Origin of the sequence: Amycolatopsis thailandensis, assembly GCF_042723255.1 — a bacterium.
Classification (GTDB): Bacteria; Actinomycetota; Actinomycetes; order Mycobacteriales; family Pseudonocardiaceae; genus Amycolatopsis; species Amycolatopsis thailandensis.
Genome location: NZ_JBHXJK010000067.1, coordinates 1 through 47,353, shown reverse-complemented (window position 1 = coordinate 47,353; position 47,353 = coordinate 1). Strand labels below are relative to the sequence as shown.

The 47,353-nt window shown below is 69.4% G+C and carries 50 protein-coding genes and 1 pseudogene; 37 read left to right on the top strand and 14 right to left on the bottom strand.

Translation table 11 applies throughout. The features are described 5' to 3' along the window. Nucleotides 1-372: 372 nt before the first annotated feature. A complete protein-coding gene (locus tag ACFWMR_RS25480) occupies nt 373-873 on the bottom strand; it encodes a CGNR zinc finger domain-containing protein (RefSeq protein ID WP_093937914.1) in 501 nt (166 codons plus the stop codon). A 60-nt stretch (nt 874-933) separates the two neighbouring features. On the opposite strand from ACFWMR_RS25480, the gene ACFWMR_RS25475 reads away from it, so the two are divergent. Genes ACFWMR_RS25475 through ACFWMR_RS25465 form a run of 3 tightly spaced genes read left to right on the top strand, consistent with a single transcriptional unit; the run spans nt 934 to nt 2,372 of the window. Next, entirely contained in the window at nt 934-1,302 is a 369-nt protein-coding gene (locus ACFWMR_RS25475) for a VOC family protein (RefSeq protein WP_093937915.1), read from the top strand. Between the two features lie 33 nt (nt 1,303-1,335). Further along, nucleotides 1,336-1,713, top strand: a complete 378-nt coding sequence (locus tag ACFWMR_RS25470) for a TFIIB-type zinc ribbon-containing protein (RefSeq protein ID WP_093937916.1) — start codon at nt 1,336-1,338, stop codon at nt 1,711-1,713. A gap of 2 nt (nt 1,714-1,715) precedes the next feature. After that, entirely contained in the window at nt 1,716-2,372 is a 657-nt protein-coding gene (locus ACFWMR_RS25465) for an AAA family ATPase (RefSeq protein ID WP_378380152.1), read from the top strand. Here the strand turns inward: ACFWMR_RS25465 and ACFWMR_RS25460 are convergent. Next, a complete protein-coding gene (locus tag ACFWMR_RS25460) occupies nt 2,337-3,467 on the bottom strand; it encodes a methyltransferase domain-containing protein (RefSeq protein WP_378380151.1) in 1,131 nt (376 codons plus the stop codon). The genes ACFWMR_RS25465 and ACFWMR_RS25460 overlap by 36 nt on opposite strands. Nucleotides 3,468-3,618: 151 nt before the next feature. On the opposite strand from ACFWMR_RS25460, the gene ACFWMR_RS25455 reads away from it, so the two are divergent. The 5 genes and pseudogenes from ACFWMR_RS25455 to ACFWMR_RS25435 form a co-directional block, all read left to right on the top strand. Further along, a complete protein-coding gene (locus ACFWMR_RS25455; protein WP_093937940.1) occupies nt 3,619-4,041 on the top strand; it encodes a helix-turn-helix domain-containing protein in 423 nt (140 codons plus the stop codon). Continuing rightward, nucleotides 4,038-4,715, top strand: a complete 678-nt coding sequence (locus ACFWMR_RS25450) for a hypothetical protein (protein ID WP_378380150.1) — start codon at nt 4,038-4,040, stop codon at nt 4,713-4,715. The genes ACFWMR_RS25455 and ACFWMR_RS25450 overlap by 4 nt, the downstream gene beginning before the upstream one ends. A gap of 85 nt (nt 4,716-4,800) precedes the next feature. Beyond that, nucleotides 4,801-5,094, top strand: a complete 294-nt coding sequence (locus ACFWMR_RS25445; RefSeq protein ID WP_093937920.1) for a DUF2516 family protein — start codon at nt 4,801-4,803, stop codon at nt 5,092-5,094. A gap of 13 nt (nt 5,095-5,107) precedes the next feature. Beyond that, nucleotides 5,108-5,662: a YbaK/EbsC family protein gene (locus ACFWMR_RS25440; RefSeq protein WP_378380149.1), complete on the top strand. Its 555-nt coding sequence runs from the start codon at nt 5,108-5,110 to the stop codon at nt 5,660-5,662. Next, nucleotides 5,659-7,089: pseudogene (locus ACFWMR_RS25435) on the top strand (aromatic amino acid lyase); the annotation flags it as partial. The gene ACFWMR_RS25440 and the pseudogene ACFWMR_RS25435, both read left to right, overlap by 4 nt. Here the strand turns inward: ACFWMR_RS25435 and ACFWMR_RS25430 are convergent. After that, the gene (locus tag ACFWMR_RS25430) at nt 7,089-7,805 is read right to left on the bottom strand and encodes an ABC transporter permease (RefSeq protein ID WP_093937941.1); all 717 of its coding nucleotides are present in this window, start codon (nt 7,803-7,805) and stop codon (nt 7,089-7,091) included. The pseudogene ACFWMR_RS25435 and the gene ACFWMR_RS25430 sit on opposite strands and share 1 nt — an antisense overlap. Continuing rightward, on the bottom strand, nt 7,802-8,488 hold the full coding sequence (locus ACFWMR_RS25425) for an ABC transporter permease (RefSeq protein WP_378277714.1): 687 nt from the start codon (nt 8,486-8,488) through the stop codon (nt 7,802-7,804). Before ACFWMR_RS25425 ends, ACFWMR_RS25430 begins: the two co-directional genes overlap by 4 nt. A gap of 149 nt (nt 8,489-8,637) precedes the next feature. Between ACFWMR_RS25425 and ACFWMR_RS25420 the strand changes: the two genes are divergently transcribed. The 3 genes from ACFWMR_RS25420 to ACFWMR_RS25410 all read left to right on the top strand — a co-directional run bounded on the left by ACFWMR_RS25420 (nt 8,638) and on the right by ACFWMR_RS25410 (nt 11,267). Next, nucleotides 8,638-9,558 carry an ABC transporter substrate-binding protein gene (locus ACFWMR_RS25420; protein ID WP_093937942.1) on the top strand — a complete coding sequence of 307 codons (921 nt, stop codon included), beginning with the start codon at nt 8,638-8,640 and terminating at the stop codon, nt 9,556-9,558. Nucleotides 9,559-9,709: 151 nt separating this feature from the next. Beyond that, nucleotides 9,710-10,144, top strand: coding sequence for an SRPBCC family protein (locus tag ACFWMR_RS25415; protein ID WP_093937924.1), 435 nt, complete (start codon nt 9,710-9,712; stop codon nt 10,142-10,144). 100 nt (nt 10,145-10,244) lie between these two features. Further along, nucleotides 10,245-11,267 (top strand): NADP-dependent oxidoreductase, encoded by a 1,023-nt coding sequence (locus tag ACFWMR_RS25410; protein WP_378380148.1) that lies wholly within the window; start codon nt 10,245-10,247, stop codon nt 11,265-11,267. Between the two features lie 64 nt (nt 11,268-11,331). Here the strand turns inward: ACFWMR_RS25410 and ACFWMR_RS25405 are convergent, their stop codons facing one another. The 5 genes from ACFWMR_RS25405 to ACFWMR_RS25385 all read right to left on the bottom strand — a co-directional run bounded on the left by ACFWMR_RS25405 (nt 11,332) and on the right by ACFWMR_RS25385 (nt 14,860). Beyond that, nucleotides 11,332-11,961 (bottom strand): pyridoxamine 5'-phosphate oxidase family protein, encoded by a 630-nt coding sequence (locus ACFWMR_RS25405; RefSeq protein ID WP_093937926.1) that lies wholly within the window; start codon nt 11,959-11,961, stop codon nt 11,332-11,334. Nucleotides 11,962-11,977: 16 nt separating this feature from the next. Then, nucleotides 11,978-12,862, bottom strand: a complete 885-nt coding sequence (gene purU, locus ACFWMR_RS25400) for a formyltetrahydrofolate deformylase (RefSeq protein ID WP_208636087.1) — start codon at nt 12,860-12,862, stop codon at nt 11,978-11,980. Next, entirely contained in the window at nt 12,840-13,499 is a 660-nt protein-coding gene (locus ACFWMR_RS25395) for a DedA family protein (RefSeq protein ID WP_093937928.1), read from the bottom strand. The genes purU and ACFWMR_RS25395 overlap by 23 nt, the downstream gene beginning before the upstream one ends. Nucleotides 13,500-13,565: 66 nt before the next feature. Further along, nucleotides 13,566-14,381: a class I SAM-dependent methyltransferase gene (locus ACFWMR_RS25390; RefSeq protein WP_378380147.1), complete on the bottom strand. Its 816-nt coding sequence runs from the start codon at nt 14,379-14,381 to the stop codon at nt 13,566-13,568. Then, nucleotides 14,363-14,860 (bottom strand): DUF2505 domain-containing protein, encoded by a 498-nt coding sequence (locus ACFWMR_RS25385; RefSeq protein WP_093937930.1) that lies wholly within the window; start codon nt 14,858-14,860, stop codon nt 14,363-14,365. The genes ACFWMR_RS25390 and ACFWMR_RS25385 overlap by 19 nt, the downstream gene beginning before the upstream one ends. A 26-nt stretch (nt 14,861-14,886) precedes the next feature. Between ACFWMR_RS25385 and ACFWMR_RS25380 the strand changes: the two genes are divergently transcribed. The 7 genes from ACFWMR_RS25380 (at nt 14,887) to ACFWMR_RS25350 (ending at nt 22,627) form a co-directional block, all read left to right on the top strand. Further along, the gene (locus tag ACFWMR_RS25380) at nt 14,887-15,951 is read left to right on the top strand and encodes a UDP-N-acetylmuramate dehydrogenase (protein WP_378380146.1); all 1,065 of its coding nucleotides are present in this window, start codon (nt 14,887-14,889) and stop codon (nt 15,949-15,951) included. A 221-nt stretch (nt 15,952-16,172) separates the two neighbouring features. After that, entirely contained in the window at nt 16,173-17,351 is a 1,179-nt protein-coding gene (locus ACFWMR_RS25375) for a L,D-transpeptidase (RefSeq protein ID WP_093937932.1), read from the top strand. Nucleotides 17,352-17,589: 238 nt separating this feature from the next. Continuing rightward, nucleotides 17,590-18,402 carry an alpha/beta fold hydrolase gene (locus tag ACFWMR_RS25370; RefSeq protein ID WP_378380145.1) on the top strand — a complete coding sequence of 271 codons (813 nt, stop codon included), beginning with the start codon at nt 17,590-17,592 and terminating at the stop codon, nt 18,400-18,402. A gap of 21 nt (nt 18,403-18,423) precedes the next feature. Continuing rightward, nucleotides 18,424-19,728 carry a D-inositol-3-phosphate glycosyltransferase gene (gene mshA / locus ACFWMR_RS25365; RefSeq protein ID WP_378380144.1) on the top strand — a complete coding sequence of 435 codons (1,305 nt, stop codon included), beginning with the start codon at nt 18,424-18,426 and terminating at the stop codon, nt 19,726-19,728. Then, nucleotides 19,725-20,240, top strand: coding sequence for a type III secretion system chaperone family protein (locus ACFWMR_RS25360; protein WP_093937934.1), 516 nt, complete (start codon nt 19,725-19,727; stop codon nt 20,238-20,240). The genes mshA and ACFWMR_RS25360 overlap by 4 nt, the downstream gene beginning before the upstream one ends. A gap of 68 nt (nt 20,241-20,308) precedes the next feature. Beyond that, nucleotides 20,309-21,229: a DUF4349 domain-containing protein gene (locus ACFWMR_RS25355; RefSeq protein WP_378274666.1), complete on the top strand. Its 921-nt coding sequence runs from the start codon at nt 20,309-20,311 to the stop codon at nt 21,227-21,229. A 648-nt stretch (nt 21,230-21,877) separates the two neighbouring features. Then, entirely contained in the window at nt 21,878-22,627 is a 750-nt protein-coding gene (locus ACFWMR_RS25350) for a phosphoglyceromutase (protein ID WP_378380143.1), read from the top strand. Between the two features lie 74 nt (nt 22,628-22,701). Here the strand turns inward: ACFWMR_RS25350 and ACFWMR_RS25345 are convergent, their stop codons facing one another. Together ACFWMR_RS25345 and ACFWMR_RS25340 are read right to left on the bottom strand one after the other, a co-directional pair. Beyond that, on the bottom strand, nt 22,702-23,622 hold the full coding sequence (locus ACFWMR_RS25345) for a hypothetical protein (protein WP_378380142.1): 921 nt from the start codon (nt 23,620-23,622) through the stop codon (nt 22,702-22,704). Beyond that, entirely contained in the window at nt 23,619-24,266 is a 648-nt protein-coding gene (locus ACFWMR_RS25340; RefSeq protein ID WP_093937938.1) for a LuxR family transcriptional regulator, read from the bottom strand. Before ACFWMR_RS25340 ends, ACFWMR_RS25345 begins: the two co-directional genes overlap by 4 nt. Before the next feature lie 292 nt (nt 24,267-24,558). Here ACFWMR_RS25340 and ACFWMR_RS25335 point away from each other — a divergent pair, with 292 nt between their 5' ends. The 11 genes from ACFWMR_RS25335 (at nt 24,559) to ACFWMR_RS25285 (ending at nt 34,969) form a co-directional block, all read left to right on the top strand. After that, nucleotides 24,559-25,791 carry a sensor histidine kinase gene (locus tag ACFWMR_RS25335; protein WP_167406361.1) on the top strand — a complete coding sequence of 411 codons (1,233 nt, stop codon included), beginning with the start codon at nt 24,559-24,561 and terminating at the stop codon, nt 25,789-25,791. Then, the gene (locus ACFWMR_RS25330; RefSeq protein WP_005167072.1) at nt 25,788-26,477 is read left to right on the top strand and encodes a response regulator transcription factor; all 690 of its coding nucleotides are present in this window, start codon (nt 25,788-25,790) and stop codon (nt 26,475-26,477) included. Before ACFWMR_RS25335 ends, ACFWMR_RS25330 begins: the two co-directional genes overlap by 4 nt. Before the next feature lie 81 nt (nt 26,478-26,558). After that, a complete protein-coding gene (locus ACFWMR_RS25325) occupies nt 26,559-27,548 on the top strand; it encodes a Ppx/GppA phosphatase family protein (protein ID WP_093937939.1) in 990 nt (329 codons plus the stop codon). 105 nt (nt 27,549-27,653) lie between these two features. Further along, entirely contained in the window at nt 27,654-29,243 is a 1,590-nt protein-coding gene (locus tag ACFWMR_RS25320) for a hypothetical protein (protein WP_378380141.1), read from the top strand. Nucleotides 29,244-29,265: 22 nt separating this feature from the next. Beyond that, on the top strand, nt 29,266-30,063 hold the full coding sequence (locus tag ACFWMR_RS25315; RefSeq protein ID WP_378380140.1) for a sugar phosphate isomerase/epimerase family protein: 798 nt from the start codon (nt 29,266-29,268) through the stop codon (nt 30,061-30,063). Between the two features lie 141 nt (nt 30,064-30,204). Then, nucleotides 30,205-31,035, top strand: a complete 831-nt coding sequence (locus ACFWMR_RS25310) for a thioesterase family protein (protein ID WP_093938594.1) — start codon at nt 30,205-30,207, stop codon at nt 31,033-31,035. 24 nt (nt 31,036-31,059) lie between these two features. Next, entirely contained in the window at nt 31,060-31,875 is an 816-nt protein-coding gene (gene proC / locus ACFWMR_RS25305) for a pyrroline-5-carboxylate reductase (protein WP_093938593.1), read from the top strand. A gap of 193 nt (nt 31,876-32,068) precedes the next feature. Continuing rightward, nucleotides 32,069-32,284, top strand: a complete 216-nt coding sequence (locus ACFWMR_RS25300; protein ID WP_016330918.1) for a helix-turn-helix domain-containing protein — start codon at nt 32,069-32,071, stop codon at nt 32,282-32,284. Between the two features lie 145 nt (nt 32,285-32,429). Further along, nucleotides 32,430-32,531 (top strand): 30S ribosomal protein bS22, encoded by a 102-nt coding sequence (locus ACFWMR_RS25295; RefSeq protein WP_007030867.1) that lies wholly within the window; start codon nt 32,430-32,432, stop codon nt 32,529-32,531. A 288-nt stretch (nt 32,532-32,819) separates the two neighbouring features. Beyond that, nucleotides 32,820-33,869 carry an NAD-dependent epimerase/dehydratase family protein gene (locus ACFWMR_RS25290; protein ID WP_378380139.1) on the top strand — a complete coding sequence of 350 codons (1,050 nt, stop codon included), beginning with the start codon at nt 32,820-32,822 and terminating at the stop codon, nt 33,867-33,869. After that, complete coding sequence (locus tag ACFWMR_RS25285; protein ID WP_378380138.1) at nt 33,866-34,969, top strand: lysophospholipid acyltransferase family protein; 1,104 nt, start codon at nt 33,866-33,868, stop codon at nt 34,967-34,969. The genes ACFWMR_RS25290 and ACFWMR_RS25285 overlap by 4 nt, the downstream gene beginning before the upstream one ends. 82 nt (nt 34,970-35,051) lie before the next feature. Here ACFWMR_RS25285 and ACFWMR_RS25280 read toward each other — a convergent pair whose 3' ends face one another. The 3 genes from ACFWMR_RS25280 to ACFWMR_RS25270 all read right to left on the bottom strand — a co-directional run bounded on the left by ACFWMR_RS25280 (nt 35,052) and on the right by ACFWMR_RS25270 (nt 37,953). Beyond that, nucleotides 35,052-35,954, bottom strand: a complete 903-nt coding sequence (locus tag ACFWMR_RS25280) for an HAD family hydrolase (protein WP_005151723.1) — start codon at nt 35,952-35,954, stop codon at nt 35,052-35,054. 95 nt (nt 35,955-36,049) lie between these two features. After that, nucleotides 36,050-37,144, bottom strand: a complete 1,095-nt coding sequence (locus ACFWMR_RS25275; RefSeq protein ID WP_378380137.1) for a DUF5667 domain-containing protein — start codon at nt 37,142-37,144, stop codon at nt 36,050-36,052. A gap of 110 nt (nt 37,145-37,254) precedes the next feature. Beyond that, nucleotides 37,255-37,953 (bottom strand): sigma-70 family RNA polymerase sigma factor, encoded by a 699-nt coding sequence (locus tag ACFWMR_RS25270; RefSeq protein ID WP_093939088.1) that lies wholly within the window; start codon nt 37,951-37,953, stop codon nt 37,255-37,257. Nucleotides 37,954-38,246: 293 nt separating this feature from the next. Between ACFWMR_RS25270 and ACFWMR_RS25265 the strand changes: the two genes are divergently transcribed. The 8 genes from ACFWMR_RS25265 to ACFWMR_RS25230 all read left to right on the top strand — a co-directional run bounded on the left by ACFWMR_RS25265 (nt 38,247) and on the right by ACFWMR_RS25230 (nt 47,184). Continuing rightward, nucleotides 38,247-39,731: an AMP-binding protein gene (locus ACFWMR_RS25265; RefSeq protein WP_093939089.1), complete on the top strand. Its 1,485-nt coding sequence runs from the start codon at nt 38,247-38,249 to the stop codon at nt 39,729-39,731. Between the two features lie 10 nt (nt 39,732-39,741). Then, the gene (locus ACFWMR_RS25260) at nt 39,742-39,978 is read left to right on the top strand and encodes a glutaredoxin family protein (RefSeq protein WP_038520134.1); all 237 of its coding nucleotides are present in this window, start codon (nt 39,742-39,744) and stop codon (nt 39,976-39,978) included. A gap of 58 nt (nt 39,979-40,036) precedes the next feature. After that, the gene (locus ACFWMR_RS25255; protein ID WP_378380136.1) at nt 40,037-41,572 is read left to right on the top strand and encodes a molybdopterin-dependent oxidoreductase; all 1,536 of its coding nucleotides are present in this window, start codon (nt 40,037-40,039) and stop codon (nt 41,570-41,572) included. 437 nt (nt 41,573-42,009) lie between these two features. Next, complete coding sequence (locus ACFWMR_RS25250) at nt 42,010-42,837, top strand: redox-sensing transcriptional repressor Rex (protein ID WP_378274646.1); 828 nt, start codon at nt 42,010-42,012, stop codon at nt 42,835-42,837. 2 nt (nt 42,838-42,839) lie between these two features. Beyond that, nucleotides 42,840-44,144, top strand: a complete 1,305-nt coding sequence (locus ACFWMR_RS25245) for a glutamyl-tRNA reductase (protein ID WP_093939092.1) — start codon at nt 42,840-42,842, stop codon at nt 44,142-44,144. Nucleotides 44,145-44,151: 7 nt separating this feature from the next. Continuing rightward, nucleotides 44,152-45,099 (top strand): hydroxymethylbilane synthase, encoded by a 948-nt coding sequence (gene hemC / locus ACFWMR_RS25240; RefSeq protein ID WP_191256208.1) that lies wholly within the window; start codon nt 44,152-44,154, stop codon nt 45,097-45,099. Nucleotides 45,100-45,159: 60 nt separating this feature from the next. Next, on the top strand, nt 45,160-46,692 hold the full coding sequence (locus tag ACFWMR_RS25235) for a bifunctional uroporphyrinogen-III C-methyltransferase/uroporphyrinogen-III synthase (protein ID WP_020633155.1): 1,533 nt from the start codon (nt 45,160-45,162) through the stop codon (nt 46,690-46,692). Between the two features lie 126 nt (nt 46,693-46,818). After that, entirely contained in the window at nt 46,819-47,184 is a 366-nt protein-coding gene (locus tag ACFWMR_RS25230; protein ID WP_378380135.1) for a hypothetical protein, read from the top strand. The last annotated feature ends 169 nt before the right edge of the window (nt 47,185-47,353 follow it).

The window sequence follows — 47,353 nt, the reverse complement described above, 5'->3', positions numbered from 1 at the left end:
AGCCCGGGGGAAGATTCCGGACGTTCAACGTCCGGAATCTTCCCCCGTCACCTCGTCTGCCACCCGGACGTGACCAGCACGGTCTTGATCAACGGAAGATCGGGACGTTGAGTGTCCCGGATCTTCCGTCGAGCCTGGCAGCAGCGGGACCGTTACCCTCGCGCAGCTCAGGCGTAGGTCGGTAAATGGCGGTCCGCACCAACCCGACCTGCCACTCACGACCACCCATCGCCGCCTCCGGTTCGTATAGGGCTGACGGGCGCTTTCCCCGCATGCCATGCGGTGAAAGCGCCCTTCGCCGCGTGAGACGAGGTGAAGGGCCCCTTCAGCCCTCACCGCCGCAAGTAGGTGGGGGCACGCGAGTCCCGCGGATCAGGTCGAGACGTCCGCCGTCCGTGCCCGCCAGGCCCGCGCCTTCTCCCGGTTCCCGCAAGCCCGCATCGAGCACCATGTCCTCGACCGGTTGCGCGATTCGTCGTAGAACGCCCACAGGCAGTCGTCCGCCGGGCAGATCTTGAGCCGGATCCACTCGCCGAGCACGGTCAGCCGGGTGGACGCCGCCATCACCGCTTCGCTGACCGTCTCCGCGACGAGGAGCGGGCCTTCCGGGCCGAGGACGATCTCCGCCGGCGCGCGCAGGCCGAGCCGGGGCAGCCGCGGGTCGCCGATCGCCGCCCGCAGCGCGTCCCGGGTTTCGCGCGCGGCCGCGGGGGTATCCGCCCGCAGCCGGTGATCTCGCGCCCAGCGTTGCCAGGTCTCCAGATCGTCCAAGAGGTCGGTGCCGCGTTCGACGTTCACCGTGTTCAGAAACTCGACCACCAGGGACGCGTCGGTGTTCACCTCGCACAGTGTACGGGCGAGACCTGTTGTCATCGGCTCCGATAACCCGCATACTCGCTTCACTGGTTACTCGATCATTCTGGAGGCTGAACCATGGGTGCGGTACCGACCTTCGGCGCGGTGGCCCTCGACTGCCCGGACCCGGTCGCGCTGGCGGAGTTCTACCGCGAACTGCTCGACTGGAAGGCGGGCGAAGTCGCCGAAGACGGCCATTGGGTGACTCTGCGGAACCCGCAGGGCGGCGCGCGGTTCTCGTTCCAGCGGGTGCCGGACTATCGCCCGCCCGCGTGGCCGTCCGCCGAGAACCCGCAGCAAGCGCACGTCGATCTCGACGTCACCGACATGGAGGCCGCTCACGAGCGCGCGCTGGCCATCGGCGCGAAGCTGCTCGACGACTCTCCGGAGACGTTCCGGGTGTACGCGGATCCGGCCGGGCATCCGTTTTGTCTGTGCGCCTGCTGACCTCGGACGCGAAAAATGCGTAATCTCTGATACGTGATTTGTCCGAAGTGCCAGAACGTCATGAAGACCGTCGACAAGAACGGCATCCACATCGACCAGTGCCAGGGATGCCGCGGCATCTTCCTGGACAGGGGTGAGCTGGAAGCCATCGCCGGTGCCGAGAACTCGTACTACGGCGGCCACCAGCCCCCGCCGTATCAGGGAGGTGGGCACGCGCCGGCGCCGCACTACGGCCGTCCGGACTCCCCGCGGCCGCATCGCGGCGGGTACGCAGACTCCCCGAAGGGCTACCGGGGCGGTTACGCCGACTCGCCCAAGGGGTACCGCGGCGGCTACGCGGATTCCCCGCACGGGTACGGCCACCACGGCAAGCGTCGCAAGGGCGGCTTCCTCGAGGGCCTGTTCGACTGACCGTGGTCCTCGATCTCAAGATCTGCCCGGCCTGCGGTGATCGCGCCGAACGGCCACACGTCGAGAGCGGGCTGCTGGTGTGCGCGGAATGCGCGCACCGGTGGCCGTTCCGGCGGCTCCCGCTGTTCGCGCTGACCGGGCCGAGCGGGGCGGGCAAGTCGACGGTCGGGCCGCTGCTGGCGCGCCGGCTCGGCGACCTCGCGCTCGTGGTCGAGCAGGACGTGCTGTGGACCGGGGCGTTGCGCGACGACGTCCCCGGCCATCCCGCGTTCCGCTCGACCTGGCTGCGGATGGCGGCGATGCTGCACCAGAACGGCCGTCCGGTCGTGCTCTGCGGCACCGTCGCGCCGCCCGAGTTCGAACGGCTGCCCGAGCGCGTCTTCTTCTCCGACATCCACTATCTGGCGCTCGTCAGCGAGCCCGAAGCGCTGCGCAAGCGTTTGCTGGCGCGGCCCGCCTGGCGCGAGTGGGACGAGGAGCGGGTCGAGGAGATGCTGGAGTTCAACGAGTGGCTGCGCCGGGAAGCGCCCTCGATGGATCCGCCGGTCGCCTTGTTCGACACCACCCACATCCCGGTCGACGCCGCTGTCGAGCACGTCGAGACGTGGGTGCGAAGCCTGCTTTCAAGGACACAAGGGCCAAGTGTGGCCGTCGGGTGAATCCAGCCAGATCATCTGGTTCTCGCCGTCGAGGCTGAGCCCGAACCGATCCCGCCACGGCTGACCGAGGTCCAGCCATTCCTCGTAGGCGTGCTCGACGGTCTCCCACAGTCGCCGCGGGCCGCCTTCGGCCACTTCGAACTCGCTGCCCGACGGCCGATGCCGCACCCATGAGCCGTCCGGATGGACCAGCGCGGCGCGCCGGCCGTCCCGCATGGCCGTCACGCCCGGGAGCTGAAGGCCGGCGAAGAACTCGAAGCGGCTGCGGACTTCCGTGATCACTCCCATCGGCAGCCGGGTCGGCCGCCAGACGAGGTCGCCGTCTGGCACCTTCGACGGCTTGAAGCGGTGCGCGCGCAGCGGCATGAAGCGACCGTCGCGCGCCAGCACCCGTCCATGGCCCGTCGCGCCTTCGCCCGCGACGATCCGCACCAGCCCGCCGCCGATCGGCCGGTTCAGGGTGGTGACGATCAGTCCGCCCGGCACCGTTTGTTCCAGCCAGGCGGGCGGGATCGACGACACCGAGCACGTGCAGATCACCCGGTCGTAGAGCACGCCGGCCGGGAAGCCCTGGGCGCCGTCGGCCGCGGCGCACGAAGGCGCGTACCCGGCTTCCGCGAGCCGCTTGCGCGCGGCGTCGACCAGTTCCGGGTCGATGTCCACTGTGTACACGAGCCCCGAGCCGAGCCGCTGGCAGAGCAGGGCGGCGTTGTAGCCGGTGCCCGTGCCGATCTCCAGGACGCGGTTCCCGTCGGCGACCCGGAGCTCTTCGAGCATGATCGCCATGATCGTCGGCTGGCTGGACGAACTCGTCGGCGTCCCCGGCTGCGCGCCGAGGTAACGCGCCCGTTCCCAGAGCCCGGAATCGTCGTCGAGCTGGACGACCAGCACCTCAGGGGAATAGACGCGGGCGAGCCACTCGTCGTCGCCGCTCTCCATCGCGGCCCAGCCGTTCGCCGCCGGGACGAAGAAGCGCGGCAGGAAGACGTGCCTCGGCACGGTGCGGAAAGCGGTCATCCAGCGCGCGTCGTGCAGCACTCCCTCGCCGAGCAGATGCTCGACCAGGCGCCGCCGCAGCCGCGTCGCGTTCGACATCCCTCCACGGTAGCCGGGTGAGCACCGACACACCCGATGGTTGCAAGCAGAGTGCTTGCAATAGCTAGCACTCGCGCGTAGCGTTGAAGACGTCGCGAGGAGGTGACCGATGACAGACACCAACCGGGATCAGCCCGCATCGGGCGGACCGATGGAGAAGGTCGCGGACATCGCTTCCGACATCGGCGAGTACATCCGGCAGCAGCGCAGCAACGCGAAGATCTCCTTGCGGCAGCTGTCGAAACTCGCCGGAGTGTCCAATCCATACCTGAGTCAGATCGAGCGCGGGGTCCGCAAACCCAGCGCGGAGATCCTCCAGCAGATCGCCAAAGGCCTGCGAATCTCGGCCGAGGCGCTCTACGTGCAAGCGGGAATCCTCGATCTGCCCACGGGCGGCCCGGTCGGCGACGCGATCCGCGCCGACACCGAGCTGACCGAACGGCAGAAGCAGGTCCTGCTCGACGTCTACGAATCGTTCCGCCGCGAGAACGCCGCCGCGAAGCCGGCATCGACGACGCAGGCGGCGGACGCGAAACCCGAAGACCCAGCCGACGAATCCAAGGAGTCAGCATGACCACGGCCACCAAGACCGAACGCAAGCACACCGCCCTCGACCAGGTCCGCACCCCGCTGCTGGCCGCCCTCGGCGCTGGCAACCTGGCGGGCCAGGCCGTCGTCGACGCCGTGTCGAAGGCGAAGGAGCGCGTCGTCGAGAGCGGCGAGGCCGCCCGCAAGAACATCGAGGAGCTCCCGCACGACGTGGAGGGCATCCGCGAGAAGCTGGACCCGGCCGAGCTGCGCAAGGTCATCGACGAGTACACCGAAGCCGCGCTGAAGCTGTACAACAAGCTGGCCGAGACCGGCGAGCAGGCGTGGGACAAGTTCGCCGCGCAGCCGCAGGTCAAGAAGACCATCGAGCAGCTCGAAGAGGCGCTGAGCACCGCGCAGGACCGCGTCGAGGACGTGACCACCGACGCCCGTGAGCGCCTCGACACCGTGCTCGGCAAGGTCACCAAGGGCACCCGCTCGGTGGGCGAGAAGACCGCCCGCAAGGTGACCGAGGTCGCCGGCGAGATCGCCGACGAGGTCGAGGAGATCGGCGACGACCTCGCGCACGAGACCCGCTCGGCTTCGCGCAAGGTCGCCAACAAGACCGCGCCGAAGACCACCTCCCCGGCCGCGCGCCGCACCACCACCAGCCCGGCCGCCAAGAAGCCGGCCACCGCGCCGAAGACGACCGAGAAGTAAAGGTCCGCGCGAACTCGCCCGCCCCTGGCACCGCTTCGGTGCCAGGGGCCCGGGTCATTCGCCCGGTTTGACGTAAGCTGACTTCGTGCTCGTTGCCACCTGGATCCTCATCGCCATCCATTGGGCCGGCGCACTGACGGGGCTGTTCGCTTTCGTGCATGCGCTGCGTCAGCGCTCGGATGCCTATTCCGCCGCGGATCGCAAGACCAAACCCATCTGGATGCTCATCACCGGCGGGTCCACCGTCGTGATGGTCCTGTTCGAGTTCTACGGCGGCGGCATGATCCTGTGGCTGCCCGCGCTGGTCGCGGTCCTGGTCTACCTCGTGGACGTCCGCCCCAAGCTCATCGAGGTGCAACGCGGCGGCCGCAACTGGTGATTATGGTGGGCGTGTGACTGACTGGACCATCGCCGGAAGCCTCACCGTCGTCCCCGCCCCCTCGCGCACGGACCTGCTCGCCGAGCCCGTCGCCAAGGCCCTCGCCGCCCTGTCCGATCCCGATGCCCTCGGCGTCGCCGAGATCGACGCCGAACTGGCCGACACCGCCGCCTTCTGCGAGGCGTACGGTTCCCCGCTTTCCGCGTCCGCGAACTGTGTCGTGGTCGCCGGCAAGCGCGCCGGTGAGGTCCGCTTCGCCGCCGCCCTGATCCTCGCCACCACCCGCGCCGACGTGAACGGTGTGATCAAACGCCGTCTCGACGTCCGCAAAGCGTCCTTCGCCCCGATGGACGAGGCCGTCTCGATCACCGGCATGGAGTACGGCGGCATCACGCCCGTCGGGCTGCCCGACTCGTGGCCGATCCTGATCGACCGGCGCGTCGTCGGCGAGCCCGAATTGATCATCGGCAGCGGGATCCGCGGCAGCAAACTGCTGATCTCGGGCGCGGCGCTCGCCTCGCTTCCCGGTGCCGAGGTGATCGAAGACCTCGCGCGCCCCGTCGAGTGAGACTGTCCACAAAGGACTTCGTACTGGCTTCGGCGTTCGAGGCGGATTTCCTCGAAGTCGATCCCGCGTTGCTGGCGAGGGTCGGTGAAAACCGCGCCCGCGTCCTCGACGCGCTGACCGAACGTCCCGTCTACGGCGTGAACACCGGCATGGGGCGGCTCGCCGGGGTCGCGGTGGGCGCGTCCGCCGCGCACCAGCGGAATCTGCTGATCGGCCGCGCCGTCGGCGGCCCGCCCTGGCTTTCGCCCGCGGAGGTGCGCTGGCTCCTGCTGGTGCGCCTGCGGGATCTGCTCGCCCCGGAGGCGGGCGCGAGCCCGGAGCTGGTGACGTTCCTCGTCGACAGGCTGAACGAGGGGTTCACCCCCGCCGTGCCGAGGACGGGGCTGGGCAGCGCCGGCGAGATCATCCCGCTGGCGCATGCCTTCCAGACCTTTCTCGGTGTCGGGACCGTGCTGGTGGATGGCGTCGAGACGGCCGCGTCGGAGGTGCTGGCGAAGCCGTACGAGCCGGGTCTCAAGGAGGGCGCGACCCTGATCCAGGGCTCACCGCTGGCCGAGACTTTCGCGGCCTTCGCCCGTACCGAGGTCCAGCAGGTGGTGGATCTGCAGACGCTGGCCGCCGCGATCGCGATCGACGTTCTCGGTGCGCCGCAGGCGATCTACCGCCCGGCGCTGGCGGGCGACGACCGGGTGCTGGAGTCGGTGCTGTTCGAGCTCGGCGGTCTGCTCGACGGCTCGACGGTGCGCCCGGACGTCGTCCAAGCACCGGTTTCCGTCCGGGTCGCGCCGCGGGCGATCGCCCATCTGACGCGGGTCAACGGCGAGCTGGGCGACGTCCTGAGGCGCTCGACGCAGACCGATTCGCCCGCGTTCCTCGACGGTGATTTCGTGTCCACGACGGGTTTCCACGCTGTCGAACTCGGCCTCCGGATGGACGCGGTGACGGCGGCGCTGGCGCACCTCGGCGAAGTGAGCGTGCAGCGGATGCACCGGTTGCTCGACGAGCGGTTCAGCGGGCTGCCCGCGCAACTCGCGGTGGAGCCGGGGCCGCAGGCGGGATTGGTGCCGCTGCACAAACGCGCGGTGGGGGAGCTGCACGCGTTGCGGCGGCTGGCCACGCCGGCGACGCTGGGCTCCGTCGACACTTCCGCCGGGCAGGAGGACGTGCAGGCCTTCGCCTGGGCGGCGGGGAACCAGCTCCGGGACGCGTGCGCGCGGATGTTCGCCATCACCGCCTGCGAGCTGATCGCCGGATCGCAGGCGAGATGGCTGGCTCAGGGTGACGGTTCACCCTGGCTTCGGGCCGCCTACGACTGGCTACGCGGGCTGGTGCCGCCGGTCGCGGAGGACCGGCCGCTGGGGCCCGAAGTGACCGCTCTCGTCGCGGTACTGAGGGATTCGTACTTCAACGACTTGACGACCCTTACCTAGGCCTGGGCCTCCGCGCGGGACTGGATCGCCAGCCCGCGCGGAGTCACCCAACGCGTGATGAGCGCGAAAACGCCCTCGCACACCAAAGCCAGTGCGACGACGGCGATGCCGCCCGCCAGGATCTCGCCGTGGCCGGGATCCCCGAGCGCGAAACCGTCCACAATGTACCGTCCGAGTCCGCCGCCGTCGTTGACGATCGCGCCGATCGCGACGGTCGCCACCAGTTGCAGGAACGCGACGCGCGCACCCGCGAGGATGACAGGCGACGCGAGCGGCAACTCCAGGCGCAGCATGATCTGCCACTCGCGGTAGCCGGTTCCGCGCGCGGCGTCGACGGTTTCCTGCTCCAGTTGGATGACGCCCGCGTAGGTGTTCGTGAACAACGGCGGCAGCGCCAAGGCCACCAGTGCGAGCATCAGCGGCCAGAACGTCGTGTCGACCTCGAGCCGCGAAGCCAGGAACCAGAACAGGATCACCAGCCCGAAGCTGGGGATCGCGCGGCCGATGTTCACCGCGCTCGTCGCGAGGAACTGCGCGCGGCGGTAGTGCGCGAGCCACAACGCGGGCGGGATCGTCAGCACGGCCGAGATCACCAGTGCCAGCAACGAGAACTGAAGGTGCTCGACGGTCCGGTACGGCACGCCCGCCGGATCGCTCCAGCTCCAGCGGTTCGGTTCGCCGAACCACTCGATGGTCTGGTCGATGATGCTCATCGCGACGCCGCCTTCCGCGACCACGGCGCGAGCGCGCGCCCACCGAGCCACAGCAGCAGATCCACGACCACGGCGAGCACCACGGAAAGCCCGACGCCGACGATGATCGACGTCGGGTTCGGCGTCGCGGTCTGGATCCCGTTGCGGATGAAGTACCCGAGGCCGCCCTTGCCGAGCATGGAAGTCACCGTCACGAGCCCGATCGTGGTCACCGCCGCGACGCGCAGGCCCGCGATCACCACCGGCAGCGCGAGCGGCAGTTCGACCTGCCACAGCAACCGCGCGCGCGTGAAACCCATGCCTATCGCGGCTTCGCGGACTTCCTTGGGTACCTGCTCGACGCCGGTGACGATGTTGCGGATGAGGATCAGCAACGTGTACGTCGCCAGCGGGATGACCGCGGTGGTGAAGGACGTCAAGCCGGTGAAGGGCACCAGTACGGCGAAGGCGCCGAGGCTCGGGATGACGTACAGCGAACCGGCCGCGCCCAGCGCGAGGGCGTAGAACCACCGGCGACGCAGCGAAACCACGGAAACACCGATCGACACCACCAGCCCGATGGCGAGCGCCGCCGCGGTGAGCGTGACGTGCTCGCCGAGCCGCTCGAGGATCTCGTCGAGGTTGCGGTCCACCCACCGCCACTCGAACAGCGGCCGCCCGCCCTGGGCGGGTACGGGGAACACGGAGGATGCTCGCACCGGCCGACCTTACCCCGTTCGGGCGGCCCGATTCCGTTCTCTGGGAGCGCACGGGGCGGAACTCTCAAAATGTGGATTCTGTCGTGACCCGGAGATACTGTCCATTCCTCTGAACGAGTCATAGGAGTGTGCACGTGCGCTGGACACGGAATGTTCGAGTGGGCGCGGTGCTCGCCGCCGCCGTCCTCGGTATGACCGCCTGTGGGGGTGGCGACGACGCGGCGGCCCCGGCCGCGCAGAGTAAAGGCGGGGCGCCCATCGTCGTCGCCTCCTTCAACTTCACCGACAGCCTGATCCTGGCCGAGCTGTACGCGAACGCCTTGGAGGCCAAGGGCTACCCGATCACCCGCAAGCTGAACCTCGGTTCGCGCGAGCTGATCTACCCGGCGCTGAAGTCCGGCGAACTCCAGTTCATCCCGGAGTACCAGGGCGCCGCCATCACCACCGGCTTCGGCAAGGACGCCGCGAAGGACGCGGCGGGCGAACACGAACAGCTCAAGAAGCTGTTCGAGGCCGACGGCATCGGTCTGCTGGACTACTCGCCGGCGGAGGACAAGAACACCTACATCGTGAAGGCCGACCTAGCCAAGGAAAAGGGCCTCGCGAAGATCAGCGACCTGTCGAAGGTCGACAACGTCATCGTCGCGGGTGGGCCGGAGTGCGAGAAGCGGCTTCCCTGCTTCAAGGGCTTCACGGACGTCTACAAGCTGAAGGCCACTTTCCAGACCGTGCAGGAGGCCGGCCCCCGCGTCGAGCAGCTGCGGTCCGGCAAGGTCACCGTCATCCCCGTCGACTCGGTGAGCCCGCTCGTCGGCGACCCGCAGTTCGTGGCGCTGGAGGACGACCTCGCGATCGTGCCGACCGAGAACGTCGTTCCCGCGGTGAACAAGAAGGTCCTCGACGAACGCGGCGCCGACTTCGCGGCCGCCGTCAACGCCGTCAGCAAGGCCCTCGACACCGTGCAGCTGCGTGAGCTGAACAAGCGCGTCGACTCGGACGGCGAGAAGCCCGCCGACGTCGCGAAGGACTGGCTGAAGGAGAAGTCCCTCATCTGAGCCGGCTGAAGTACATGAAGGCCCCCTTCCTTGCGCCTAGGTACAGGAAGGGGGCCTTCATGTACTTGGGCAGGGCGGGGGCGCTCGTTCCCCTCGCGGGCAGCGGTGGAATCGTGGACGCTGTCTTGCAACACGGGTGAAAGGGAGTGGGATGGGAAAGGTCACGGCCATCGCGGAGCGCACCATCGAAGCGCCGGCGGACAAGGTCAGGGCGCTCGTCGCGGACTACGCCGAAACCCGACCGAAGCTGCTGACAGAGCACTACCGCGACTACGAGGTCACCGAAGGCGGCGTCGGCGCGGGAACGAAGGCGAGCTGGAAGCTGCAGGCGACGTCGAAGCGTGTGCGCGACGTCGCCGCGACGGTCACCGAGCCGTCGGAAGGCACTCTCGTCGAGACCGACGCGAACTCCAGCATGGTCACCACGTGGACCGTGCGTGAAGTGCCGGACGGCAGCCTCGTCCGCATCGAGACGTCCTGGGACGGCGCGGGCGGAATCGGCGGCTTCTTCGAGAAGACCTTCGCGCCTGGTGGGCTCAAGCGGATCTACGAGGGAGTGCTCGGCAAGCTCGCCGAGGTCGTGTAGCGCTCACCACAATCGGAATGGTCGCCCCGGTTAGCCCGTTGTACCCGGCATGGATACGGGGCGATCGCCCCGCTTCGGCTACAGACTTTGGAGTTACCTCGTGAACGCAACCGAGATCCGGCTCGCCTCCCGTCCGCACGGTGTCCCGACGCTGGAGAATTTCGAGATCGCCGACGTCGAGATCCCGGTGCCGGGCGATGGTCAGATCCTGGTCCGCAACCAGGTGCTGAGCGTGGATCCGTACATGCGCGGCCGGATGAGCAGCGCGAAGTCCTACGCCGAGCCGTACGAGGTCGGCAAGGTCATGCACGGCGGCGCCGTCGGTGAGGTGCTCGAGTCCACCGTGGACGGTTTCCGGCCGGGCGACATCGTGCTGCACGGCCTCGGCTGGCGTTCGCACGCCGTCGTCGACGCCAAGCACGCGGTGAAGGTCGACCCCGAGGCCGCGCCGGTCACGGCGTACCTCGGCGTCCTCGGCATGACCGGGCTCACCGCGTACGCCGGGCTGCTCGACGTCGCGGAGTTCAAGGAGGGCGACACCGTCTTCGTGTCCGGTGCGGCGGGCGCCGTCGGGTCCGTCGTCGGTCAGCTCGCGAAGCTGAAGGGCGCGAAGCGGGTCATCGGCAGCGCAGGCACGGACGACAAGGTCAAGTGGCTGACCGACGAACTGGGCTTCGACGCGGCGTTCAACTACAAGGACGCCCCGGTCGTCGAGCAGCTGCGCGCGGCGGCGCCCGAAGGCATCGACGTGTACTTCGACAACGTCGGCGGCGAGCACCTCGAAGCGGCCATCGACTCGATCAACCTGCACGGCCGGATGGCGATCTGCGGGATGATCTCGGTCTACAACAACACCGAACCGGCCGCGGCGCCGCGGAATCTCGCGTCGATCATCGCGAAGCGGTTCACCATGCGCGGCATGCTCGTGGGCGACCACTTCGCGCTCCAGCCGCAGTTCGTCAAGGAGGTCGCGCCGCTGGTGTCCTCCGGCGAGCTCAAGTACTCCGAGACCATTGTGGACGGTATCCGCAACGCGCCGCAGGCCTTCCTGGACCTGCTGGACGGGGCGAACACCGCAAAATGGGTGGCCCGCTTCTCCCCCCCCCCCCGCGGCGGGTATTAACGGCGGGTCCCCCATCGCACGAAAAGTGTCCTATGGGGACCCCTCATGACACTTCGCGAGGCGCTCAGTACTGGGTCGTGAGGGCACCTTCGGTCAGCGCGGCGTCAAGGGCCTCGGCCGTGACGTCCAGCTTCATCTGGTCCCGGAAGATCTGCCCCGCCGTCGGCAGGCTGGAGCGCTCCGGCCAGGTGTCCGGCTTCCACAGCGAGGACCGCAGGAAAGCCTTGGCGCAGTGCATGTACAGCTCTTCGACCTCGACCAGGATCGCCAGCGCGGGCCGCTTTCCCTTGACCACGAGGTCGTCGAAGAACGGCGCGTCCGCGACCAGCTTCGCGCGGCCGTTGATCCGCAGCGTCTCGTTCATGCCCGGCACGAGGAACAGCAGTCCGGCGTGCCGGTTTTCGATGATGTTGGTCTGGCTGTCGAGCAGTTTGTTGCCCGGCCTGTCCGCCAGCACCAGGGTGTTGTCGTCGAGCACCTTCACCGACCCCGCCGGGTCGCCGCGCGGGGAGACGTCACAGGTCCCGTCGGACGACGCCGTCGCCAGCAGGTAGAACGGCGAGTGCTCGATCAGCGTGCGAGCGTGCTGGTCGATGAAGGGGATGATCTTCCCCCGCGTCCGCTCGGCCGGGTGGCCCAGGTGCTCACGCAGCGCGTCGAGCGTCTCGATCGTTTTGATCTCCGAAGTCCCCATGACCCTCAGTGAACCATCAGAAGACGACGGTTCGGTTACCGTGCACCAGCACACGACCCTCCAGGTGCCACCGCAGCCCGCGCGCCAGCGTCACCTTCTCGATGTCGCGGCCCTTGCGGACCATGTCCTCGACCGAGTCGCCGTGGTCGACGCGGATGACGTCCTGGTCGACGATCGGGCCCGCGTCGAGGTCGGCGGTGACGTAGTGGCAGGTCGCGCCGATGAGCTTCACCCCGCGCGCGTGGGCCTGGTGATACGGCCGCGCGCCGACGAACGACGGCAGGAAGCTGTGGTGGATGTTGAGCGCCCGCCCGGCCCAGGCCTCGCACAGTTCCGCGGGCAGGACCTGCATGAACCGGGCGAGGACGACGGCGTGCGGGTCGTGCTCGTCGACCAGTTTCCGCACCTCGGCGAAAGCGTCCGCCTTCGCCGCGGCGTCGCCGGCGGGGAACGGGACGTGGTGGAACGGGATGCCGTGGGCACGGGTGATGTCGCCCAGCGACGCGTGGTTCCCGATGACCGCGGCGACGTCGACGTCCAGTTCCCCGGACGCGACGCGGCCCAGAAGGTCGTAAAGACAGTGCCCGGCCTTGGAGACGAGGATCACGGCGCGACGTCGCTCACCCGTGTCGCTGACCTGCCAGCTCGACTCGGCCGAAAGCGACTTCGCGACCTCGGCGAAGCGCGTGCGGAGTTCGGTGGCGTCGAACGGGAGCGAGTCGGCGCGGACGACCTGGCGGGTGAAGAACCAGCCGGTGTCGGGATCCGTGTGATACGCCGCTTCGACGATCCAGCCGCCGTGCTCGGCGAGGAAGCCCGAGATCCGGGCGATGATGCCGGTGCGGTCGGGGCAGCCGAAGGAGATCACATAGCGACGTTCAGGGTTCGACACACAAGCCATTGTCGCCGGTCCCGGCCGCCGCGCGGCGCCGGGTCAGGATGCGGACGCGGACCCGCCGCCCGATCTCGATCGCCGCGACCAGCAACAGGCCGAGCGCGAAGGACAGCAGAAGGCCCTTCTCCGGTTCGTTCGCGAAGGCCGCTCCGCCGACGAGACCGATCAGGACGCTGTACACCGCCCAGATGCTCGCGCCGAGGGCGTCGAGCAGGACGAATTTGCGCGGCGGGTAGCCGAGACTGCCGTTGGCGAGACCGCTCGCGACGCGGCCGCCGGGCAGGTAGCGGGCGGCGAGGATCAGCAGGACGGCGTTGCGCCGCACCTGGATCTTCGCCCATTCGTAGCGCCGGACCCCGTCCGGACCGCGTTGCAGGCGGGCGAGCGCCCGCGGGCCCGCGGCGGCGCCGACGGTGTAGCCGAGGCAGTCGCCCACCCAGGCCCCGAGCGCGGCGACCAGCGCGAGCAGCGCCAGCCGGGGGAAGTCCGGGCCGATCAGGACGGCGACGGTGATGACCGTCGTCTCGCTCGGCATGAACGGCAGGAGCGCGTCCAACCCGGACACGAGGAACACGATCACCCACAGCCAGGGTGATCCCAGGGTGCCCCGAAGCAGTTCGGTGACGTACTCCAGCAGTTCCACGGTTCCATGGTGATCACCGCAGGTCGCTACGGGGTGACGGAGTGGGGTGCTGCCGATGAATTCCCGCTAAGGGACCAGTCCGCGGTCACTCGGCGCGACGGCGGACCACGGCACGGTCAGCTCGCCGAGCCGCCAGCGCGAGGGCCGGTTCAGCACCGGCCAGCCCCGGCCGGTGAGCAGGTGCACGGTATGCGTCCACCGGGCGCGGACGCCGAAGTTCTGGTGCGGCGCCGCCGTCGCCCAGCAGACGTCCAGGGCGGACAGTAGTTCGTGGACCCGTTCGCCGGGAACGTTGCGGTGGATGAGCGCCTTGGGCAGCCGTTCGGCCACTGTGGACGGACGTTCCAGGCTGCCGAGATGGACCGACAGGGTGAGCGTGCGCGGTCCGTCGTGACCGACCGCGACCCAGGTGCTCAGCCGCCCGATCTCGTCGCAGGTGCCCTCGACCAGGAGCCCGCCCGGCGCCATCGCGTCCAGCATCAGCGACCAGGCCCCCGGGACCTCGGCTTCGTCGTACTGCCGCAGCACGTTGAACGCGCGCACCAGCACCGGCCGTGTCCCGGCGAGTTCGAAGCCGCCGCGCCGGAAGTCCAGCCACGGCTTGTCGACGCGCGTTTGCGCGACGGCGACCCGTTCGGCGTCGATTTCCAGGCCCAGCACGCGGACGTCGCGGCGGACGGACCGCAGCCACCGCGCCATCTCCACGGTGGTCACCGGGGAGGCTCCGTAGCCGAGGTCGACCACCAGTGGTTCGTCCGCGCGGCGCAGCAGCCGCGTCACGGCCGGGTCGCTCGCGAGCCATCGGTCGACGCGGCGCAGCCGGTTCGGGTTGGTCGTCCCGCGTGTCGGTGCCCCGACCGGCTTCAGCGCTCGGCCAGCCACTTCGCGACGAATTCCGCCTCGCGCTCCAGCAGTTTGGTGACCTGTTCGGCGATCACGCCCTCCAGCTTCCCGCCGACGAACGGGATTCGCACCTTGACCTCGCCGCTGTTCACCAGCGTCGTCCGCTCACCTTCGCCGGTCAGGGACGTCTTCGCGGTGATCTCGCCCGGCACGCCCGACACCGAAGCCGTCGCGGTGCCGGTGTAGCCGGCTCCGGAGGTCTTCCAGGTCTGCTCGCGTTCGACGATCAGGTCGCCCCGGTGCAGGGTCCGCACGGCCGACGGGAGCTTGTCCGAGCTGATGCCCTGACGCAGCTTGTAGCGCACGCCGTCCTCGGTGGGGACGTACTCAAGGAGTTCCGCGTCGTCGCCGCCGATCTGCTCCAGCCTGGCCCGCAGCGCGGCCTCGCCGGCGACCGCGTCGAACGTGGTCGCGAGGTCTGCGGAGAACGCTGAGCGGTGCTCGATACGGGAGGCCATGGCGCCAGACAGTACCGTTCACGGGCGTGAGCACTGCCGAAACTCCCACCCAGCACGCCGCCCTCGCCGACCACACCACGCTGCGCCTCGGCGGCCCGGCGCGGCGTTATGCCGAGGCGCAGACCGTGCAGGCCCTGGTCGACGCGGTTCGCGAAGCCGACGACGCGGGTGAGCCGGTGCTGCTGCTCGGCGGCGGCTCGAACCTGGTCGTCGCCGACGGCGGCTTCGAGGGCGCGGTGCTGAAGGTCGGCAACACCGGCTGGACACGTGACGGAGATCTCGTCGAGGTCGCGGCCGGGCAGAACTGGGACGAGTTCGTCGCGGAGCTGGTCTCCGAGGGCGTCGGTGGGCTCGAATGTCTCTCCGGGATCCCCGGTTCGGTCGGTGCGACGCCGATCCAGAACGTCGGCGCGTACGGCTGCGAGGTGGCCGAGTCCCTGGTCTCGGTCGACCTCTACGACCGCGCCGACCGCGAGGTCCGCACGCTGACCGCGGAAGAGCTCGGCTTCGGCTACCGCACGTCGATCCTGAAGGGGACCGACGCGGGCGTAGTGCTCACAGTGCGCTTCAAGGTCAACGAAGACGGCCTCTCGGCTCCGATCCGCTACGCCGAACTCGCCCGCACGCTCGGCGTCGAGATCGGCGACCGGGTCCCGGCGGCCGAAGCACGCGAAGCGGTCCTCGGGCTGCGTCGCGGCAAGGGCATGGTCCTGGACGCGGACGACCACGACACCTGGAGCGCGGGCTCCTTCTTCACCAACCCGATCATCGGCGAGGCGCAGCTGGCGAGGGTGCTGGCGGGGATCGTCGACGTCGTCGGCGAGGACGTGCGCGTGCCGCAGTACCCGGCGCCCGGCGGCACGAAGCTGTCCGCGGCGTGGCTGATCGAGCGGGCGGGGTTCGGGAAGGGCCATGAAGGGCCCGGCGGCCGGGTCTCGCTGTCGACGAAGCACACGCTCGCGCTCACCAACCGGGGCAAGGCGTCCACTGAGGATCTGCTCGCTCTGGCGCGCGAAGTGCGCGACGGCGTCGAGGCCCGCTTCGGTGTTTCGCTGCACCCGGAGCCTCTGCTCATCAACTGCTCGCTTTAGCCCACCCCCGCATTTCGTCCTCTGAATGCGGTAGTCGGCGACACGAACTACCGCATTCAGAGGACGAAATGCGAAGAGGTGAACAACCCCACACCACCCCCGTGCGTCTATCCCCGTGAGTGGCGCGGGTGAGTTCCGTCGCCGCGGGTAACGTCGGAGAGGTCCTCAGCGCTGAGCGGGTAACGCTCGCGTGGGGCGGGGATCTTCATGGGAGGTACACGGTGATCGAACGGCGCACGGTGTTCAAGGCCGCGCTCGCCGCGGGGGCGGCCATGCTGGCCGCTGCCTGCTCCAGCGAAGAAGGCGGCAACGCCAAGCCGGAGGGCAGCAGCGGTGGCGGGGAACAGGAAGCCGCTCCGGTAGCCAAGATCACCGCCGAACCCGCCGCCGACGCCAAGGACGCCCCCGTGGTGACCCCGGTCGTCGTGAAGGTCGCCGACGGCAAGCTCACCGAGGTCAAGGTCACCGGCGACGGCGGCAAGGAGGTCAAGGGCGAGCTGTCCGCGGACGGGCTCACCTGGACCAGCTCCGAGGCCCTCGGCTACGGCAAGACGTACACCTACGCCGCGAAGGCCACCGGCAGCGACAACAAGACCGCCGAGCTCAAGGGCAGCTTCACCACGCTCAAGCCCGCCAAGGAGGTCCGCGCCACGCTGAACCCGGCCGACAACGCCGAGGTCGGCGTCGCGATGCCGATCAGCGTGAAGTTCGCGTCCCCGGTCAAGGACAAGGCGGCCGCCGAGAAGGCGCTCAAGGTCAAGACCGACAAGGACGTCGAGGGATCGTGGGGCTGGCTGTCCGACACCCAGGTCGACTGGCGGCCAAAGGAGTACTGGCCCGCCAACATCACGGTCAACGTCGAGGCGAAGCTCTACGGCGTCGCGCTCGGCGGCGGCGCGTACGGCAAGGCCGACGTCACCACCAAGTTCAAGATCGGCCGCAACCAGGTGGTCAAGGTCAACACCCCGGACCACACGATGAAGGTCTACCGCGGCGGCGCGGAGTCGGCGAGCTACCCGTGCTCGAACGGGCTCGACGGCGACGTCCAGCGGAACACCCCCAACGGCACGTTCATCGTGATGACGAAGGAGCCGACGGCGCGGTTCGACAACGCGCGCTACGGCTACACCAACGTCAACAAGAAGTGGGCCTGCCGGATCTCGAACAACGGCGAGTACATCCACGAGAACCAGGACAACGCGTCGAACATCGGCAAGGCCAACACCTCGCACGGCTGCGTGAACCTGCTCGAAGCGGACGCGAAGAAGTACTTCGACTCGGCGCTGATCGGCGACCCGGTCGAGATCACCGGCTCCAAACTGGGCAGTCCGACCAAATCGGACGTCAAGAACTGGTTCTACGACTGGAAGTCGTGGAAGGCCCTGTCCGCGATCAAGTAAGGCTGTCTGCCCATCTGAGACCGAGGAACAGGCCCGAAGTACGTGAAGGCCCCCTTCACTGCGTCTAGCGCAATGAAGGGGGCCTTCACGTACTTCACGCACCCCCAGAATGTCCCGAAAGCCACTTTCAGGACGTCAGGTGTCTTGAAAGTGGCTTTCACGACATCTCCGGCCCACCGCGACATCCACGGACTTCCGGCGGGTAGGGCGACCACGTGACAGCCCATAAAGTGCAGGCATGAAGACCGAGGTAGTCGGCTACGGCGGGACTCGTATCGGCCTGTGGGTCGAGGGCGCCGAGAACACCCGTCCGATCGTGTTCGTGCACGGCTGGGCCCAGTCGGGCCGCGCCTGGGCGCCGCAGCTGGCGGACCCCTCGCTCAGCGAGCGGTTCCGCCTGGTCGCGATGGACCTGCGCGGGCACGGCGACTCCGAAGTGCCCTCCGCCGGCTACGACGATCCGCGCGTCTGGGCCGAAGACCTCGCCTCCGTCCTCGACTTCGCCGGTGAAGACGCGATCGTCGTCGGCTGGTCCTACGGCGGTCTGGTCATCACGGACTACCTCCGCGTGCACGGTTCCGCACGGCTCGGCGGCGTCGTTCTTGTGGGCGCGATCACAGAAATCGGCAAGAACCGTCCCGGCGGCAAGGTCGGCCCCGCCATGCGCGAGGCCATCCCGGCGGTGCTGTCGGATGATCCTTCGGTCGCGATTCCCGCGTTGGTGCAGTTCAGCGAGCGGATGACCGCCGGCCCGGTGTCCGGGACGCTCGCCCAGTCGTTGCTCGGCGCCTGCCTCTCGACCCCGCCCGCGGTGCGCTCTGCGCTCTTCCGGCGCGACGTCGGGAGCGAGGACGTTCTTCGCGATCTGGACAAACCGGCGCTGATCGTCCATGGTCTCGCGGACGCTGTGATCGATCCGACGTCGGCGGAATACGCGGCCGGGAAGATTCCGGGTGCCGTCGTGCGTTGGTTACCTGAGGTGGGGCATCTGCCGTTCGCCGAAGCGGCGGACGAGTTCGGTGATCTGCTGCGCGGGTTCGCCGATCAGTAGGACTTCAGGAGTGTTGACCAGGTGACGATCCCTCTGCACGGGTTCGACGCCGCGCCCAGGCGCGTCGCGGTGTTGTCGTTGCACACCTCTCCGCTGGAACAGCCGGGGACCGGTGACGCCGGCGGGATGAACGTCTACGTGAGCCAGACGGCCACCGAGATGGCCCGCCGCGGCGTCGAGGTCGAGGTGTTCACGCGGGCGACGTCCTCGGACCAGCCCCCGGTCGCCGAACTGGCGCCCGGCGTCCTGGTCCGGCACATCCCGGCCGGGCCGTTCGAGCCGCTGGGACGCGACGAGCTGCCGGCGCAGCTGTGCGCGTTCACCGCCGGGGTGCTGCGGGCCGAGGCGTTCCACGAGCCGGGCTACTACGACCTCATCCATTCGCACTACTGGCTCTCCGGCCAGGCGGGCTGGCTCGCCCGCGACCGCTGGGGCGTGCCGCTGGTGCACACCGCGCACACCCTGGCCAAGGTCAAGAACGCCGCGCTCGCCGAGGGTGACACCCCCGAGCCGCGCACCCGCGTGATCGGCGAGCAGCAGGTCGTCGACGAGGCGGACTGCCTGGTCGCGAACACCCGAGTCGAGGCCCGCGAGCTGATCGAGCTGTACGACGCCGATCCGCGCGCCGTGCACGCCATCCCGCCCGGGGTGGATCTCGACCGCTTCACCCCCGGCTCCCGGTCGGCCGCGCGCCGGGCGCTGGGCCTGCCGCGGGACGCGATCGTGCTGGCCTTCGCGGGCCGGATCCAGCCGTTGAAGGCGCCGGACGTCCTCCTGCTGGCCGCCGCCGAGATGCTGCGCGAACGGCCGGAGCTGGCGTCGCGGCTGGTCGTGCTGATCGTCGGCGGCCCGTCCGGGACCGGGCTGGAGCAGCCGCAGGCCCTGCGTGAGCTGGCCGTCTCCCTCGGGATCGAGGAGCAGACCCGGTTCATGCCGCCGCAGCCGGGCCGGTCGCTGGTCAACGTCTACCGCGCGGCCGACCTCGTCGCCGTGCCGAGCTACAACGAGTCGTTCGGGCTGGTCGCGCTCGAAGCGCAGGCGTGCGGGACGCCGGTGATCGCGGCCGAGGTCGGCGGGCTGCCGGTCGCGGTCCCGCATGGTGTTTCCGGGCTGCTGGTGCCTTCGCACGATCCGAAGGACTGGGCGGGCGCGCTCGCGAACGTCGCGTTGCGGCCCGGTTGGCGCGCCGAGCTTTCGGCCAACGCCGTCGTCCACGCGCGGCGTTTCTCCTGGAGCCGTACGACGGACCGGCTGCTGGACACGTACGCTCAGGCGACCGGCGCGTTCCGGCGTGCCCTCGAACAGCGCGCGGAGGTGGCGGTTTGACGCTCGACGAGACCTTGCGGTCCTCTTTGGACAGTGCGGGCCTGGAATACGACAGGCGTGGCGAGGGAAGGTACTTCGTCACGTTGCCGGGTACCAAGAAGCTGCAGACCAACTGCTGGCTGGTCGCCGGGGATCACGCCTTCGCCGTCGAAGCGTTCGTCTGCCGCCGCCCCGATGAGTCCCATGAGGACGTTTATCGTTTTCTGTTGCGCCGCAACGCGAAGCTGTACGGCGTGCATTACACGGTGGACGCCATGGGCGACATCTACCTGGTCGGCAAATTCGGCCTGGACACGGTGACCGAGTCCGAATTGGACAAGATCCTCGGGCAGGTGCTGGAAGCCGCCGACGGCGATTTCAACACGCTGCTGGAACTCGGGTTCGCCGAGTCGATCAAACGCGAATGGGACTGGCGGGTCTCGCGTGGAGAGTCGCTGGCGAACCTGCAGGCGTTCAAACATCTCGTCGAGCCCGCGAACGGTCACGAACCGGGAGCCTTGACCGACTCGTGACCCGGATGGTGCAACCGCGCTGAATCCGGCTCCGTCTCTCTCCGCAGTACTGGAGGGAGAAGGTTCCGATGTACAAGCGATTGAGATGGGTGGCCGTCGCCGGGGCCGCGCTGGCGCTGACACTGGCGGGCTGTTCGGCGAGCGAGCCTTACAGCGAATCCGCCTCGATGCCGGCGACGGCCGGCGGCAAGCAGGCGGTGCCGAATCAGGGCGCGCCCAACAAGGAAAGCGGCGACAGCGCGGGCAAGGCGGGTTCGGAGAAAGCGCCGGTGGGGCAGCCGGGGATCGCCGACCGCAAGCTCGTGCGCACGGCGAGCCTGGAGCTCACCGCGCCGAACGTCGCCGACGTGATCTCGCAGGTCCGCGTCATCACCCAGGGCGCCGCCGGTTACACCGGGCAGGAGAGCACCCAGGAGAAGCGGGCGTCGGTCAACGTCGTCGTGCCGTCCGAACGCCTCGATGGCGTGCTGGACCAGCTGGGGAAGCTCGGGAAGCAGGTCAAGCGGGAGGTCACCGCCACGGACGTGACCGAGCAGATGGTCGACGTCGACTCGCGGCTGGCCACTCAGCGGGCGAGCGTCGAGCGCATCCGCGCGCTGCTCGCGAGGGCGACGTCGGTCTCGGAGATCGCGTCCGTGGAGAGCGAGCTGACGAGCCGCGAGGCCGAACTCGAGTCGCTTCAGAAGCGGCGCGAAAGCCTGGCCGGAAGTGTCGCCATGTCGACGATCTCGCTGCAGGTGAAGGCGGAGACGGTCGTGGCGGAGGAGGAATCCCGCAACGGGTTCTTCGGCGGCCTGGCGAATGGCTGGGACGCGTTCCTGACCTTCGGCGGCGGCCTGCTGACCGTGATCGGCGCGATGGCGCCCTTCCTGCTGGTCTTCGGTGTTCCCGCGGCGGCGCTGGTGTGGTGGCTGCGCAAGCGGCGCCGTCCGGCGGAACCGGCGATGGCGACCGCTTCGGATCTGCCGTCCGCGCCCCCGCTGGACTGAGGTTGTCAGGCGATCATGGGTCGCCAGGGATGCCCGGTCTTGGACCTTGATCAAGGTCGTATCGGTCAACGAGACCGAGTGTGGAGGATCCGGGACACTCAACGTCCCAAATCCTCCACACTCGCCGGTCACACCAGTGGGCAGGCAAATACGGGACCGCCAGAACCGTCCTCGCCACTCACGGCCGACGCGTGTTCGGGGCTGAATCCCCGGAAGATGAACAGGCGGGACGGCTCGAGGGAGGGGGAGTCGCGATCTCGAGCCGCCCCGCTGAAGTTCCCGCCAAGGTGGACCCGGTGACGAGGGGGATGCCAACGGGGCCGGCGGGCGCCGCGACTCGGCAGGGGGGAGACGAGTCGCGGTCGTCACCCGCGTCGAGCCGGGGAGTGCGTGGAATCCGGCCGCGCGGGACTAAGCCAACCTGTCAGATCTCCACCTGTAATCACAAGACTACCGGTTACTCTGTTCGAGTGAACTTTGAAAACCGGGATAACGGAGTGCAGCCTGTTTGCCGGGGATTCGGACTTGTTGGCGACCTGTCTTCTGGACGGGTGAAGGTGTTACTCGCAGGTAACGCACTCTCCGTAGAAGAAAGCGCAATCCCAGCCCTCTGACCGGCGCTTCCGCTCACTCTGGCAGGCTGACCACATGGCTGAGCTTGGGACTCTGGTGCTGCTGCGTCACGGGCAGAGCACCTGGAACGCCGAAAACCTGTTCACCGGCTGGGTGGACGTGCCGCTGTCCGACCAGGGCGAGCAGGAGGCGCGCAAGGGCGGGCAGTTGCTCGCGGAGTCCGGCCTGCTGCCGGACGTCGTCCACACGTCGCTGATGCGCCGCGCGATCTCGACCGCCAACCTGGCGCTCGACGCCGCCGACCGGCACTGGATCCCGGTGAAGCGCGACTGGCGTCTCAACGAGCGGCACTACGGCGCGCTCCAGGGCAAGAACAAGAAGCAGACCCTGGACGAGTTCGGCGAGGAGCAGTTCATGCTCTGGCGCCGCTCCTACGACACCCCGCCGCCCCCGATCGACCCGGCCGACGAGTTCAGCCAGGCCGGCGACGCGCGCTACGCCGACCTCGGCGACTCGGCCCCGCTGACCGAATGCCTCAAGGACGTCGTCGCGCGGCTGCTGCCGTACTGGGAGTCCGAGATCGTGCCGGATCTGCGCGCGGGCAAGACCGTGCTGGTCGCCGCGCACGGCAACTCGCTGCGGGCGCTCGTGAAGCACCTCGACGGCATCTCCGACGACGCCATCGCCGGGCTCAACATCCCGACCGGCATCCCGCTGCGCTACGACCTCACCGAGGACCTCAAGCCGGTCACCGCCGGCGGGACCTACCTGGACCCGGAAGCCGCCAAGGAAGCCGCGGCCGCCGTCGCGAACCAGGGCCGGTAGCCGCTCCGGTACCGAAGTGTCATGAGGGGTCCCCTTAGGACGAAATTTGTCTTAAGGGGACCCCTCATGACATCTCAGGGCAGGGGCTGGACCGACTCGATCCCGGCGGCCTTCCACCCCGCGGCATCGACTCGGTGCAGCCGCAGCACGATCGGCAGGTACTTCTTCGTCGCCTGCCCGGCCGCGTCCGTGACGTCGGTCGCCGCGTAGAGCAGCACGCTCGCCTTGTCGTCCACGATCTCCATGACCGCGGCGGCGGGGTTCGGCGCCAGCGCCGACTTCACGCCACCGCTCCGGATCTGGTTCAGCCGCGCCGCCTTGTCCTGCTGGAACTGGGTCAGCAACTGCCCGGTCGACACGGACTCGTAGCGGGCGTAAGTGCCTTCCGGATCAGCCGGATTCACGTTCAGCAGGGCCTCCGCGACGCGCAGCGCGCCATCGCGGGCGGAGTCCCGCACTCGCGCGATCGCCCGATCTCCCGCGCCCGGCTTCTCCGCCGTGACCGGGGCCCCGGCGGGGTTCACCTTGATCTCGCCGATCCGCCAGCGTTCGCCCTCGCGTGCCGTCGTGAGCAGCGCCGACGCGATGCCCTTGCTGGTGGCACCCGCCCTGGTGCTGCTCTGGTCGAGCACGGTCAGCACCCGCGCCTTGTCCGCTGTCTGCTCGACGGCGGCCGACACGATCACCCGCGTGACCAGCTTGATCGGCTCCGGCGAGTTCCGGATCTCCGAAAACAGCTTCGCCAGCTCGTCCCGCGCGCCAGGGGTCAGGTTCTCGGCGAGCGCCTTGTCGTAGGCGGGCGCGGCCGTGCTGTCGTAGGAGAAGACCGCTTCGGTGGCCGTCTTCACCGCTGTCAGGACCGACGCGGTCCGCGCGGGGTCGACCAGCGCGAGGTTCGCGGGCGGGGTTTCCGGTTCGGGGCGGGCGGTGCCGGACACCGCGGTGGTGCAGCCCGCGAGCGCGAGCAGCACCACGAATCCCGCCCAGCGTTTCACAGGAGGCCGAGCTCCCTGGCCCGCGCGTCGACCTGGAGCCGCGACGTCACGCCGAGCGCGACCAGCAGTTCCGACACCCGTCGCTGATAGGTGCGCACGCCCATGCCGAGGCTCTTCGCGGCCTTGTCGTCCTTGCAGCCGGTGGTGAGGAACTCGAGCATCTGCGGTGTCTCCTGCCGGATGTCGGCGAACCGCGCGTCGAACGTCTCCAGCGTGGCGGCCGCCAGCCAGGCGGTTTCGAACAGCGACAGGATGCCCTGCACCAGCTCCGGGCGCGAGATGACGCTGTACGAGCGCACCGCCTTGCCCTCGTCGCCCGCCATGATCGCGACCCGCTCGTCGAGCAGGATCGTCTCGTTGATCTCCTCGGTGCCGATCCGGATCTGCGCGCCGAGACCGGACAGGTGGTGCAGATGCCGCGCGGTCTGCTCGTTCAGCAGGACGCCGGGACGGTAGAGCTTGCGGATCCGCTTGTCGCGCACCAGCCGTTCGCCCTGCCGCGTGAGCGAGGGCCGGGAAAGCGCCCAGGTGTAGAGGTCGTCGGCCGCGCACGCGATGTCGGTCGCCGCGACGAACAGATGAGCCGTCCGGTCGAACAGCTCTTCTTCTCCGCGAATCAGGGAGATGTCACTGACGAGTTCCACGGCGACAGTCTTCCAACATTCCCCGGGGGCCGTGACGGGAACGTCGCTATTCGCCCGTGAGTGGGACGATCACTGCCCGGATAGTCACGACGAAAGTCGGGATCCGGGCACGGGCCGCCGCCGGTGTCCCCGGTCCGGGTGACCCGCCTCACCCAGGAGATCTCGGCCAGGGATCGGCCGCGTGAACGGCGGCCGACCGGCAGGCGAACAGCCTGTCCCCAGGTGTCATAGGCATCACGAGTACGCGGCCGGGACTAGGCCAAAAGGCTACCCGCACGCTTACGATTCCCCTGTGACCACGCCTGTTGCACTCGCCCTGGCCATCGGCGGACTGATCGTCGGTGTGGTCGTCGGCTTCCTGATCGCGAGGGGCCGCGCCCGCCGCGAGGAGCGGCGCCCGACCGGCCCGACCGTGGCCGAACTGCTCGAACGCCTCGTGCGTTCCAGCAACAACGGCGTCGTCGTCCTCAACAAGTTCGGCGACATGGTCCTGCACAATCCGCGCGCCTACGAGCTGGGACTGGTGAAGGTCAACCAGGCCGATCCGCGGGCCCGCAAGGCCGCCGAGCAGGTGGTCGAGACCGACGAACCGATGGAGATCGACCTCTCCCCGCTGGAGGCGAGGGGCCGTCAGCCCGAAGCCGTCCTCGGCGAGGTCCGCCCGCTCGGCGACGGGTTCACCGTGGTCGAGGCCGTCGACCACTCCGAGGCGATCCGCCTCGAAGCCGTCCGGCGGGACTTCGTCGCGAACGTCAGCCACGAACTGAAGACGCCGGTGGGCGCGATCGCGCTGCTCACCGAGGCCGTGCTCGACGCCGCGGAGGACGTCGAGGAGGTCCGCCGGTTCGGCGGCAAGATCCTCCGCGAATCGACCCGGCTCGGCCAGCTCGTCACCGAGCTGATCGCGCTGTCGCGGCTGCAAGGTGCCGAGCGGCTGCCCGATCTCAACGTCGTCGAGGTCGACGCCGTCGTCCGCGAGGCGCTCGGCCGGACGACGCTTTCGGCGGAGTCCGCCGAAATCACCATCACCACCGACGCCGCCAGCGGGCTGCTCATCGAGGGCGACCGGACGCTGATGGTCACCGCGCTGTCGAACCTGCTGGAGAACGCCGTCGCGTACTCGCCGGCGGGGAGCCCGGTGTCGATCAGCAGGCGGCTGGTGGACGGCAAGGTCGAGATCGCGGTGACCGACCGCGGCATCGGCATCGCCGAGGACGAGCAGCAACGCGTCTTCGAGCGGTTCTTCCGTTCGGACAAGGCGCGGTCGCGGGCGACCGGCGGCACCGGCCTCGGGCTGGCGATCGTCAAGCACGTGGCCGCCAACCACGGTGGTTCGGTCGGTCTCTGGAGCCGTCCCGGCACCGGATCGACCTTCACGCTGCGGATCCCCGCGCACATCGGTGCCGAACCGGCCGCGGCCGTGAAACAGGCTCCGCCGGTATCCCGGCCGGAGAAGACCCCCGAGCGGACACCCCGTCTCGTGGCAACAGGGCAAGAAAGCCCCGACCATGGAGGAAACCTGTGACGAGGGTTCTCATCGTCGAGGACGAAGAGTCGTTCGCCGACCCGCTCGCGTTCTTGCTCCGCAAAGAGGGCTTCACCGCCGCCGTCGCCGTGACGGGGCAGCAGGCGCTCGAGGAGTTCGACCGCAACGGCGCCGACATCGTCCTGCTCGACCTCATGCTCCCCGGCATGAGCGGCACCGACGTCTGCAAGCAGCTCCGGCAGCGTTCCGCGGTGCCGGTGATCATGGTGACCGCGCGCGACAGCGAGATCGACAAGGTCGTCGGACTGGAACTCGGCGCCGACGACTACGTCACCAAGCCGTACTCGGCCCGCGAGCTCATCGCGCGGGTGCGGGCGGTGCTGCGCCGCGGCGGCGAGCCGGGCTCCGAAGGTGATCTGGCGCCCCTGGTGCTGACCGCCGGGCCGGTGCGGATGGACGTCGAGCGGCACGTGGTGACCGTCGACGGCCAGGAGGTCTCCTTGCCGCTGAAGGAGTTCGACCTCCTCGAATACCTGCTGCGCAACGTGGGCCGCGTGCTCACCCGCGGGCAGCTGATCGACCGGGTGTGGGGCGCGGACTACGTCGGCGACACCAAGACCCTCGACGTCCACGTGAAGCGGCTGCGGTCGAAGATCGAACCGGACCCGGGATCGCCCCGGCACCTGGTCACGGTGCGCGGGCTGGGCTACAAGTTCGAGACGTGACAGGTCCGGTACCCGCCCCTGCGACACAGATCACGGTTACGGTTTCGTGACCTGACGCAGGGGCGGGTACCGTAGACGCTCGTGCGCCTAGGGGTACTCGACGTCGGTTCCAACACCGTCCACCTGCTCGTGGTCGACGCCCACCGTGGCGCCCACCCGACCCCGATGCATTCCGAAAAGGCCGTCCTCCGGCTCGCCGAGCAGATCACCCGCACCGGTGACCTGAGCCGCGCGGGCGCGGACAGCCTCGTACGGGCGGTCGAGTCGGCGAAGGCGGCGGCGGCCAGGCTCGGCTGCGAAGAGGTCATGGCGTTCGCCACCTCCGCCGTCCGCGAAGCCAAGAACGCCCCGAAGGTACTGGCGAAGGTCCAAGAGCAGACCGGAGTCGAACTGAAGGTGCTTTCCGGGATCGACGAATCCCGGCTCACCTTCCTCGCCGTCCGCCGGTGGTTCGGCTGGTCGGCGGGAAAACTGCTCGTGCTCGACATCGGCGGCGGCTCGCTGGAGATCGCGATGGGCCGCGACGAGGAGCCGGATCTGGCCGAATCGCTCCCCCTCGGGGCGGGCCGGACCACCCGGACGCGGTTCCAGCACGACCCGCCGACCCGCTCGGAGCTCATCGCGACTTCGGCGTGGCTCGAAGAACAACTCGCCCCACTGGCGAAGAAGGTCGCCAAATTGGGTGAACCCGATCGGGTCGTGGCGACTTCGAAGACTTTCCGGTCACTCGCCCGGTTGACCGGAGCGGCGCCGTCGGCCAGCGGGCCGCATGTGCGCCGTACCCTGACCGACACCGCGTTGCGCCAGCTCATCGCGTTCATCTCCCGGATGACCGCCCACGACCTGGCACAACTCGAAGGGGTCAGCGCGAGCAGGTCGCATCAGCTGGTGGCCGGCGCGCTCGTCGCACAAGCCACCATGCGGGCGCTTTCCCTGGAAGAACTGGAGATCTGTCCGTGGGCGCTGCGAGAAGGTGTCATCCTTCGACGGCTGGACCATTCGAACGGTGCGGACGAGACTGTGGGCGGCAGCGCCCGACTGGACTTAGTCGACAGAGAACGGGCACGGTGAAGAGGTGACGGAAATGCGGATGACGGTGGATAGCGCGCGCGACGCCGCCGATGCCCCGTCGCGTGCCGGTTCGCAACGGCTGGAGCGCGCATTGGACAGCACGGTATGACGGACGAGACTGAGAGCGGCCAGCCGCAGAAGACCGTGGCGGAGTTGCTCGCGCAGCACGGAGCCCAGCCCGAAGGCGGGCGCCGCAGGCGACGCCGCGCGGCCGACGACGAGGACGAGGCTCCCGAGCCCACCCGCGGCCGACGCGCGCCGTCGGTGAGCGACACCGCGCCGCAGGCGATCATCGACAGGGTGTCCGGCGACACCCCGCCGCCGCCCAACCGTCCTCCGCGCCGCTCGCGCCCCCAGGACTCCGGTGCGCGTCCGCTTCCGCCGCCGCAGGACTCCGCGCCGCTGCCGGTGCCGCCGAACGCCGCGACCCCGACCCGGCAGACGCCGCCGGTGCGCCCGCCCCAGCCGCCGCAGGAGCAGAGCGGCTATCAGCAGCGTCCGCCGCAGCCGCCTCAGCAGTCCGGCCAGTTCGTGCGCCCGCCCCAGCCGCCGCAGGAGCAGAGCGGTTACCAGCAGCGTCCGCCGCAGCCGCCTCAGCAGTCGGGTCAGTTCGTGCGGCCGACGCCGCCGCAGGAACAGTCCGGCTATCAGCAGCGTCCGCCGGACTCCGAGGGCTTGCCGCCCCGCGGCCGTCCGCGGCCCGCGGGCCCGGAGGAGACCCGTGGCGCGGTGCCGCCGGTCCGCCGCCGCCCCGAACCGCCTGCCGGGCCCCCGTCCGCGGGGCTGTCGGCGAGGCTCGACGGTCTCGACGCCGAGCCCGAGGACGTCCAGGACCAGCCCGGCCCGATGGCCAGCGGCGCGTTCCAGACCCCACCGGCCCAGCCGGCGCGCCGTCGTCGTCCGGCGGCCCGTCCGCCTCAGCCGAAGGCCGAGCCGAGCACCGAGCAGTTCGCCGCGGTCGGCGACGAAGCCGGAATCGAACCCGAGGCACCCGCGCCCGTCGAACCGGCGGCGCCGCCCGCCGGACTCGCCGGATGGCGCAAGCGCAGGCAGAAGGTGCAGTCCGAGGACACCGAGATCGGCGGCATCCCGCCGGTGCCACCTCCGGTCGCGCCCGCCGAGCCGGACATCGACCCGGAACCGGACCAGTTCGACGCGGGCCCCCCGACCATGGGGCACCCCGCGCCGATGCCGTTCGTGCCGCCGCATTCGCTCGACGATCGAGGCAGGCAGCAGGACAACCTCGACGAGTACGAGCGCGAGTTCGCCGACCCGGCGTACCCCGACGGCAGTCCGGACTTCGACCGCGACGACTACGGGTACCGCGCCGACGAGTACGAGGACGACTACGAAGACGACCGGGCCGAGGGCGGCGTCGATGAGGTCGACGACGTCGAGGTGGACGAGTCCGAGGCACCCGCCGAGAACACCTCACCGGGGAAGCAGTGGCTGGCGCTGGCCGGTCAGCTCGCCCTCGGCGTGGTGGGCGGTGCCGGGGTCTGGCTGGGCTTCAACTGGCTGTGGGTGAACATCCCCGCCGCCGCGCTGGTCGCCGCGTTGCTGGTGATCGTCGCGCTGGTGTGGATCGTCCGGAAGATCCGCAAGGCCGACGACCTCCAGACCCTCGTGCTCGCGGTGCTGGTCGGACTGGTGGTGACGGTCTCACCGGCCGCACTCCTGCTGGTCGCTCGTTAGCGGCCTCGGGAAGGATGCCGGAATGGTTCAGCAGATTCCGGTAGGCGTCTCCACCGCGTCCGTCTGGCCTCTGAGGGCGGGCGCGGCCTTCGAGATGGCCGCCGACCTCGGCTACGACGGTGTCGAGGTGATGATCTGGGCCGACCCGGTCAGCCAGGACATCTCCGCGTTGCGCCGCTGGTCGCGCCGCACCGGGGTGCCGGTGCTGTCGATCCACTCGCCGTCGCTGCTGATCACCCAGCGCGTGTGGTCGCCGGATCCCGAGGTGCGCCTGCGGATGTCCGTGGACGCCGCGCTGGAGCTGGGCGCGCGCACGGTCGTGGTGCATCCGCCGTTCCGCTGGCAGCGCCGCTACGGCGACGCGTTCGGCGATCTCGTCGACGAGCTCGAAGAATCCAGCGGCATCGAGGTCGCGGTCGAGAACATGTTCAAGGTCCGTCCGCCCGGCGGGTCGCGGACGTCGCGCGTGTCGGCGTTCCGTCCGTCGATCGACCCTACGGACGTAGGGTTTCGCCACTACACGCTGGACTTGTCCCATACAGCGGCAGCCGGGATGGACGCCCTCGCGCTCGCCGAACGCATGGGTTCCGGGCTCACCCACGTCCACCTGGCGGACGGCACGGGGCTCCCGAAGGACGAGCACCTGGTGCCCGGGCGCGGGATCGAACCCTGTGCCGAATTGCTCGAAAAGCTCGTGAACAGCGATTTTTCCGGACAGATCGTGCTGGAGATCAACACCCGCCGCTCGCCGAGCGCGGCACAGCGGTCAAGGGATCTCGCGGAGTCACTCTTGTTCGCGAGGTTCCACCTCGGCCAGTGACAAAGATCGTCCCGAGGTGCGGAGATTCATTCCTCCCTGCGCCGGAGGCGCTGCTACACGTAAAGTTCCGACCGTGAACCAGCTGCGCTTGTTGATCTCCCGCACCCCGATGGATCGGCTCGTGGCCTGGGTCAGTGCTCGGTGAGCACGGCCGACGAAACGGGCACCTCCTTCGACGCGGCTTGCGCGACGAGATCACTGGGTGACGGCACTTTCACCGCGGTACTGCGGACCGAATGGTCGATCGGCGGACATCCGCACGGCGGCTTCCTGATGGCCTTGATGGCCCGGTCGGCCCTGGCGTTCCTGCACGAACGGGGCGAGCCGCCGTCCGAGCCTCTCGCCATCAGCGCGGAATTCCTGCACCCGCCCGCTGTGGGGCCGGTGTTGCTGCGCATGGACGTCCGGAAGGTCGGAAGGCGCGCTTCGGTCGTGGCGGTCCTGCTGGAGCAGCGGGGCCGCAGTTGCGTCGAGGCCAGGGTGACCACCGGGCGGCTGCCGATGCGGCGTCCGGAGTGGACCGATGTGCCCGCCATGCCCGCGGAACCGCCGCCCGGCGCGGTGCCCGTGACCGGTGAGACCTCCGAAGGCCTGTTCAATCTCGCGAAGGGCTGCGAAGTCCGGCTCGATCCGGCGAGCGTCGGTTACCTGCACGGCCGGATCGGCGACCCGCCGAAGATGCGGTTGTGGGTGCGGCCGCGGCACGGTCTTCCCGACCCGTTCTTCGCGCTGCTCGCGAGCGACGTGAACCCGCCGGTGGTCTACAACCTCGGCCGGATCGGCTGGGTGCCGACCGTGCAGCTGACCGCGTTGCTGCGCACCCGGCCGGCGCCGGGCTGGCTGCGGGTGATCGTGCAGGCCCACTCGGTGCACGAGGCCTGGTTCGATTCCGACGCCGTGGTGGTGGACTCGCAGGGCAGGCTGGTCTGCCAGGCGCGTCAGCTGGCGCTTGCCCCGGCGCCCGGGGGCTGACGGCGCTTTGGCACGCTGAACGGCATGAGCGTGATCGCGGTTCTCGGCGCCGGAAAAATCGGAGAGGCCCTGCTCTCGGGCCTGCTGCACGGCGGGCACAGCCCTGACGACCTGCTGTTCACCGAACGGTATCCGGCGCGCGCGGCCGAGCTGACCGAGCGCTACGGCGTGCACGGGGTCACCGTCGCCGACGCCGCGAGCCGAGCCGACGTGCTGGTCGTCGCGGTCAAGCCGCAGGACATCGACCCGGTGCTGGACGAGGTCGCGCCGCTGCTCGGCAAGGATTCGCTGGTGGTCTCGCTGTGCGCGGGCCTGCCGACCGCCCTGTACGAGCGCAGGCTGGCCGAGGGCATCCCGGTGGTGCGGGTCATGCCGAACACCCCGATGCTCGTCGGAGAGGCGATGAGCGCAGTCTCGGCGGGCGCGCACGCGACCGCCGAGCACATCGCGGTGGTGAAGGAGCTGCTTTCGCACGTCGGGCAGGTCGTCGAGGTGCCGGAGTCGCAGCAGGACGCCGTCACGGCGCTGTCCGGATCCGGGCCCGCGTACTTCTTCTTCCTGGTCGAGGCCATGATCGACGCCGGGATCCTGCTCGGCCTGCCCCGCGCGCTCGCCGGGCAGCTGATCATCCAGTCGGCGGTCGGGGCGGCGAAGATGCTGGCGGAGTCCGACGAGCACCCGGTGCTGCTGCGCGAAGCCGTCACCTCACCCGCCGGGACGACCATCAACGCCATCCGCGAGCTGGAGAAGCACGGCGTCCGCGCGGCGCTCCTGGCCGCCATCGAGGCCGCGAAGGACCGCTCGACCGAGCTGGGCCGCGCCCACGATCCCCGCGATTAGTCCTCTGGATGCGGTAGTTCGCCGGCGAACTACCGCATCCAGAGGACGAAACGCGTAGTCGGACGGGCCCATCTCGGTGACTCGCGTCGCTTTAGCCACACGTGTCCCGCTACTCTCAGGAGAGCACGTGCGTGTCGATACCACAGGTGGGGAAGCCTCGTGGCGCGACACGTGTCGAAGGACACGGTGAATCATGCCGCCGAACAAGAAGGATGACCTCCCCTCAGTGGGCCAGGTCCAGTTCCTGACGGTCGCCGAGGTGGCCACGCTGATGCGGGTCTCCAAGATGACCGTCTATCGCCTCGTTCACTCGGGCGAGTTGCCCGCGGTGCGCGTGGGGAAGTCGTTCAGAGTGCCCGAAAAGGCCGTTCACGAATATCTGCAGGGCGCGTACTTCGACGTGGGCTGAGGCTCGCTTCGCGGAGCACAGCGTGCCCGCCCGAGGGCGTCTTCCGGGGCGCGAGTACCCTGGAAGACCGCTCGTGCCTGTGCGCTCCACCCGTTGGACGCTGCGCCGGGCAGCGTGACCGACGACGAAGGAAGGAGCGCTCTCGATGGGCTCTGTGATCAAGAAGCGCCGTAAGCGCATGTCGAAGAAGAAGCACCGGAAGTTGCTGCGCCGGACGCGAGTTCAGCGTAGGAAGGCCGGCAAGTAAGACACAGCCGGTGAGTGGCCCGTCCAGGTTCTGGACGGGCCACTCCCATTTGGTGAACCTTTTCCGTCCGTTCGAGTGAGACGTGGATCCCCTCTGCGAGCGGCGGGTTAATAGCATGTAAGCGCTGACTCGACTACCCCTAATGAGCGGTAACATCTCAAGGGCAGCCGCGCGATGCTTCCATTGAGTGCAGGTACGCGCACACTCGGTGGATCAATCCGCGCTCAAAGGTCATCAGGACCCCGTGATCGAAAGTCCGAGAACCGCCCGAAAGCCGCAGGGAGTCCTATGCCGTCGAACATCGTGCTCGTGACCGGGGTCGGGGGAGACCTTGGCGGGAAGCTGCTCGCCAGACTCGGCAACAATCCGGAGTTCGAGCGGGTGATCGGCGTGGACACCACGCCCCCGCAGAAGTCGGTGCTGCAGCGCATGGGGCGCGCTGAATACGTCCGGGCCGACATCCGTAATCCGCTGATCGCCAAGGTGATCAGCACGGCCAAGGTCGACACCGTCGTGCACGCCTCGTGCACCGCGCATCCGGCCGGCCCGGCCCGCCGCACGGCGATCAAAGAGGTCAACGTCATCGGCACGATGCGGCTCCTGGCGGCCTGCCAGCGTTCGCCGCTCGTGCGCAAGCTCGTGGTGAAGTCGACGGCCGCCGTCTACGGCGCGGGCGCGCGCTCGCAGGCCGTCTTCACCGAAGATTCCGAGCTCATCCCCACCTCGACCAGCGGTTACGCGAAGGACGCCGTCGAGATGGAGGGGTACGTCCGCGGGCTCATGCGCCGCCGCCCCGACATCACGACGACGCTTTTCCGCTTCGCCAACATCATCAGCCCGGAGATCGACACCGTGCTCTCGCGCTACTTCGCGCTGCCGGTGGTCCCGACCGTGTTCGGCTACGACGCCCGGATCCAGCTGCTCCACGCTTCGGACGCGCTGGCCGTGTTCGAGCAGGCGACGCTGAACGACGAACCCGGCGTGTTCAATGTCGGCTCGGAGGGGGTACTCACGCTGTCTCAGGCGATCCGGCGAGCAGGCCGGGTCGAACTGCCGATGCCCAGCGGTGTCGTGCCGTCGGTCGGCAAGGTGCTGCGCGGAGCGAGGGTGGTCGACTTCTCCGCCGACCAGGTCCGGCTGCTGAACTTCGGCCGCGTCGTGGACATCACGAAGCTCAAGAAGGAGTTCGGTTACACCCCGCGTTGGACGACGCGGGAGGCGTTCGACGACTACATCACCGGCCGCGGGCTGAGGCCCGTGGTGGACGGCGGCAGGCTGGCCGGATTCGCCGACAAGGTCCTGGTGGCCGCGGCGACAGGGCAGGCGGCGAACCGGTGAGCAGGCCTTACGAGGACAACCCCGAGAACTCTCACGAAGGCGAGGCGGAAAACGTGAGCGGCGCTGAAGCGCAGGTCATCCCGTTGCACGGCCCCGGCAGAGAGAAGCCGGACCCGGCCGCTCAGGCGGACAGGGATCTTCGCGAGTCCGACGAAGCGCAAGAGCGGCTGGACCAGGAACGCCGGGTGGACGCGCCCGTCGTCGAGTTCCCCGGGGCGGCACGGGTCGCACCGGCCCGGACCCGTCCGGCCGACACCGAGCTCCTCCCGGCGTCGCTCCGGACGGCGCTGGGGTTCCTGCGGGACAGGCTGACCGGTGACTACACCGTCGACGAGTTCGGCTTCGACGCCGAGCTCACCGAAACCCTGCTGCTGCCGCCGTTGCGGGCGCTGTACGAGAAGTGGTTCCGCGTCGACATCTTCGGCGTCGAGAACCTGCCCACCGACGGCGGCGCGCTCCTGGTTTCGAACCACTCCGGCACGTTGCCGCTCGACGCGCTGATGACCGCCGTCGCCGTGCACGACCACGTCCCCGGCGGCAGGCACCTGCGCGGCCTCGGCGCGGATCTGGTGTTCCAGGTGCCGCTCGTCGGCTCCTTCGCCCGCAAGTCCGGGCAGACGCTCGCCTGCAACGCCGACGCAGAACGCTTGCTGCGCAAGGGAGAACTCGTCGGCGTATGGCCGGAAGGGTTCAAGGGGATCGGGAAGCCGTTCTCGTCGCGGTACAAGCTGCAACGGTTCGGCCGCGGCGGTTTCGTGTCCGCCGCGCTGCGGACCGGGGTGCCGATCATTCCCGTGTCGGTCATCGGCGCGGAGGAGATCTACCCCAAACTCGGCGAGATCAAGCTGCTCGCGCGGGTGCTCGGCCTGCCGTACTTCCCGGTGACGCCGTTCTTCCCGCTGCTCGGCCCGCTCGGCGCGGTTCCGCTGCCGACGAAGTGGAGCATCGAATTCGGCGAGCCCATCCGCACGGACACCTACGACGCGGACGCCGTGGACGACCCGATGCTGGTGTTCACGCTGACCGACCAGGTGCGGGAGTCGATCCAGCAGTCGCTGTACAAACGCCTCTCGCAGCGGAAGAGCGTCTTCAAGGGCTGAGTTTCCCCCTTTACGCATTTAGTCCTCTGGATGCGGTAGTTGCACACGCAAGGACCGCATTCAGAGGACTAAATGCGTGGGGTCAGCGGCGCCGGTACGCCATTCCGGCCGCCACGGCGCCGGCCACGGCGCCGACACCGAGCACCGACGGCACGCCGATCTTCGCGGCCTTGCGCCCGGTCCGGAAGTCGCGGATCTCCCAGCCGCGCGCCCGCGCGACGTCGCGGAGACCGCCATCGGGGTTCACCGCGACCGCGGTCCCGACGACCGACAGCATCGGGACGTCGTTCTGCGAGTCCGAATACGCCGTGCAGCGCTTGAGATTCAGTCCTTCGCGTGACGCCAGCGCCCGGACGGCGTGGGCTTTCGCGCGGCCGTGCAGCAGGTCGCCGACGAGACGGCCGGTGTACACACCGTCCTTGGTCTCCGCGACCGTGCCGAGCGCGCCGGTGAGACCGAGGCGCCGCGAGATGATGGCCGCGAGTTCGATCGGGGTCGCGGTGACGAGCCAGACGCGCTGCCCGGCGTCGAGGTGCATCTGCGCGAGCGCCCGCGTGCCGGACCAGATCTTGTCCGCCATCAGCTCGTCGTAGATCTCTTCGCTGATGTCGGTCAGTTCCTGCACCGTGCGACCGGCCACAAAGGACAGTGCCCGCTCGCGGTGGGTTTTGATGTCCTCTTTGTTCTCCCGGCCGCCGAGCCGGAACTTCACCTGCTGCCAGACGAATCCGGCCAGATCGGCGGACGTGAAGAACTTGCGCGCGGCCAGGCCGCGGGCGAAGTAGAAGATCGACGCGCCCATCATCATGGTGTTGTCGACGTCGAAGAACGCGGCCGCTGTCAGGTCCGGCGGGGCAGGCGGCGCGGGCGGTTCGAGGGCTTCGGCGGACGCGGTCGCCATGGCGGCCTCGGCCGACGCCTCGCCCGCCAGCTCGGCCAGCCGTTCGAGCTCTTGACTCTTATCCTTGCCCCGCCAAACTGACACGCACACCGCCTCCGGAATCCCAGGTGCCTGTGCACAGCGTAGCGAGCGGCCCATCGCCCTGTCCCGGGTGTGGTGCCTCCCTCATCGACAGCGAGTCAGCCGATGGTTATCGGCGGTAATCCCGGAATGAGCGGCGGAATCGAAATCAGCGGCGGCTTCGGCGTGGTGGTCGTCGGCGGCAGCGTCCTCGTCGTCGGGGGAGGCGTGGCCACCACGGGCGGTGGTGTCCCGCCCGTGGGCGGCACGAGCGGTCCGGTCGGGGTCGCGGTGTCCACGCCGGACGACGGCGGCGCCGCCGAGCTCGGCGGCGGCGAACCGGCCGGCGCCGACGACGGCGGGGTGGACGTCATCGGTGGCACGACGGCGTCGGGGGAGCCGGGGTCGCGGACGCAATCACCGGCGGCCGGGACGGCGCCCAGGTCGTCGGACGAGCCCGTGGTGATCGTGTAGCAGACCAACCGCGAACCGAGATCCGTCGTGCGCGCCTGAACCTTGTCGAGCAGGACACGGGCCGCGGCGAACTTGTCGCGGGCCTCGGCGGGCGCGTACCCGACCTGGAGGCCGAGCCTGTCGGACTGCTGCCGCGCCCAGGTGCGGAGTTCGGTCAACCGGGTCTGGCCGCCCTGATCGGTGACGAGCGCCGTCAGCTGCGAGACACCGGCCCGCAGGTCGGTCTCGAAATCGGCGAGGCCGGTGAAGTACGCCGCGGTGGGCGCTTCCTGCCGGGTGAGTTCGTCGAGTTCGCCGACACGGTTCGCGGCGAACTCCAGATGCTTCTTCGCCTTGTCCCGCTCGTCGAACGTGAGCCCGAGCGCGGCCGATTCACCCGCTCGTTTGATGCCGTAGAGCGGATCGCCCGGCAAGGCGTCCTTGGACAGCAGCAGGGTGATGCCGCCCAGCGCGAGGACGAGGGCGACGGCGGCCGCGGCGAGATTGGCGACGGTGTGACCACGGCGCTTCGGCGGTGCTTCGGCTTCGGCGAGACGTCCGGCGATCTCGTCGCGGATCCGCTGCCGGGTCTCCGCGTCGGGAGCGCCGCCGGCACCCAGTTCGCGCAGGCCGCCGACGAGCGCGAGTTCGTGCGCGAACTCGTCGTCTCCCGGACTTTCGGTGCCGACAGTGCCGTCGACAAGGTCCGCGAAGCGGTCACCGTCCGCCCGCTCACGCGCGAACCATCCCGGCACGCCCACGGCGAAGTCTCCATCTGATCAGCCCGGTCCTGACCACCGGTCTGGCAGTGAAAACGAGCGGAGACGCCCAAGGGTTACGGCAAGGCCCGGTGGGAACCAAATATGGAACTTTAACGCAGTCCCGTGGGCAGAAGTTGTGCCAAACGGCGTACCGCTCGGTGCTGAAGGGCCTTGATGGCGCCTTCGTTGCGCTTCATGATCGCCGCCGTCTCGGCGACCGAAAGTCCCTGCATGAACCGCAGCACGATGCACTCGCGCTGGTCTTCGCCGAGTTCGGCGACGCAACGCAGCAGTTCGGCGCGGGTGGCGCGGCTGATCGCCTGCTGTTCGGGCCCGGCGACGGCCTGCACGCCGACGTTCCCGATCGGCGCCCCGTTCGGCTCGGCGACCTCGTCGGTGACGACCTCGAGGCGGAACCGGCTCGACTTCACGTGGTCGAGGATGATGTTGCGCGCGATCGTGACGAACCAGGCGCCGACATCACGCCCCTGGTAGCTCACCGAGGTGATGCGGCGAAGCGCGCGCAGGAAGGTCTCGCTGGTGACGTCCTCGGCGAGGTCCCGGTCGCCGAGGCGGAACAGGACGTAGCGGTAGACGACGTCGACGTAGCGGTCGTAGAGCCGTCCGAAGGCGGACGTGTCGCCGCCTTGCGCGGCGCTGACCAGCTCCCAAGCCTCGGCCTTCGCGGCTTCGGCGGCGGCGTCGTTCTCTTCGACCTTGGGCCGCGCGGACGGCGTGGCGGGGAAACCGCTCCGCCGGAGGATGTGGCCCGCCAGCATCGAGACGGGGTTCGGCGCGGGAAGAGTCACGCGGTACCTCCCGTTCCGGGCAGAGAAGACCGGCCCGCATGTCCCACCGCCGCGTGGGCCTGCAAGATCTGCACGTCCGGACTCCTTTTCTCACCATCGAGTGATCAACACCACTCGACGATGCCCAGCAGCATACGTGTAGTTACCGCGAAGTAGGTAGCGGTGCCGGGGTTACGGAACTGCGACGAAAGCGAGTGACACCCATGACGGTGGCCGAGATGACAAACTGGCAACGCCGTTCACTCCAGGGAAGAGGTTCGCAGTTGAGCGCGGAGCAAGTTGCCGATGCAAGTGTGCCCACCTTGCTCGCCGAGGCCGCCCGGCAGTGGCCCGGCAAGCTGGCCGTTCAGGAGACCGGCGGCGGGGTCACGCTGACCTGGGCGGAGCTCGACGACGCCGCCCACGCGCTGGCCCGCGCCCTGCTCGACGCGGGAATCGAGCGCGGCGACAGGGTGGCCTTGCGGCTGCCGACGTCGGCCGCCTTCGCCGTCTCGCTGTTCGGGGCGCTCCGGGCGGGCGCGGTGGTCGTCCCGATCTCGCCGCAGGCTCCGGTGGCGGAGCTGACCGGACTGCTGGAACACAGCGGCGCGCGGCTCGTCCTCGAACGCGAAGCGACCGAGGAACTCCCCGATGGAGTGACAAGCCTCTCACCGCCTGTTACCTCGGATGGAGCAGCCGAACCGGTCGACGCGGCCGGTGCCGGTGAGGACATCGCGGTCATCTCGTACACCTCCGGCACGACCGGCCCGCCGCGCGGCGTGATGCTGTCGCACCGGGCGCTGCTGGCGAACCTCGACCAGCTGAGCAGGATCGTCCCGACACCGCTCGTGCACGGCGACCGCGTACTCATCACCATCCCGTTGTTCCACGTCTACGGCCTGGGGCCCGGTCTGTTGCAGACCACGTCGGTCGGCGCGACGGCGATCCTGTCCGAACGGTTCCTCGCCGAACGGACCCTGGCCGACTGCGCCGAGTACCGGGTGACCTCGATCGCCGGAGTGCCCGCGATGTACGCCGAGTTCGCCGCGATGGACGCCGACGAGCTCGGCCAGGGCCTGTCCACCGTCCGGCGGATGACCTCGGGCGCGGCGCCGCTGCACCCCAAGATCCTCACCGCGCTCCGCGGCGCCACCGGGCTGGACGTCTACGAGGGCTACGGCCTCACCGAATGCGCGCCCGTGGTCACCACGACCCTGGTCACCGGCTACCCGAAGCCGGGTTCGGTCGGGCGGCCGCTGCCCGGCGTCGAACTCCGGCTGGTCGACAGCGACGGCGACGCCGAACCCGTCCCGCTGGACCCGGACGACCTCGGCGACGCCTTCGACGAGGACGGCGGCACCGGGCTGGTGTCGATCCGCGGCGCGAACCTGTTCTCCGGCTACTGGCCCGACGGTTCGCACGGTCCCGGCGAGGACGGCTGGTTCCGCACCGGCGACGTCGGCTACCTCGACACCGACGGCGACCTGCACCTGGTGGACCGTGCCAACGACCTGATCATCGTCAACGGCTTCAACGTCTTCCCGCACGAGGTCGAGAACGTGATCTCGATGCTGGACGAGGTCGTCGAGGCGGGTGTGGTCGGCGTCGTCGACGAGCGGACCGGCGAAGCGGTGAAGGCCGTCGTCGTCCCCGCGCCGGGCGCGTCGCTCTCGGAGCAGCAGGTCGTCGAGCACTGCGCGGAGCACCTGGCCGGGTACAAGGTGCCGCACACCGTCGAGTTCGCGGAGTCGCTGCCGCATTCGGCCACCGGGAAGCTCCGGCGTTTGCGCCTCAGGTAAGGATTGACGCATGGCGCACCACGTGACCGTCATGACCCGCACCGGTTGTCACCTGTGCGAGGTCGCGGAACAGGACATCGAGCGGATCTGCGGCGAGCTGGGCGTCGCCTGGTCGGCGCAGGACGTCGACAGCGACCCCGAGTGGCGGGCCGAATACGGCGACCGGGTGCCGGTGATCCTCGTCGACGACGCCGAGCACGGTTACTGGCGCGTCGAAGAGGACAGGCTCCGGAAAGCACTGGCGTAACACACTCGTAAGGGGCGATCGACCGACCTTCAGGCGGTTTCGCTCCGAAGATGGAGTCGTGGACGACGAACGCAGGCTCACCTTCGGCCAAGCCGCTCTGACCGGACTTCTGGCACTCGTGGCGGCCCTCGGCGTGGGGCATCTCGTCGCGGGCTTCGTCGGGTACACGGCCTCGCCGTTCGTCGCCGTCGCGAACTTCGTCATCGACCACAGCCCGCACGCGGTCGTCGCCTGGGCAGAGCAGACGCTTGAGACCTGGGACAAGGTCGTCCTCAAGATCGGCCTGGCCGTGGTGCTGGTGCTGTTCGCGCTGCTCGCCGGGCAGCTCTCGCGGAGCAAGCCGCTGCCGGGCCAGGTGCTCGTCGGCGTCCTCGGCGCGGCGGGCGTCGCCGCCGTCTACGTGCGCACCGATCTCGGGCAGGTCGCGCTGCTGGCGCCGGTCGCCGCGACGGTCGCCGGGCTCGCCGTCTTCACCCGGCTGCATCTGTTCTTCCGCCCGAAGGTGTTCTTCGACGACCGCGAAGGCGAGGGGCCGGACAGGCGGAAGGTGCTGGTCACCGGTGTCTCCGTCGCGGCGGGCGCCGGTGTCGCCGCGCTGGTCGGGCAGATCGCCGGGACCAGGAAGAACGCCGAAGAATCGCGCGCCGCCGTCGGCAGGCTGGTCCCGGCCAGGACCGCGCCGCCGGTCCCGCCCGACGCGGACTTCGTGAAGTTCGGCACCCCGCCCTACCTCACTCCTTCGAAGGATTTCTACCGGATCGACACGGCTCTCGTGGTCCCGCAGGTCCGGACCGAGGACTGGAGCCTCCAGATCCGCGGGATGGTCGACCGCGAGGTCACCTATCGGTATGACGACATCCGCTCGCGGCCGCTGATCGAACGCGATGTCACCCTGTGCTGCGTCTCCAACGAGGTCGGCGGTCCGTACATCTCCAACGCGCGCTGGATCGGCGTCGACCTGCGCGACCTGCTGCTCGAAGCGGGTGTGAAACCCGGCGCCGAGCAGATGTTCGCGACCAGCGTCGACGGCTGGACCTGCGGAACCCCGGTCGAAGCCGCCTTGGACCCCGCTCGCGGCGCGATGCTCGCGATCGGCATGGACGGCGAGCCGCTCCCGATCGAGCACGGCTTCCCCGCGCGGATCGTGATCCCCGGGCTGTACGGCTACGTGTCCGCCACGAAATGGGTGACCGAACTGGAGATCACCACGTGGGAGGAGCGACGGGCCTACTGGCTCGACCGCGGCTGGGGCCGCGAAGGACCGGTGAAGACGCAGTCGCGGATCGACGCGCCCGGCTCGGCGGTGAACGCGGGGAAGGTCGTGGTGTCCGGGACCGCGTGGGCGCAGCACACCGGCGTCGCGAAGGTGGAGGTCCGGGTCGACCAGGGGCCGTGGAAGGAGACCGTCCTGTCGGCGGAGACGTCGAAGGACACCTGGCGGATGTGGTGGACCGAGGTCCGGGTCGGCCCTGGTCAGCACGAGATCGCCGTCCGGGCGACGGATCAGTCGGGCTACACGCAGACGCAAGAGATCGCCGGAACGGTCCCGGATGGAGCCACGGGCTGGCACAAGGTGACGGTCAACGCGCGTTGATGCGGGCTTCGGTCACTGTCGTGAGCCGGGGCTTTCGCGTGACTGGCTGGACGACACGCGTGATCAGACGGACGACACGCGTGACTGACCGGACGACACGCTCACCCCCAGGGCTCGCCACGTGCCGTCCACCCCGTCACGCGTGTCGTCCACGCAATCACCCGTGTCGTCCATTTGAGCACGCGAGACCGTGCGACCGCAGGTGCCTGAGACTCGGTTGGCTCCACGAATCGCCAGTCACGACCCACGCGCCTGGGCACTGTGGGGTGCGTCATCCCCTCTACCTGTGACTTTGTGCCTGCGTTCACAAGTGGCTACCGTAGATACGTCGCCACCGGAGCGCCCGGCATCGAACCGGACTCAGCGCCGCGGGTCAAGAGCCGATTTCCAGGTTCGGGCGAATCATGTCGTCAGCAGGACCAGAGGAGCGGACAAGCGTGGTGTCGCAACGAGGCCGGCGCACCCGGGTGACACCGGACGCCGACAACGCGCCCACCGCGGAGATGCCCGCCGTCGAGGCCACCGCCGAGCCGGAAGCGGCCCGCGCGAAGTCGATCCCCGAGGCCGCCGTCGCCCGCCTCGCCGTCTATCTCCGTGTCCTCTCCGGGCTTGCCGAGCAGGGCGCGACGACGATCTCCAGCGAAGAGCTCTCGCAGGCCGCGGGCGTCAACTCCGCGAAACTGCGCAAGGACCTGTCCTACCTCGGCTCCTACGGAACCCGCGGCGTCGGCTACGACGTCCAGGTCCTGGTCAGTCAGATCGAGCGGATCCTCGGCCTGACCCGCAAGCACAAGGTCGCCGTGGTCGGGATCGGAAACCTCGGGCACGCGCTGGCCAACTACGGCGGGTTCCCCGGTCGCGGCTTCCCGGTCGAGGCGCTGTTCGACCTCGACCCGGATCTGGTCGGCGTCCCGGTGGGCGGTCTCCCGGTGTCGCATCTCGACGAGATCCCCAAAGTCTGCGCCGAACGGGAGATCTCCATCGGCGTCATCGCCACTCCGCCCACCGCCGCGCAGTCGGTCTGCGACCGGCTCGTCGCAGGTGGCGTGCAGTGCATCCTGAATTTCGCCCCGGTGGTGCTGCAGGTTCCGGCACATATCGAGGTGCGCAAGGTCGACCTCGCGGTCGAGTTGCAGATCCTGTCGTTCCACGTCGCTCGCCGCGCGGATCTGGCCGCTAATGGCAATGGCGGAGGAGACAGTGGCCCTGGGGGCGCCGAGAATGGCAGCGTGAACGGCCACGGCAATGGAATGGTGGTGCGCTGAAAATGAGCGTGTTGGCGGTCGGGCTCTCGCACCGCAGTGCCGAGTTGAACACCCTGGAACGCGTCGCGGTCCCCGCGACCGACGTGACCAAGGTGCTCCACGAACTTCAGCAGGCAGAGCACGTCAGCGAGGCGATCCTGGTCTCTACCTGCAACCGCATCGAGGTCTACGCCGTCGTCGAGACCTTCCACGGCGGCCTGAACGACGTCTCCGACGTGCTCGCCCGCCAGGCCGGGATGCGGCCCGCGGACCTCTACGACTCGCTGTACGTGCACTACGCGGGCGCCGCGATCGAGCATCTGTTCTCGGTCACCTCCGGGCTGGACTCGATGGTCGTCGGCGAGACGCAGATCCTCGGCCAGATCCGGTCCTCCTACGCCACCGCGCGTGAGGCGGGGACCGTCGGCCGCACGCTGCACGAGCTGATCCAGACCACGCTGCGCGTCGGCAAGCGCGTCCACTCCGAGACCGGCTTGGACAAGCTGGGCGCGTCGGTCGTGTCCGAAGGGCTGGCCGCCGCGGGCGACCTCGCCGGGAAGCACGCGCTGATCGTCGGTGCCGGTTCGATGGGCGCGCTCACCGCGTCCCACCTGCGTAAATCCGGGATCGGCGAGATCACCATCGCCAACCGCACCGAGGCGAGGGCCGCCCGTCTCGCCGCCGCGAGCGTGGAGCAGGGCGTGCCCGCGAAGGCCGTCCAGATGAGCGGGCTCGCGGCCGCTGTCGCCGAGGCGGACGTCGTCGTCTGCTGCACCGGCGCGAACGACGCGGTGTTCACCGTCGAACACGTCCCGGCCCGCGCCGGGCGGCCGCTGATCGTCTGCGACCTCGGCCTCCCGCGCGACGTCGACCACGACGTCGCCGAACTGGCCGACGTCACCGTCGTCGACCTCGAGACCATCCAGCGCCGCATGCGCGAAGCGGGCACCCCGACCACCGAACGCCAGACCGCGAAGGCCACCGGCATCGTGCTCGACGAGGTGCGCGAGTACCTCGCCGGTCAGCGCAGCGCCGAGGTCACCCCGACGGTCACGGCGCTGCGGCGCCGGGCGGCCGAGGTGGTCGACGCCGAGCTGCTGCGGCTGGACAACCGCCTGCCGGACCTCGAAGCCGGGGTCCGCGAGGAGGTCGGCCGCACGGTCCGCCGCGTGGTCGACAAGCTGCTGCACGCGCCGACGGTGCGGGTCAAGCAGCTGGCCGCCGAGACGGCCGACACCGATTACGCCAACGCGCTGCGTGAGCTGTTCTGCCTCGACCCGCAGGCACCCGCCGCGGTGGCGAGTCCCACCGCAACGAAAGACGAGTGATCATCCAGTGAGCAGAGTCATCCGCATCGGGACGCGCGGCAGCAAGCTCGCCCTCGCGCAGACCGGCACCATCGCCGACGCCCTGCGCGCCACCGGGGCCGAGGTCGAGCTCGTCACCGTGACGACCCCTGGCGACAAGTCGTCCGCGCCGATCCCGACGATCGGGGTCGGTGTCTTCACCTCCGCGCTGCGCGAAGCCTTGCTGCGCGAAGAAGTCGACGTCATCGTCCACTCCTACAAGGACTTGCCGACGAAGCCGGAGCCGGGCATCACGCTCGCCGCCGTGCCGCGCCGCGAGGACCCCCGTGACGCGCTGATCGCCCGCGACGGGCTCACTCTCGGTGAGCTCCCGCCGGGTTCGACCGTCGGCACCGGCTCGCCGCGACGCACCGCGCAACTGCGCGCGCTCGGTCTCGGTTTGGAAATCGTGCCGATCCGAGGCAATATCGACACCCGCATGCGCAAGGTGAGCGACGGAGAGCTCGACGCCGTCGTCCTGGCGCGTGCCGGACTGGCCAGGATCGGCCGGGCGGAGGAGATCACCGAGACCCTCGACCCGATCCAGATGCTGCCCGCTCCCGCGCAGGGTGCGCTGGCGGTGGAGTGCCGGACCGGTGACGTGGACATCGAGCACCTGCTCGGATCCACAGTGGACGATGAAGGCACCCGTGCCGTGGCGACCGCCGAGCGGGCGTTGCTCGCGGCGCTGGAAGCCGGGTGCAGCGCACCGGTCGGAGCGCTGGCGGAGATCGTCGAGGACCTGGACGCCGAAGGGCGGGTCGTCGAGCGGATCTCGTTGCGGGGCACCGCCGCCGTCGAAGGGGACGGGGACGCGGTCGACATGGTGCGCGCTTCCGCGCTCGCCGACAAGCACGAAGCCGAACAGCTCGGCCGGACACTGGCCGCCGAGCTGCTCGACCTGGGGGCGGGCGCGCTGTCCGGCCCCGCCCAGTGAGTCAGAACGTTGAAGGTAGGGCCGCGCTCGACTGCGGCCGCTCAAGAGGAGAACGCACAGATGACCCCCGCGCGTAAGACCACCGGGCGTGTCGCCTTCGTGGGCTCGGGCCCCGGTGACGCCGGTCTGCTGACCGTCCGCGCTCAGGAGCTGCTCGCCAAGGCCGAGGTCGTGGTGACCGACCCGGACGTCCCTTCGGGCGTCCTGGCCTTCACCGCCGAGGGCGCCGAAGTGCGCCCCGCCGTCGGCGAGGCCACCGAGGTCGCCAAGGACCTGGTGAACGAAGCCAAGGCAGGACGGCTGGTGCTCCGGCTGATCGCCGGTGACCCGCTGACCCAGCCCGCCGTCGTCGCCGAGGTGCAGGCCGTTTCCCGGACCAGCGCCGTGTTCGACATCATCCCGGGCGTCTCGCCCGGTGCCGCCGTCCCGGCGTACGCCGGTGTCGCGCTCGGCGGTACGCACACCGAGGTCGACGTCCGCGGCGACGTCGAATGGGCCGCATTGGCCGCCACCCCGGGCCCGATCGTGCTGCACGCGACGTCGGCGCACCTGGCCGAGGCCGCGTCCGCGCTGACCGAACACGGCCTGGCGCCGACCACCCCGGTCGCGGTGACGTCCAACGGCACCATCAACACCCAGCGCACCCTGGACACCACGCTGGCCACCGTCGCGAACGAAGCGGGCGAGCTCGTCGGCCCGCTCATCGTGACCATCGGCCAGGCCGTCGGCCAGCGCTCGAAGCTGTCGTGGTGGGAGTCGCGCGCGCTGTACGGCTGGAAGGTCCTGGTGCCGCGCACCAAGGAGCAGGCCGGTGAGATGGCGGAGCGGCTTCGCGGCCACGGAGCCACCTCGCACGAGGTCCCGACCATCTCGGTCGAGCCGCCGCGCAGCCCCGCCCAGATGGAGCGCTCGGTCAAGGGCCTCGTCGACGGCCGCTACCAGTGGATCGTCTTCACCTCGACCAACGCCGTCCGCGCGGTGTGGGAGAAGTTCGAGGAGTTCGGCCTCGACGCCCGCGCGTTCTCCGGCGTGAAGATCGCCTGCGTCGGTGAGTCGACCGCCGCGAAGGTGCGCTCGTTCGGCATCATCCCCGAGCTGATCCCGGAGGGCGAGCAGTCCTCGGAGGGCCTCCTCGCCGAGTTCCCGCCGTACGACGACGTCCTCGACCCGGTCGACCGCGTGCTGCTGCCGCGGGCGGACATCGCCACCGAGACCCTGTCGGCCGGCCTGCGTGAACGCGGCTGGGAGATCGACGACGTGACGGCGTACCGCACCGTCCGGGCGGCCCCGCCGCCAGCCGAGACCCGCGAGATGATCAAGACCGGCGGTTTCGACGCGGTCTGCTTCACCTCGTCCTCGACCGTGCGGAACCTCGTCGGCATCGCCGGCAAGCCGCACACCCGCACGCTGGTCGCGTGCATCGGCCCGAAGACCGCGGAAACCGCCGTGGAGTTCGGGCTGCGGGTCGACGTCCAGCCCGAAAAGGCCGACGTCCCGCACCTGGTCGACGCGCTCGCCGAGCACGCCGCCCGGCTCCGCGCCGAAGGTGCGCTTCCGCCGCCGCGCAAGGCGAAGCGGGCCCGTCGCTCCTGATTCGTGAAAAAGCCCCCTTCCCGCGGCTATGCGGGAAGGGGGCTTTTTCGTTCCTTAGTGAGAAGTTATCGCGCGCGTCGCGGCGGGGCGTAGCTTCGTGGCTTCGACAATCACTGGGGAGTGATCATGAATTCTCTCGCACGGGCCGCCACCGTCTTGGGTGTGCTGGCTCTTGGATCCGCCGCACTCGCCGGCACCGCGGCCGCGGCTTCCGTGTCTTTCGAGGTGTGCAGTCCGCTCGGCTGCGCGGCCCAGAGCGTCCGGGGCACCGTGGATCGCGGGGAGGTGCTCGCGACGTTGACCGACAATTCGCGGGTTTCGACGCTCGTCGCGCAGTTCATCGCGTACCCGCCGCCCCAGACCACCATCGCCGAAGTCGACGATGGGGTGTTCGAGGTCGTGGCCTGGGTGTCGAGCGATTGGAAGCAGTTGACGGTGAAGGCCTGCGCCGGCTTTTTCGACTGCAACAGCAAGACCATCATCCGGCTGTAAGGGACGCGACCCTCGCGTGTCGTCCGCCCGATCACGCGTGTCGTCCGCCCGATCACGCGTGCCGTCCGTCTGGTCACGTGAACCGCCCGACGTCGGTACCGAGGACACGGTCGGCTCAGCCGAGGAAACTCGACCTTCACACCGACCCAAGTACATGAAGGCCCCCTTC

What these genes read in the sequence shown, in the direction of transcription:
- proC (WP_093938593.1), top strand. Translation starts at nt 31,060, where the DNA reads ATGAGCGTGATCGCGGTTCTCGGCGCCGGAAAAATCGGAGAGGCCCTG.
- ACFWMR_RS25295 (WP_007030867.1), top strand. Translation starts at nt 32,430, where the DNA reads ATGGGCTCTGTGATCAAGAAGCGCCGTAAGCGCATGTCGAAGAAGAAG.
- ACFWMR_RS25290 (WP_378380139.1), top strand. Translation starts at nt 32,820, where the DNA reads ATGCCGTCGAACATCGTGCTCGTGACCGGGGTCGGGGGAGACCTTGGC.
- ACFWMR_RS25480 (WP_093937914.1), bottom strand. Translation starts at nt 873, where the DNA reads ATGACAACAGGTCTCGCCCGTACACTGTGCGAGGTGAACACCGACGCG.
- ACFWMR_RS25260 (WP_038520134.1), top strand. Translation starts at nt 39,742, where the DNA reads ATGGCGCACCACGTGACCGTCATGACCCGCACCGGTTGTCACCTGTGC.
- ACFWMR_RS25245 (WP_093939092.1), top strand. Translation starts at nt 42,840, where the DNA reads ATGAGCGTGTTGGCGGTCGGGCTCTCGCACCGCAGTGCCGAGTTGAAC.
- ACFWMR_RS25475 (WP_093937915.1), top strand. Translation starts at nt 934, where the DNA reads ATGGGTGCGGTACCGACCTTCGGCGCGGTGGCCCTCGACTGCCCGGAC.
- ACFWMR_RS25370 (WP_378380145.1), top strand. Translation starts at nt 17,590, where the DNA reads ATGAAGACCGAGGTAGTCGGCTACGGCGGGACTCGTATCGGCCTGTGG.
- ACFWMR_RS25460 (WP_378380151.1), bottom strand. Translation starts at nt 3,467, where the DNA reads ATGTCGAACGCGACGCGGCTGCGGCGGCGCCTGGTCGAGCATCTGCTC.
- ACFWMR_RS25405 (WP_093937926.1), bottom strand. Translation starts at nt 11,961, where the DNA reads ATGGGGACTTCGGAGATCAAAACGATCGAGACGCTCGACGCGCTGCGT.
- ACFWMR_RS25315 (WP_378380140.1), top strand. Translation starts at nt 29,266, where the DNA reads ATGGTTCAGCAGATTCCGGTAGGCGTCTCCACCGCGTCCGTCTGGCCT.
- purU (WP_208636087.1), bottom strand. Translation starts at nt 12,862, where the DNA reads ATGGCTTGTGTGTCGAACCCTGAACGTCGCTATGTGATCTCCTTCGGC.
- ACFWMR_RS25355 (WP_378274666.1), top strand. Translation starts at nt 20,309, where the DNA reads ATGTACAAGCGATTGAGATGGGTGGCCGTCGCCGGGGCCGCGCTGGCG.
- ACFWMR_RS25350 (WP_378380143.1), top strand. Translation starts at nt 21,878, where the DNA reads ATGGCTGAGCTTGGGACTCTGGTGCTGCTGCGTCACGGGCAGAGCACC.
- ACFWMR_RS25235 (WP_020633155.1), top strand. Translation starts at nt 45,160, where the DNA reads ATGACCCCCGCGCGTAAGACCACCGGGCGTGTCGCCTTCGTGGGCTCG.
- ACFWMR_RS25430 (WP_093937941.1), bottom strand. Translation starts at nt 7,805, where the DNA reads ATGAGCATCATCGACCAGACCATCGAGTGGTTCGGCGAACCGAACCGC.
- ACFWMR_RS25455 (WP_093937940.1), top strand. Translation starts at nt 3,619, where the DNA reads ATGGAGAAGGTCGCGGACATCGCTTCCGACATCGGCGAGTACATCCGG.
- ACFWMR_RS25450 (WP_378380150.1), top strand. Translation starts at nt 4,038, where the DNA reads ATGACCACGGCCACCAAGACCGAACGCAAGCACACCGCCCTCGACCAG.
- ACFWMR_RS25385 (WP_093937930.1), bottom strand. Translation starts at nt 14,860, where the DNA reads ATGGCCTCCCGTATCGAGCACCGCTCAGCGTTCTCCGCAGACCTCGCG.
- ACFWMR_RS25230 (WP_378380135.1), top strand. Translation starts at nt 46,819, where the DNA reads ATGAATTCTCTCGCACGGGCCGCCACCGTCTTGGGTGTGCTGGCTCTT.
- ACFWMR_RS25415 (WP_093937924.1), top strand. Translation starts at nt 9,710, where the DNA reads ATGGGAAAGGTCACGGCCATCGCGGAGCGCACCATCGAAGCGCCGGCG.
- ACFWMR_RS25300 (WP_016330918.1), top strand. Translation starts at nt 32,069, where the DNA reads ATGCCGCCGAACAAGAAGGATGACCTCCCCTCAGTGGGCCAGGTCCAG.
- ACFWMR_RS25320 (WP_378380141.1), top strand. Translation starts at nt 27,654, where the DNA reads ATGACGGACGAGACTGAGAGCGGCCAGCCGCAGAAGACCGTGGCGGAG.